Here is a 57671-nt window from a genome sequence, read left to right as displayed (position 1 = left end):
TGATTGTATAAAACACTTGATTTCCGTAATTCACCTGTCAAAGCAGTTTTAATATATTGTTTATTAGACAGTTCAATTCCAACCTCTGTATTACTGAAACTCGGTTCAACCTCTTCAAGATCTTTTATAGCATCCCATACAGTACGAAACTCATATTGTGAATACTCAGGTTTTGGCAATTCTGGCTTTACATCATTTGCTTTAGCAACATTTCTTTTAATACCGAGTGCAATATACCGTTCTCTTAGTTGCGGAGCCCCGAACCATGCTGCATTTAAAATATCATCCTCAATTAAATACATTTTTCCAAGTTTTTTCTTTATATAATCAACAACCGTTATAGATTCAACTTCAGCATAAATTCCCGTCTCATCAATTCTCAGTTCTTCTATAATAATTTCATTATCCAAAAGTTCCTTTGCTGCTGACAGTAACCTCTGTAGATTAATATAGGAGACCATATGCGGTTCTGCTTCTTCAAAGGAGATTGTACCCTTCAAATATTCCAGAAAAAAAGAAAGTGAATTCTCTTCATATTGCCTATAAAGATTAGAAATTTGTTCATTTCTTTGAGGTATTGAATCAATAACTTTAATACTATTTTGAGCTTTTTTTCCTAGTACTTCGTTTCTTTTCTCTTCTTTGTATGAATTCTTTACTACCATTTTAAGAACATTAAAGGTTTTTTCGGGCAATAACAGTTCTTCAACAATATTTGGTTTTAAAATATATTTCTCAATATCTTCAATAGGACAAGTACCATCATGCAGGCAAAGAATCTCTTTTCGTAAGTTGATTTCTAGTTGATCAAAGTCATCGTTCTTAGAAAGATAGAATCGATGAGTATCAGACCGTAACATACGAACATTTTCCATAACAAACGCTAAAGGCTTTAAATTCTCTATAACTTCTACGTATTTTTTTACAAGACTATTATTTTGGCTAATTATATGATTTTTTTGTCGGTTTGCATTTGAAAAGCCTTGGCACGGCGGTCCACCAACAATAACATCAAATTCGCCATATTTACGTTGAAAAACATCATAATCAGTAATATCAAGTATATCTTCTAGTAAAATAGTATCCTTATGATTGCGTCTATAAGTTGCCTTTGCATGTGGATGTTTTTCAACCGCTACAGCAATCTGGAATTTTCCGGCTTGTACAAACCCATGACTCATTCCGCCTGCACCTGAAAACAAATCCAACACTTTATACAAGGTTATTCACCCTTTCATTCTTCTTTCCAGCCTTCTACTTCTGCTTTTTTAACTAATAAAAGCAATTGTTGGCTATGAATAGAGTTTGGCAGCTTTTGCGGAATTTTGCAAGCAATTTTTAAAGATTGTATTTCAGTGGGCGTTGCAATTTTTTTATTAGCTATAAAACTATGCAGATTCTGCCAATACTCGCCTCCTTTATTAACCACTTCTGTTTGTGCCTCAATTCCAGAAATAACCGACTGTTCTTTACGCGCTTTCTTTGCTTCCGATTTGACTTCCCCAATTTCAACAAGAACTGGTGCTATCCGTAAATCAAGTTCAATGTCCATCTCTTTAATGCGGTTCCAGCATGCTTCTTGTTTACACCATTGGGTTACGTTAACATTTCCGCGAGATGGATCAGTAATCGACTCTAATACCGCTTTTGTAATAAATATCATTTGACTAGTGACTGCTTCTGGAACTTCTTGTTTGTTCCAAATAATTTGTAAATCAAAGGTAAACTTAGGAAACTGGCGTTTAATCAAATGTGAAAACAACGCAATTGAATAGGTTACGATATTTGCGCGGTACCCCTGCTCATACCAAGGTTGTTGCGTGACCATTTTTTCAACATGTTTAAACAATATATAAAGAGCTACAGATTCTTGAAAGTACCTCTCATTAAATGATTGTTCTGAAACAGACCAATTATCATCAACCCACTGTGCAAATTCGGTAAAGTTTCTTTGTGCCCCCTTGCTGACAAGATGAGGAAGGCACCTCCAAGAATTTCTGGCTTTTGCCAAATCCGTCTTTGAGATTAACTGATTTTTAGGGTTTTGAATTAAGAAACGATTCTTTTCTGCTTTCGTCATTCGCATTTGGGACTGTAAATATTGACCTCGTGCCCGTTCATAAAACCAATGTGTATCATGCTGAGCACCACCAATTGCAGGTGCAAAAATTCTTCTTGATACTTGTTCCATTCTAATGTGAAAAGGATGGGTTGAAAAGAAATCTGCATCACTAACCTTATTTTGACTATTAGATGAACGAGAGATTTTCTGTAATAAATCTTGTGTTTCATTAAGATCTTCATTAATTTCCGTTAATTTCATTTGCAAATTAATCTCACTGAGGTTTGCCTTATCTCGAAATCGTGCATTCGAAAGTGATGCTGTTGTTTGTCCACCATTGATAACTTGAAAATCTCTTACATAAGTAATGAATTTTCCTTCTGGCCTATCTTCCACATGAACATCTACTGCTGTAGCAGAAACACCATTATTAAAAGCAAAGAACATCTTTGGGTTGGTTAAAATTGTTTGTCTAATCTTTTTGTTAACAGCAACTTTTGTACTCAAGAATGAGCGGACGTTCCCCTCTAATAATTGTGCTCCATATAGATCGTAAATGTCAGCTAAAACTTCACCGGGAATTACACTCAAAAAGCACTTGTACTCTCCAGTTCCAACAGTGCTAGCCTCTAAACAAGGAATACCATATGGGGTGTAGTCTGTAAAATTTATTTCTATGCTTTCTCTACCTGATTCCGCTAGAAATATTTTATAGAGTCGATCTATATCCCATATTTGACATTCTACTGGAACACCTTCATATTCTCTTGAAGCGAAGTTATCAATTCTTCCACTCATGAATCGGTCCGTCAAAAGCAGAATTCGGTACTTTGTTATGTGTCCCCTGTTTCTAGTAAGCAAGTCAATTAAGTCAGCAGCAGCTGTACTAATCTCAATCCTTTTATTTAAATTGTTATGAAAGGTCTCATCGATAAAACGAATTGGCCACTCAAATATTTGTTCGGCCTCTTTTCGTGCCAATGTCCTTTCCTCGTCATTCCCTGTGTAATCCGCAACAATAAGGTTCATGGTATAATCTAATTCATCAAGAATATATCCGTCTATTCGTAGTTTCCGATTTCTAAGACCATTGCCAAGATAAAATGCATGCTCTAAATCCGGCAAAACCTCGGCATTTACCAAATACTCTGTCATAATTCCAACAAAAGCTGCACTGGAACCTTCTCCATATGCAGCAGCTGTAGAACGAACATCTTCTAATAGTCCTTTTCTAAATTCCATAACATCCATAAATGGCCCCCAGTATCAATTAATCTTCCAATCTTCTAAAGCTTGTATACTAAGCTGGTATACTGAAGCTACAACTCCAGTTGGTACATTGTCCTTTATCAATCTAGGAAAATTCTCATCAACTCTGAACATTTTAACTCCACTTAAACGATAATACTGTTTCGCATATTCAGGCAATTCAATATACCCACAACGTAGCAGTTTATCATTAAACAACTCTAGTGCAGAATAAGAAGCACTTAAGGATCCTCTAACTTGACTTATTTTACTATTTAATGTAAATGCATTGGGGCTATTCTGAGCTGTCTTATCGATAAAATATAATATCAGTTCACCTGGAAGTTGTGCATCAAGCTGTTCAAGCGAAGATATATTTACTGTCTTTCTCCCAATACCTAATGCTTTCACTTCGTGCCATCCATCTGAAAAAATAAAATCTTGATCTGCACCGTCAGGCCCTATCCAACCATTTACAGCCTCCAGTAATGGTATACCATTTGAAATGGCTTGCTGCAAATAATGAATTTCTCCTAAAAGTCCTTTTTGTTGAGCGTCATTTAGAAAGCCAGAAGGTTGGACCTCCATCAATTTCGCCCATTGACTATACCTTTGAATGACAAACTCAAGACCATTTATATCATTATTCTGATTTCGCGAAGACTCTACCATATCACAACATAATCGAATAAATACATCTTCCTGTTCACCTCGAATAAGTCGAAAGGAGAGTGCCCATTTACTATCAGCTCTCTGTCCTTGGGTAACTATTATTGATTTAGAAGAAGTAGTAGTCTCTGGCTGAAACTCAGTGATTAATAACAACGATTTTTGATTAATGTTTTCATACCCAATATGCCATTCCAGTGGATGTTCTGCGTCAATTCTTACAAAACTGTTATTATGAATTGCGAGTTTATTCCATTTTGCAAGGAGAGTTTCATTAGATATCATCTTCATCCTCCTCGTCATCATCTGAATCCATCCAATTACTTAGTTCTATTTGGTTTACAACATAATTTGCAGTTCTAACTATTCCATCACCTGGGAGCCCAATACCAAGAGCAAATATAGTATCTGGGATTTTTGGGTTAGGATTTCCTCCCTGCTGACTTTCAAGGACATGCAAAATTAGTAGAGGTCTTCTGTTCTCTATTAAGTATGCACTATCAGGTACATTTCTCTTCCCGGGATTAGATTTTTTGAAAACATCCTCAACTTGTTCAATTTCCTCTTTAGATAGTCCAGCTCTCGTTGATCCACCGGAACCAACACGTACTTTAGTCCCGGATACTTTAATCATTCCATCCGATTCCGTGATTGTACGCTTCTCTCTGTTAACAGTAATTATTCCATTTGCACCATTAAGGTGATAATCCGTTCCCGATCCATTAGGAAGGAACACATCCCATTCAACAAGGAAAGAATTTTTTTCAATAAAGTCAGCCAATGCTCTACTTTGGAATGCCAAATGCCATGGATGGGTATCAAAGCTACGTAAAAGGTCAATGACATGATTTCGGTTTATGCCAGACCACATCTGACCATTTTGGTCGATTGTAACTTTCTCTCCAACAATATCCAATTGAGCAACAAAGAGTTTGAAAGCTCGCTCATTTGCCACTAACACTTGTGGTTTTGACTTAAGACGTGGGGTTTCCAGAAGTTTTCCCGTTACCTGAATAGGCCTGCTCACTCGTGTACCAGAACGCATTTTATTCCTGGCAGTGACAATTAGCGAGTTTGGATCCTGTCGAACCTTCAATCCAAAATCTCTTGGTGTTAGGTTCAGTTTGTTCATTCTGCTTATTTCACTTTTCAGCTCATTTGAAGCCTCTGTAATAAATCCATACCAGTCAATAGCGTCCTTTGCCATCCATATTTTAAAGATGTCATCGTAGTTTGGTCGGTAACCAAACCATCTGCCCATTTGCATGAGAGTATCATACATTTGAGAATTACGATAAAAATAACTAACACCTAGGCCTTCTAGAGTTAACCCCCTCGACAAACTTATTCCGCCGATTGCAATCACACGGAAACCTTTTTCTTTATGTGCATAGTAGTCCAGGCTTGCTGCCCCGGTTTTTTGATTTACAGCCCTTGCCTCGATTGGAGCAATTGCTTTATACAAGTATTTTTGTTGCAGAGTAACCCAAGGAATCTCTGATTTGCTTTCTAATTTATGCTTTTCCCATACCTGTTTTAAGAATCTCAAAGAATTGATTTCCATTGCCTGTTTTTCACTTAATGCAGAATAATTTCGAGCATCTGATTTAACTTGATTAAGCCAAATAATAATTTGGTTTTTTATTTCCACCTGTACATCGGTGAAACGGCTGACGTTAATAAGCATGGAACGATGATCTGTTATATCCCCACGCAGATCCCTAATAGCATTTAATAATAGAAAGTATCCCAAAGCTTCATACAAACTACCAGGTAATTCATCCACCTCAAGGTCCTTTTTATGATTAAAAGGAAAGAAATTGTCAATTTCCTCAGTATCAATTTCTTCTAAACTTTCTTTATATTTGGGCGTTTCTCCAAATATGCCATCTGATCCAATATAATTAGTTGGAGGAGACAACACATAAATAAAATCTCTCGGGAACAAGTCATCCCCTACCATTTCGTTATCAGTCTCAGGATTAATAAATATATTAGCAAAAGGTGTAGCGGTTATACCAACATAAGAGGCCTGATAAAATCTTTTCAATATTGAACGAATTGCAGCATTTATTGCGGTCGGATCTTTATCTTCCTTTTTAGTGTTTACTGAAGCATTATCCGCTTCGTCGTCAATCACCAATAGAGGTAAATCAATCATTCCATTGTTATCAGCATTGTTGGACAAAAGCCAGCTTTCTAAGTTTCTTAGTATAGATTTATTTTTTTTAACTACAAATAAGGCAGGCTCGGTGATATTCCTTAAGGTTAAATCGTTACTATTTAATACTGTGGAGCTAAAATCAGAGATAACACTTGTAAAAGCAGATATACGCTTTGTTGCGTCTATTTTCCCAACTCCGTCAAATACATTTCTAACTTGTTGGTTTCCTTTTAGCCGTAATAAATCCTTGCTGAGTCTTCCTGCAAATTCTTTATCGAGACGTTCCTGTGTTTGCATTCGTAAGTTTTCCATCATTCCCGCTAATACAATTATTACTTTGTAGCCAGTGTCAGCAGCTTTATTACAAATAGCTGTGTAATTCACCGTTTTTCCCGATTGAACATCTCCCAACACAAGGCCACGTCGTTGCCAAGGCTTGTTATTTTGAGGATCCCCTAACAAGTCCACTATTTCAGTTGATACTATATCTAAATTTGATGTAACACGTGTATTCCATCCTTTAATATCTTCCAAGAAGCGCTTATAGCGGTTCCAATAATAGAAGTCCAATTCAGCAGTTCTGCTTGGAAGCCAAGATTGATGATCACTGTTCTGATCATAAATATAAGCCCCTGTATCCATAGTTATCATTAGAGATGCCTTCAGATTTTTAATTACCTGATTAAACTCTTCATCTGACACAGGTACCGCCATACGAAGCGTATTGGCTTCATATATGACAACCTCTTCGCTCGGAGGACTAGATGGATACTTCGTATTCATGGCAACTGAAATGAAACGCTCGAGCATTTGTGCATTTTGACTTAACATTCACCTTACCTCCTGGGTAATATCTGTAAATATTTCTGGATGCTGATCAAATGGCTCGGTTACCGACAGCCTTTTAATCATTTCCTCACGTTCTTTTGCATTATTGCATCCTGTAAGAAGTTGATTTAATAAATTAACTAGATCAGGTTTTGATATTTCACTCTCATTGACTATTCGTTCATCACTAGTTAAGTCAACATATAATTGATTCAAAGGCAGGCTTCGTTCTATTTGCATCAACAACTGTTCAATAAATCTTTTTTCAGTCGTTCCCATTGTACTTATCGCTTCTACCAGGGGATACTCCCGATTGATTTCATACACGATGCCTCCTTGCCTAGTTCGGAGGCGTTTCCACATATGCACTTTTGAATCATCTGTTTCTCTCTTACCCCGAAAAGTCCACGTGCGTTTACTAGTTTCTCCTAACCTCTCTATAATTGCACCTACATTTTTTCTGACAACTTCAGGCGGTACAGCCATAGACTTCTTAATATCTAGAGTCCAAAGAGAATCCAAAGAGTTAGGAATATCGATTTGAACTCTGGCTAGTTTGGAAAGATCTCCTTGCCTCATCATTTTGAACCAGGTTCCCCATACAAGCAAACGTTTATTTCGATAGACGTAGAAACCTTGTTTTTTTCGAATCCCATCTTGACCACCCAGCATGTTGATTTCTGATTCATCCAGCTGAGAAATATGGGGCAGAATATATGGCCGAACAATTACTTTCTGACCCTCTACATTAATTATTTCATCATCCATTATTCGCGTACTTTTTTCAGATAGAAAAGGGTCGATTGCTTCGACAGAAACGTTATTGATGTTTATTTTCACCTTTTTCAAGCCAGTTTCACCATTAAGATAACGGTGAAAAACAAGCGACAAGTGTTCACGTACACTGTCCATATACTTGCCCATGCTCAAGTCAAAATTTATTTGTCCTAATTTCAAACGGTCTAACTCCTGCCAGATTACTAGGGTACCAGAAACAAATTCATCTAACTTTTCAATTTGAGGGAAATCTTTAAAATCAACATCCTCTAATAGTCTTAGGGACCACTCGCGTGTTGTTGCAATATGATCCAGATCCCATTGAGCCCCTACTATTTGATTATGTTTCTTACTGACTACAGTTAGTCTGCGGCATTGAGACATAGATGCTGTTTTCAATCCTAATCCAAATCGTCCAAGATCGTCGGTATCTCTTTCATTTAATGGATTACTGCTACCATATCGCATAGCATTTATTAATTCTTTTTGGTTCATGCCTTTTCCGTTATCTAATATAGCAATATATGGATTGCCAATTGGAAAGAAACTCAAATCAATTGTACATGCACTTGCAGCAACACTGTTATCAATTATATCTGCAATTGCCGTTTCAAGAGAATACCCTATAGCACGAGTGGCTTCCATTAGAATCGGGGCATAAGGTGGTACGTCCCAATCTTTCAATTGTATTTCCCCTTTCATAAAAGCTTCTAGATGATTTGTTTATAAGTTAATTGTATTAAATTTGTTTTATAGAAAATAAACCTAAGTTTCCCCTTAATTCTACAATATTCTTGTAAAAAAATGTATGGTATTTTAGAGGATTATTAGTTTATAAGCTTTTGTTTATGTAAGTAACTCAAACTTCGCACCTAAATAATTATGCGAAAGACTCGGTTCTGAAGGAATCCTCCCGGATTCTATTTGGTCCTTGACAAAATGCTTTATAAATACAAAAAGCACCTCGTTCTTTGGTATAGTGGATTTGACGAGAATACACTACCAAACAGAAGAGGTGCTTCCTATATGATAGAGCAAAATGACCAAAACAATCAACTACCAAAAGAATTAAAATCTGTTTTTTATGAATTAGAGATTTCCAAACATCTTCGAAATGCTGGAATTAAGAAGAAATTCGGGTTTTCAGCTTTCAGTTTGTTTCAACTTGTTTTTTGTCTCATTTTCCAACCTAAAAGTTGGTTTAGCCTTCTTCGATCAAAGAAGGGAAACCAATACCCAGATAAAGATTCCATCTATCGATTCATGAATCATTCAAAGTTTGCTTGGCGTCGTTTTCTAACTATTCTTAGTGCGAGCACTATCCAAAAAGTTAATGTTTTAACCGATTCAAATCGTCTAAAATTATTGATAATTGTTGATTCTATGTTTGAACGAAACCGAAGTAAAAAAGTTGAGCTTTTAGCTCGTTGTATGAATCATTCCTCTTTAATCAAACGGTTTTATAAAGGGTTCCGTATGCTTACTTTGGGTTGGTCAGATGGGTTTACCTTTATGCCTATAGATTTCACACTATTGAGTTCGAAGAACTCACAAATCAACGGAATATCTGCCGATATCGACAAACGAAGCTCTGGATATAAACGTCGTTTAGAAGCACTAGAATCGTCTCCCTTTGTCATTCCAGGAATAATTGAGCGAGCTCTTAAAGCGGGTGTGCCAGCTAATTATGTGTTAATGGATACTTGGTTTACACAACAACCTCTAATCCAATCCATTGTTGTGATTGGTGTAGATGTAATTGATATGGTCAAGAACACCAAGCAATGCTATTTAGTAAATGGTCGCAGACTCTCTTTAAAAGAACCTATTTTTACTCCATACCCGTTCAAGGGAAAAAGGGAATTCTGGCTCTATTCATACCACGATGGCCAACGGCATACTGTTAAAAGTTGTGTTTGTTCAAAACCGTAATAAAAAGAGCGAATGGCTGGCAATTCTCAGCACCGATTGCACGCTTTCTGAACAAGAAATCGTACGAATCTATGGAATGCGCTGGGACATTGAGGTCTACTTTAAGACGATCAAATCCTTATTACGCCTACAAAAAGAGTTCCAAGGGGTTTCGTATGATTTACATATTAGCCACACAACCATTGTATTTTCGAGCTACATTGTCTTGGCAGAATCGCTGCAACACAGATCAACGAACATTAGGTGGACTCTTTTATGAACTTTGCGATGAAGTATACGAACTTGATTGGGCTGTTGCTTTACAGCAACTAATCGAGCTTCTTGAAGATACCCTAAAACAGATTAACAAAAAAGTTCAAAAACTAATCAAAAGTCAACTTCAGCAGTGGATCGCTTGCCTTCCCAATTACATCAAGGCATATTTGTCGATCTCACTCTGCGAAGTTTGAGTAATAATATTTTTTTATTTTTTTTATATATTTATATAGAGTTGTTTTATGTATAAATCCGTACCTATTACAAATATGATTTCCACATTTACCCAAAACTCCTATTTAAAGTATCGGGTGCGTTAGTTCAAGAAGAATTAATCTAAAATAAGGACCACAAATGGGTCCTTTTCTTTTTGCGGCATTTACAACATTATCGTTGAACAGAGCCTATTATTAAATAGGGTTATACTTTTCAATCATATATCTTAATCAATTGTCCTTCTTCTGTCATTTTTTCTGAAAAGGCAACTTTAAAATCCCTTAACGTATTAAAAACACTTTCACACACTTCCTCTACGCCTTCACCAACGACAAGGATTTCCATATGCTTCATTAATTCTTGGATGACATTGGCAACTTCTAAGACTGTACCAATGGTTTCAATCTTGATCATATCTTCAGTCCCCCCTTTTTTTATTATTTTATCTTTTTGTTGCAAAAAAGTCATGTATGTTGTTGAAGTGGGAATATTAATAGTTAGTATTGTTCTTCAACTAAAGGGTACGTTTCTACAATAATTAGAGACGCTTTTTACTAACTAATGGAGTTAAAAAAGGATTATTTATTTTTTCTGTTTTATACTATTCAATAACTCCTTGAAAAGAAGATTTAGATAACTAATCAACTTATAACCAATGGTTGTTCATCGTTAAACTTCACTGTGAATAAATACCGATAAACTGTATCATTTCCTTGGGGGGAAGGAAGGGATCTGTAAGAAGGAAGCAACCATGGATACTCAAACCATAATCTGTTAAAATTTAATTATATTCCAAATTATAAGGAATATGAATTTATTGAATGGATGATTAACTATGGATTTAAATAGGAAAAAAGGGTTAATAGTTTCTTATTATCTTTCTAAGTATGATAGAAAGGCATTAAAAGAACTGAAATACGATTCCTTTAGAGCTGCTTTTAGAGATATTGGTGCAAAACTTGATATTCCTCCCAATACCATCAAAAATAGAAGAGATGATTATGATTCATTAAATGATAATAATAGATCTGGATGGTATCAGAAAGAATTATCTAAAAGTACCCTTGACGTTGTAGAGAAATTTGGAAATATTAGTGAAGATGCTTTGACAGAAATAGTTAAGGATATTTTATTCAGTTCCAATGAGATTAGTTCAATATCAGAAATACTTCAAACTTATGGTGATACTTCTAGTGATCGTTCGTATAATAACAGGGGAATTACTGGTAAACGGGCAGAGAAATTGTTTATAAAATATTTTAACGATGGATTTTTTGATGCATATCAAGGAGAGCTAATTGATACGCGTGATGATGGCTGTGGCTATGATTTTAAATTAAGTGGAGAGTCAGCGATTGTATTCGAAATAAAAGGTCTCTCGTCTGAAGTGGGTGGTGTAAGCTTTACAGATAAAGAATGGTCAGTTGCAAAAGAGTTAAAAACAAAATACATTCTTATAATAATAAGTAATGTATTTAATAATCCAAGAATAAAATTAATTGTTAACCCTTATGAAAAAATAAATCCAACAAAAAGACTTACTAAAGTAATATCGGTCAATTGGACTTTTCAAACAAAAGAATTATGGTGATTGCTAGTGGGAATTATTGAATCTATTAATTGACCTAAAAAGAGTCTTGATTGAAGTAAGTGGCATTAGTTAAAGCGATTTCAAAAGAGGTGCCCTTTTATATGGAAAATATCGTTGAGGCTATTTGATTATTTAGCATATCAATAAATATATTAAGTTTGTGAAATATTACACTTAAAGTAACAGGTGCTAGAGTAAAAGTAGAAACTGCAAATATGGAATTTCTCATTCCCCTAGAAGGACACTGATTCTTTCTGTCGAATAATTAATAAATTAGACTGGAGGCGATCTTATGGCTACATATAAGCAAATTCAAGAATACATAAAGCAAAAACACGGTTACTCAGTTAAAACCTGTTGGATTGCCCATATGAAAGAAGTTTGCGGTCTTAATCCAAAGAGATCACAAAATAGACATTCACCAAATGCTAGGGTTCATCCTTGCCCGCCAGGAAAGCAGAATGAACTAAGACAAGCTTTCGAGCATTTTAAAATGATATGATCATTAGCACAAAAAAAGAGTAAGAGCAGCTAGATGCCCTTACTTTTTACTTTAATTTGATAGGGATGGGTGTGGTTCATTATCATTAACATTTCAATGGCTGACATTTCAGGTGAATTTTCAACAAAATCCTTCAATTGCTACCTAAAAGGGAAGCTGGCCCGCCAGGCAGCTTAGCACACCTACTCCTCCATATAAAGTTACTAGTATCACCCTCTCCTGTTTTAGAAAATGGTATACATTATTTCTCTATTGGTCTGCTTCCCCTTAATTTTGTTGTCCAGTTAAGTGTAGACTATTCATCTACCCTTAATAGATTCAGATATTTATAAGGTAATTTCATGACATAGGACACCCGTACGTATCCTTCTTTTAGTATCCTTTCATGTACGGATCTTCCATCCAAATAAACATAGGAGAGCATTCTTCCGTGAGCATCCCTTAATGATCCCCCTCTTCAAACTCCATCGTTAAACTGCCGCCCTTTACCAACTTGTTATTCCTTTGGAACGATTCTTTAAAAATGGTTGGACACACATTTTCGGTTTTCCAGATTCGGGTATATAAAGTGGCAGACACCGTCCAGTAATTGGATAGTTCCTGGCGCTTTTTTTTTTTAGTCTCTTCACCAATTTCTGTGGTTTCCACTCAATTCCAGAAATAAGTTAGCTAGATTAAATAGTTTCTTAAGTTCAAAAGCTGTATCTCCCCCCTATTAGTAGGTGTACTTTTTAATGTGAATAAGTTAGATTAAGCAGCAATGTACGAGTTTTAAAAATTTAACGAAGTTGCCACAAATATGGATAGGTGCCAACAGCTCATTACCGAATTATTAAGATGAGAGCGAGGTGCTTATTGGTGTATATAATACACGAGTGGCTAAGTAGGTTTTGGGATTGGTTTTGGTATTTTCGTCGTGGAAAGATAAGATACCATGTGTTTGATTTTGGGGACACTTACAATGCAATGGCTTCAGATGGGAAGGTAGCCGTGTTTCATTGTTATGGAAGTACTCCAGAAGCTGCAAAAGAGATGGCGTTCTATAGAATGCGACGGGTTTATGAAAAAGAAGAATAAAGAAAAGAACCAGACTTTATCCTTCTTTAAATTGTTCTACAAAAGTTCTACGTGGAAAAATAGATTAATCAATTTCAATGTTTACCTTTTTAAGATACTATTAATATTGGTTTTTCCTGTATCTAAATATTCATACCTCAATCTATAAATAGAATGAAGGGAAAATAGATATTTTATAGAATTTTATATTATGTTCATTAAAGTAACACTTTAATTTTGGGGAGAAAATATGACAAAGGTCTATATCATTAATACGAATAAAAATAATGACATTAATGCTGAACAAACGATGTTACAAGAAGAAAAATGTGCAGCATTTTATACACCTTGGAAATACTACATAGACACTATTGAAGCAAATGATATTGTATTTTTATACTCAAGTGGTGTCGGGATTGTAGCAAGGGGAATTGCAACTGGTATTGTGGAAGTTCGTGACTATGGAGGACAACCGGACGAAGAAAGGTACATGTATCTAAATCGATTTCAATTACTAAACCAACCATTAAGTGCAGCTAATGTCACCGGAATTATTAGAGATGTTGCTGGTGCAGATTTTGACATAAAGTGGAATCAAACTATGATACCGATTGCTTATAACTTTGGTATAAAAGTTTGGCAGCATATTACACGCTATTGCATGTAGAATAACTTCAGTGAAAGCTAAAAAATATTAAATATATGATTTAGTAAAAAGGGAACACAAGAAGGCTAGTTCATTTTTGAATAGCCTTCTTTTTTTATCTATAATTTTTCCTTTCATCAGTAGGATATGTTCTCCGACTAACCAATCAAGTCCATTTGGACATAACCATTAATTGAAATAAATAGTAAAGGTGGGATACTCTTGCTAAACTCAAGATGGATCTTTATTCTTATCGGCCAAAATAATACTGGAAAGACAACATTTCAGAAGATAATTATAAAATACCTATGCAATGAAAATAAAGACCCTAAGTTATTTAGCAATACTCGTCTCCCGGTTAAACACACTTATTCTATTAGCAAACTTTTTTTACATTTTTTATGAATAGAATGTTTCAAGAGAGGAAAACCGATTACAAAACTGTAAAGGACAATTTTAATAATTATTTTGATAAAAAATCAAAAGGTACTGAAATATCCTTTTTATCTTCTTATCTTGACATTAATAATATTAGGAAATGATTACAGAGGGACATAAAAGAGCATATAACATTGGAGGAGTTTTTTGAAGCAATTCTTATAACGCGTTAGAAAAAGAAAAGGAATTAAACCTAGAAATTGTCGGAACTAAATTGGGATGAACGATTCTGGTTAGAAAATCCCCCTATTAACGATAATGAATATTTATCTTATATCAATTATATAATTGATGAATTCGACATTGATAATCAGATTTAAAGTCACGTACCTCTAGATTACTTAACAAATCCAGTAGCAAAAAAAAGTTTTGATAAGGGATTAAATATCTTAAAAGAAAATGCTTTAAATTCTATAGATTCAGATGAATTTGTATAGAGGTAAGTAAAGATCAGAATTGATAGGTTAGCTAACGATTTTGTTAATTTACTAATTAATAGGGCAAAAATTCAATGACCTAGTTATATTATTTTGGTGCGAAATGGGGTATCTTAGCAGTTACATTTGCTGAACCATCAGACGTTATATTCCAGAAAGATGTATTTAAAGACCCTGGTATCACAATTAAATAACAGAGTGAAGTTCATTAACAAAAAAGTGACCTTAAGACAGATGCGTTTTTGTTCGTTTTATTTACCGACTATTTTTATTACAAAAATAGTACCGTTCTAGCTATATGCTCGATACTGTCCGTTGTTCTGCTAAAAATCCAGACTACAAATATGTCGAATAGATAAAATCATATGCGCCCATTATCGACAGTTTTGCTGGTAGTGGGTGCATTCTCTTCGTACTCTTCTTTTCGATCGTTGTGTTTATTGTACTCTAGTTCGTCGTCTTCTCATCCTAATAAATAAGATGTTGTATGGCTATTCCCTCATGCCAATTAAAAAAGAGCGCTCATTTATTGAACGCCCTTCCTGCGATTATTAAGATATTTTTTATCATGCCTTGTTTCTCGCTGTTTAGTACGTAACGTAGGTAGAGAAAAAGTACACCCGTTCCAAGCCCTGCTACGAAGTATGATGGGTTAGCTTTGCTGCTATTGCGCCTACTACAAAGTTAAGTCCTGCCATGAATAAAAGTACTTGCGATAGTTTTTGATTGCCGTCCAGGTTAGCACTCCTCTTCGTGTTTTATGTCTTTAATGTGCAATCTTTGCGGCAGGCAGCTCTTCTCTTATGCCTTCTTTCATGAGCTCACACAATTTGTATGTCCTTATGTAGATTAGATTATAGATAGGTCTGGTCCAAAATGGTCATCAGGATAGGGAACTCTCTTTAATATATCGATCAAAAAAATAAGATAATTTTTTACTTCTTTACGATAGGTACTGAACTTACTAATATCCCTATCTTTATAAGCGTGAATAGCATTTCTTTTACTTTGAATTTTAACTAACCAGTCGTTTTTTTCCTCACGTTCTTCATCGAGCCATACACTTCTATAAAAGAATTCACGTAGCCCATTAAACATTGCCCCATCTGGGTCCACTGTCTTTTTTCTTTGAACAATTGCATTAATGTCAGATTTATAATCGTTATAATAAACTGATAAGAAAAGTTTCATTGTCCCCTCAACAAGTGCCCCTAGATTAGCCCAAGCTAATATTAAGTCCCCTTCTTCTGCTCCACTTATTGGCTCATTTTCCCATTTATATAATGAATTACTTAAAGAAGATAGCCAGTCTAATCTAGACTTAGTTAGCAGCTCGGCCGCTTCTAATGGTGCCCATCCCTGAGCACGAGACCAAAAATTTTTTACATGGTTATTAATTTCAACTATTTTATCAACGATTTCACAGTAAGCTAGATTATCAACTGTTCTCTGATTAAACATAATCGCTTCCTCCTAAAAATGCAGCAATTTTTTCACTTCTAACAAGATACAGCAAACAAAAAATTATAATTCAAAAATTCTTTCTAACTCTTTAGAATGTTTTTCATTAAGGATTACAAAATTAGCAAACTTTTCTTTATCAAACCACATAACCATGTCAACTGTTTCTAAATCCACTTTCAACCTTTCAAGTACGTGTCGTATTTGTATCCATTTTCCTTTATCGGTTAATGCCTTACCTGTAACAGTTATGACTAGGTCATGAATGTCTCTCATACTATCCATATTTATTATTACTAACACGTTTGGATATAGATGTTTTGGATTTATGCTCTTAAATTGTTTCGCAGATTCACGAATTTTTCTAGATATCGCATTATATGTTGAATCTGGAATAGCCCCCTCAAATTCAACTAATTCAAGGGTTTTTTCTTCACAATAAAAGAGAAGTGAATCAGACTGATTTACTGTAAAGTCAGGTGTTTTTTCGTCAGTTTCATCTATCTTATCAACCTTAAAGTTGTATTTTTCCTCAAGGTATTTTTTAATCATTTTTTCTCCTTGTCTTGCCATTACTGTCCTCCTGTGTATAGCAAACCCATAAACATTTAAGCAATGATCAATTCTAATTAAGCGGTTTGCTTTTTATTTCTAATACTTACCATCCTATTGTTATACTTTAATTCTTAAATAGTACCTGCGTGGATGAATGGGTGCCTGGTTATAAGCGCTAGCTATAATTGATTCTTCCTTACATACAATAAAAAACTTTCTCTTATTAGCCTTCGCTAAGCATCACTTTAGCAACCCGCTTTAATAATATGCGATATGACGTTGTAGCAATTTGAGAACGCTAGTACCTCTTTCTTTTTTATTTTCTTTATCAAAGAATAGAATATCTCTTTGTAGCTTATTCATTTTTCGCCCCTCTCCAATCCAAAATTAAAGTTCCTCTCAACATTTTAATTATACAATTATTTCCTATGTATCGACATAAAAATACGAATTCAAGATGGGGAATAAAGGGACATATACAAAAAACTGAGGGCGAAAATGCTTAAAGCGATTCATGAATACTTAAAAAATAAACAAAAATTTATTAACAGCTAAACCGACCTTTATTGAAGATTAAAGGCATGAAAAGATAATTTCCATGCCCTTCTTCCTCTTCTAATTTCCAAACCGCACCAAATAGTATATATCTCATTATATGCATTTCAAGGAATCTATTACCGATACCAAAATATGTTGGTAAAATGCTAGCTAAATAAACACTTGAATTACCAATACTCCGATAAGAAGTTAATTCATTGGGCACAAGAGAGGTATAGAGGCCGCCTAATTCAGGAGGCTTATTTGTTATTTAGCAATATTTACAAATTTGTTTCTTTATCTACGTCATTATTTGGATCTTTAGTTAGCGTATGATATCTCAATAGTAATATCCTGATACAAGTTCCTAATAACATAACAGAATAGGTCAGAGAAAAGATAATAAAATAACTCAATATTATACTGATTGGAATAAATAATCCCCATTTAAATGGCATTTGTATATAGGTTATTATAAAAGAAAATATCCCCATTACTAAAGTAAATCCCGTAATAGCACCACTAAAATAGAAATTAAATATTATGCTTATCAAGTCCTGAATATTATTTTCCTCATTAATCTTATAAATAACCTTCTCACTAATTGTTCCTGTAATTAATGCCAGACCTCCGATGATTAAACCTAAAAGAGTAAATAGACCTCCAATAATTGCTGGCAATAAAACTTGCAACAAAGGGATCACCGGATTAATTTTTTCGATATCATGATTTTTAAAAATCAAGTAAGAAAGTAAAGAAGTTAAAGAAATACTTATTAATAAAGAAAACAAAGCTTCTTTGCTCCATAAAAGATCCTTGTATTTTTTTGTATCAAAAAATAAATCATGAAACCTATTTTTCAAATAAAAATATTTAATATCGTTGGCTTCAAGCTCCTGTTTTGGTTTCCTCATCTTCAATCTTCCTTAATAATTCAGACTTTAATTCCCTTTGCTTTTTCAACAAATCTTCTCTTGCTGTTAGTTTCATGGAGACCAAAGATACGTACCCGGCTCTCGTTTTTTCTTCAATTTCGGGTATGCTATCTTTATTAATATCTGCTATGCCTTTAGTATATAAAGCTTGTTCCTCACTGTTAACAAAAGCAGGTTCACCGGAAGTATTTTTACCACGTGCAGTAAGTTTCCCGTAGCCAACAATAACACCGTTAATTAAATTTTTGATAAAAGCAGAAGTTACATCCAATCCCTTTTCAGCTGTTCCTCTTATATTAAAGGTGAACTTTCTACCACCTGTTTCGGCTAAATCATCAGAATTCAACCCGAAAAGCGATTCAAATAGCTTTTTATCATTATTTGGTGGTATCAAATCGACTGTTAGTTGTTCAACGAGATTAACTTTTCTAAGCTTCTCATTTAGTAACTGCTTATCACTTTCTAAAATAATTTCAATCTCTCCGACTTCAGGAACTAATTTTTCTATTAACTGTCGAAACCGATCAATGAATTGCTTCCTACCGAAATCAAGTTTAGGTACAAAACCTATCGTCTCATTTTTAACATCAAAACAAAATGTAATGTAAGTTGCTTTTTTATTGTCTTGTGTTTCCATTACATCATCCGTTTCTTCGTCATAGGAAACGTGTACCCCTGGTGCATATGCGACTAACCTTCCATTGACAATTAATGTGTCAGGATCCTTGTATAATGTAATAAATTTAAAATGTGTTGTTTTTTTCTTTACAGTTTCTTTTAATTCTACATCAGTTTCCATTTCCAAAAAAACTTTTCTTAGTAGATAATCGAGGGATATTTTATTGTTATAAACCTCAAATATTTTTTCATTGATATTAAATTTTGCAAAGTAGACTGTTGCCAAATCTTTCCCCTCCGAAAAATGATCTCTTTTAATCTATATCTTATCACTTTTTTGTCAGATTCTAGGGAAATTTGTTAATTTTTATTATCAGTACTTTTTTCAACAGATATAACCACTTCACTATTACATTATGAACCTTCAAATAGAAATAGCACGTGGTTTTATAACTTTGAAGGTATTCTCGGTACCTATTTTAATAGTTGTGAAGGGATTGTTAATTTACTATATTTTTTTACGGTAACTTGATCATACGCCACTATCTTCTTCCTTGGATCAGGTATTTCACACTCTACGACATGAAAATGTATTCCTTTTTGAGTTTTATTTACTTTTAAGTACACCCGAACAATCTCAATATCTTCCGGAACTCTCTCAGCTACTCCTAGAACAGGACACAAAAGTTTATGTTTAGATAAAGACTTGTGTGTTTTCCCACTTTTTGCTTCTAATACGAATAGAGTGTATTTTCCATCTCTTTTTTCAACAAACATTCCATCAATTTGGATACCTATAAGGTGGATTCATGATATAGGCCACCAGTTCGTATTCTTCATTTAACAGCGTCTCTTGAACAAAAACCCCATTAACTTAAACATAGGCAAGCAGTCTACCGTAAGCATCCCTTGTGATCCCCTCTTCGATAGACCGCTTCCCTTCACCAACTCGCTATTCCTTTTGAAAGCTTCCTTTGCAAAAGGATAGACGCACATCCTTGGCTTTCTCGATTCAGGGGTGTCGATTAATAATTAGCGAATCGTTTCTACTTTTCCATTTACTCTTGCCTTAATCGTATCGCCATCGATCGTTTCTAATAAGGTAATATGCACTTGAACAGGTGCCAAATTTACCACCTCTCCAGCAAGAGCGTTGCTTTTTTAACCTTCATCTTGGATTGAATTGCCCAATAATTGATATTCTTCTATCATTTCTTGATGTTGATATGTAAGTAGTGTTGCAGCAACTATGAATGACCCTCCTGCCACTCTTTTTCGCACGGTCAATTCCTCCCTCGTTCACACTTCCAAATTAAAAAACTGCCCATATTGCTTGTTGAATCCCAGTTCGACTGTTCCAGTGGGACCATTCCGATGCTTGGCGAGAATGATTTCCATCTTGTCTTTTTGCTTAGAATCATTTGTATAGTATTCATCCCGATAAATGAATGCGATTAAATCTGCATCCTGCTCGATTTGACCACTTTCCCTCAAGTCTGACAGGATGGGCCGTTTGTCCTGACGGCTTTCAACCCCGCGACTCAGCTGCGAAAGGGCAATGACGACCACGTTTAGTTCTCTCGCCATCGTTTTTAGTGCTCTGCTTATTTCACTAATCTCTGCTTGGCGGTTATGTTTGCATTTCGGATCACCCGCAATCAGCTGCAAATAATCAATCACCACCAGGATTCTTTTTTCACCATCGTATTCCCTTCGGATCTTCCGAAGCTTTGACCAGATATAGGGCACATCCATCCCTGCCCGGTCAAAAATATGCAGATTGACCTTTGATAACTTTCCGATACTGTCGGTAAAATGATGCCAATCTTCTTCCTGAAACTCCTTTTTTGGGTTCTTCATTTTGAGACTGTCGATGTTTCCCGTAAAACCAGCCATTCGTTTCAGCAGCTGTTTTTTTGCCATTTCCAAGGAAAATACGACACTGACATCTTGAAAAGACGCACGTAGAGCTAAATTCAAAGCTAATGCTGTTTTCCCCATACTTGGACGCGCTCCAATGATAACTAAATCTGATTCTTGAAACCCTCCAGTAAGCCGGTCCAAATGGGCAAAACCGGAAGGAATCCCGACAATATCACCAAGATCTTTTTCACAGTCCTCGAATAAATCAACTAACGATGGCGTAATGTCACCGTTATCCTCATCGACTTGATCCTCCTCCACAGCCATTAAGTCGTGAATCCCATCGCTTAAGGTTTTATTGATTTCTGTCTCTTTTGCCTGCTCGATAATTTTTCCGGCAATCTGAATCGCCTTTCGTTTTTGTGCATATTCCCTGACCAATTTTTCATAAAAATGAAAGTTAGCAGTTGTTGGTACACTGCCTGCTAATTGGGAAATATAGCTGACCCCTCCCAACAATTTAATGTTCTGAATCCCGAGTTCCTCCACAATCGTAATGACATCAATAGGCTTTCCTTTTTCGTCCAAGCTGCGGATGGCCGAATAAATAAGCCTAAGTTTCCAGGAGTATAGCTGTTCCGAACGAATCGAGCATTCTTTCACCAATGCTTCTTCTAAAAAGAACGCCCCTACCAATGCCTCTTCTGCTTCAAGATTAAATGGTTCATGCTCTTTCATTTCTTCCCCCCCTGTCAATGCCCAATATCGCTCTCATTTTCTTTAACTCTCTTTGAATTACCCATTCACTCGCTGGTTCCAGCCTCGAGGTTCGTTTCTTTGTCTCTTCCGAATTTGGAACCGACTTCGAATTGGTTGCCTTTGGGATCAGATCGGACAATTTGGGCGGAAAGGATGAGTCCTTTACAAAGGCCAACAGGTTTCCTTGGATTTCGTCAAACGTGTAACCCTTTAGCACTTCATGCCATAGATTTACTTTCTCTTGATTCACAACAAACTGATCATAAAAAACCGCAATCCTTTTTAATAATTCAAACGTCTCCCGCTTAATCATCTAAATCAAAATCCTCCTCGTTTAAGGTTTTCTTGTAGGACTTCTGGTTGAGGTAGGATTCAAATTTGGTGCCAAATAACGTTGCCGGCCTTAGGTATTTGCTCATACGAGGGTCATGTAGCCATTCAGCTGCCTTCGAATCGATGACCTTTTTAAAATCCTCCACTGTAAAACCTTCTCTTATTCTTGCCCGGATCATTTCCTGGGTTTTGTGGGTACTTGGTTTGTAGTCGGTCCTTGTCTTTGCGTTTAAATAGTTGATGATCTCGACAACAGGAGTTTTTTTCTCTGTAGGGATCTCTGAAGAAATCTCTGGTATTGCTTGGTTCAAACTGGTCTGTTCTGCAGCTTCATTTGAACTGTTAACTGGCTCAGTTTGATTAGGCGGGAAGTCAAATTGACCTGTTGGCAGCTCAGTTTGACATTCCTCTAGTTCCTCTAGTTTTAGATAATCAATCGTATACCACTTGGTTTGATCCAGTTTTACCACATTCCAATTACCTGAAATCAAGTAACCTTGGCGTTCAAGTGAATGAATGGTCCGCTTAATCGTACTCACCGACCAAAATGGCAGCTGCTTCTGCCAATCCAAATATGTATTATAGACCCATCGTTTTCCTTCATATTTATGCTTGCTGATCGTTAGCCAGAAATGAACCTGCTGAAGGACTACTGCCTCATTTAAGCCAATTTTCACTGCCAAAGACGGCACAATGATCACTGGATTTTCTTTAATTAACATCCTGCTCATCCAAACATCTCCTTTTTTTCTTTTGTTTGATTGGCTAGTCCCCTCCATTGGGTCAGCCGCTTCTCACTTTTCATATATAGAAAAAAGCTCTAAAAGGTCAGGTGAATTTAAAATTTTTTCAAAAAAAGAAAGCTATCCATAAGAAGGAATAGCTTAAAATGTTATGTGTAATAGATTCCATGATTGATTATCCTAAAGGCAATTTTTTATAAAGTTCTCAATTAACCGTGTTTTATTAGATCCATACATTAGGATCCAAATATTAATGCTACATTTATTAGTATGAATCATCATTCAACTACACACTTCTCCCCTTAAAGCTCTTCATGCACATAAAATCGTCGATATTGTGACAATTCTATTAAGCCTATGTTTTCCAGTAGTTTTATGTAGGCAAGACATTACACTAACTTTGGAAAAAAATTCTTTATTTTTAATGTGAAGATTTGTATCGCTTTTTAAACTGAATAATGATGAAAGGAGTAATCATTTTTTGAAAAAAGTTTTCTGAGCGGAACAGATTTTTCACTTTGAAATATAAAAATCACTCTTATAGAAGAAAAACTATTCTCATACTTCTATTTGATGTGCAAAATTTATTCCAAAGGAGATTTTATTAAATGAGGAAAACAATCAAAAACAGATTTTTTCTAATTGCACTTTCATTATTGTTACTGATCGGCTTAACTGCCTGTTCATCTCCTCAATCCAAAAGTGAAACTATCGAGAAAGCTCCGAAAACTGAAATGAAAAGTGAAACTGTCAAGAAAACTCCGCAAAAGATTACGAATGAAGAATTACCCAATGTTTCAATTATTGCTACTGGTGGAACAATCGCAGGTGTCGCCGCATCTGATACTCAAACAACTGGTTATAAAGCAGGAGAGGTTGCTATAGAAACTTTATTAGATGCTGTTCCAGAGGTGAAAGAAATAGCCAATATAACGGGAACACAACTTGTAAATATTGATAGTTCTGCAATGACCAATGAAATTTTATTAAAGCTGGCAAAAGAAGTAAATAAACAATTGGCAAGTGATAGCGTTGATGGAATTGTTATTACTCATGGGACAGACACGATTGAAGAAACAGCCTATTTTCTTAACCTAGTAGTCAAGAGTGAAAAACCAGTTGTTCTTGTTGGAGCGATGAGACCGTCAACAGCGATAAGTGCTGATGGTCCACTTAATCTATACAATGCTGTAGCTATTGCTGCAAGTCCTGATTCTAAAGGGCATGGTGTCATGATTGAATTAAACGAAAAAATTGGTTCCGCTCGTGATACTACGAAATTGAATACAACCGCTGTCAACTCTTTTGATTCATTTGAATATGGTGATATTGGGAATGTTCAAGGTAGTAAACCTTATTTCTATAACAAGCCTTCTCGTATACATACGAGCGAAAGTAAGTTTGATATTAGTAATGTAACAGAACTTCCGAAGGTAGAAATTTTATATGGGCATGGAAATGATAGTAGAATATTGGTTGATGCTGCTGTTAAGGGAGGAGCAAAAGGGATTATACACGCAGGTACTGGAAACGGAAGCGTCTTTCCTGAAACGCAAGAAGGACTCGTTGATGCCCAGAAAAAAGGCGTTGTGATTGTCCGTGCATCACGTGTAGCTACTGGAATGGTAACACATGAAGTAACTGATGATACAAATAAATTCGTAACATCTGATTCCTTAAACCCAGCAAAAGCACGTATTTTGTTAATGTTAGCTTTGTTAGAAACTTCTGATCCTGTAAAAATACAAAGCTACTTTGATAATTACTAAATTTTCGAAAAAATCAACTCCCGAACTAATTGAACCTGAATTATTCATACCTTCTCTATGGTAAAGCATTTAATTAAAAACCCAGTGACATTTCTACTCTTTTGAAAGAACCATATGCCTGTACGAGGGCTATGCATGATTTACAGCTATGCAGTGTTGGTGAACCGAGCTCCTTTTTGCGTAATGTTGCGCCGGACAGTTTCCTTATGAATTAGTTTTATCAAAGAAAAGGCCGTACCTAAAAAGGCGTTATTTCGACTTTTTGAGTCGGCCTCTCAATTTGTTTGATTATATCCCAAGCATGGATATTAATGACAAGTTTTAGTTTACTTTTAAGTCAAATGGAATACCAAACTGGAGGTGAATTATGTATAAACTGCGAGGCCATCATCTTTTTTGCCTTCTAGGCTATCGGGGAATGGGCTATTCTCAAGAATACGTGGAAAATATGACGCGTGTGCATCAAACCTTGAGAAACAACCCCAAAACGCTGATTCAGCTTGTAAAGGGACCAGATCAGTTGTGTGAAAAGTACCCCAACTCAGGTGAATACCATTGCCAAAACGAGAACATTTATGAGAGAGATGAAGTTATTTTAGCCAAAATGGAACTTAAAATCGGACAAATTCTGAAATGGGAGGACATTGAGTCCTGTATCCGAAAGCATGTGATTCCTTCTGATATTCAAGTGGTCTGTGAAACCTGTTCTTGGCGTTCTTACGGGGTTTGCGAGGAAGGTATTCGTGAGATTCTTGAAGGGAAGGGCTTAAGAGAAGTTCAATAAGCCCCCATCTATTCAATCAATTTAATATAATTAAGTAGTAAAAAGCTAATGAAGGTAGAGTACTATGACCAAAGCATTAAGGCGTTTAGCCATTTTTTCATCTATTACAGACCTGGCACTCACTTCAACGTAATTTTTAATTCCGTAATTCTTCCTTCCGAAGCATTCGCCTAACAACCTTCCCTACAGCACTTTTCGGCAAGCTATCTATAAACTCCACATATTTTGGCTTTTTATAGGAAGCTAGATGATCTTTGCAATGCTCAATCATTTCTTCATCACTCGCCGTGTGTCAAAACAACAAAAGTAAAAAAGTGCAATAATCCGTTTCTGGATTATTGCACTTTTTGTTCAACTATTTGGACTAACCCATTCCCATAAACCTTTGAAAAATTTCTTTTATCAACGTTCAAACCAAACGGAATTCATTGTGTAGTTTAATGTACTCCATTAACAAGCTGCTTCATCGTGTTTAACTCAGAGGAAAGCGCCAAAAACCATTCCTTATCCCCTGTTGATAATGCCAAGTCCAGGAGAAATTCAATTTGTGCCTTGTTGGTTACATTAGAAACAGGCAGTTTTTTCACCCGTTTACTTAAAATAGGTATTGTTTTGCCAATCGTTTGATTATTGTCACTTGTAACAACGATTACCTTCACTACTCCTTCTAGAGTATCCGGTGACACTGATTCAATATAACCAATAATTAATTCGCCCTCTGGTGATTCTGCCTTAATCCAATCACCTGTTGTTAAAATCGTTTTATTGTTGGAGAACATAGTTTTTTTCACCTTCTTAATTTTTTTGTTATCTTAGATTATGCCAACTTTCATCAATCTGTAATTTTTTTTATTACATTTTATTTAAAGAAGTCTGCAGTCCTATATCCGCTCACTGCCTCTTATTAACAAGATCAACAACCTCTTTCATTGAATAATCCTTTAAATATTCTCCCATGTGCTCTTCCGCACCAAAGAAAATGCTGCATAAGACTCTTTGCATATTCGCCCCGACAATACACTTTTCATTGGATTCAGGACACTTAGGCTGCAGTGCACCTTCTGAGGTTATCTTATATATATCCCAAAGATTCACTTCACTTAGATCTAGCGCAAAAATAAATCCACCGCCAGTTCCCTCTTTTGATTTGATAAATCCATGTTTTTTTAACAAACTTAGCACTTTTCGAATGCGAACCGGATGAACGCCAGCACTTTCCGAAATGGCATCGCTTGTTGACATGCGGTCCGGCTGTAGCGCAAGAAAAGATAAACTATGAATGGCAAGGGTAAAATCACTATTCATGAGCCTGCCTCCTAAGCAATAAAACTTCTCACTCTTTTACTATTACATCAATAGTCTTTATCTTTTTTAAAATTAATATCGTACTGTAATACTAAGCATTACAGATTGGCTAGTCAAGCACTTAGTTTTTCTAAGTCCATAGCAAAGCCGCTTTTTTTAAATTTCCCATTGTTTTTTGACTTGCTTTTCAGCTATCCGTTTAATTTTTTCCCATGTCATATCTTTTTTCACGATAACATTGGTATGGTAATTTCGATCTTTATAATTTACTGTCACGAATACTTCAATCATCAGTTTTTCCTCCTTTTCAATAACATATATAAATTAAGCATATTAAGGTTTCAGTTTTAATTGTAAAGACTAAGCATTTTTGCCCTTGGTTTTTTCATTTTAATTGGCCGCTTTTTGCAATTCGGTGTACAAATAGTTTCGTATCCTACGAGGCAGAAAACTACGAATTTCGTCCTCGTTATATCCAACTTGTAATCTTTTTTCGTCATGGATAATTGGCCGTCGTACCATTTTGGGATGCTCTATTATTAATTTATACAATTCATTAAGCGGAAGAGATTCAATATTTACGTTTAATTCTTCGAATGCCTTCGAATTAGTGGAAATAATCTCACTAGTCCCCTCTTCTGTCAAGCGAAGAATCGATTTAATCTCATCGACTGTTAGGGGATGAGATACTATGTTTCTTTCAATATAGTCAATTTGATGCTCTTCAAGCCAAGCTTTTGCTTTTCGACATGAACCACAACTCGGTGTCGTATACACAGTCACCATGGTTTTACACACTCCTTAATGTATTTGGCAAGTATTTTTAAATGTAATAAAAAACCTTACAGTTTCCATACTGTAAATTTAATCGTTACAGTTCGTTTTGTCAATTGTAAAGTTTTGGTTTAATCATTCACTCTCTTACCAAATATATGATTTAAAAATATTTTATGAAATAATTATTGACTAATCGTAAGAAAAGAGAGCCGGCAAACCCGAAGTTTTTCGGATTTGCCGACAGTCTGAAACGGTATATAGAGCAGGATGTTCCTTACTCCATTCTCTACCCTTCGCTTGTAATAGTTAGCCACTTTCTCTCCAGGAATACATTCAAGGGAGTAACCGCACGTCATCGGTGCCATTACGAAGAGTTTGGAGCTTTTTTATTTCATAAAGTGCTTTAAGATTTGAAATAAAAGAATCTTCCCCATTAATTCGTATAAACTTTCCTATTATATCGGTAATTGATCTAATTCCTGAAATATCTTTGTCCGAATTGACTCAGGTGTTGTGATTTCTATTAGTGGGATCTCCCGTGAAACAGCCTTTTGTATTCCCCAATAGCGTTTTTTGGCTTTGTCTAAAGGTTCGCTCGACCAAAGACCGTCTTCTTCATATATATTAAAGAAGTTATCGTATCTAAATGGTCCGAAGAAAATCCAGTGATCTGAAATTTACGGCAATTTTGTCCAATGAGAATAATCAAATGTGTACCTTATAAGTGAAATAACTGGATATTCATTTGTTAGTAAATCGACCTCTACTCCAAATAATGAACCAGATTTCAAGCCTAGATTATTTGAGAAATCCGGGTCTTTTTCTAATTGATACAGCTTAATGAAATTACTGGTCAACCATCCCGCTGGATCAGAATCTGATTTCCAACGCATGAATCTTGGTGTAAGTGTTAAAAATCCTTCTTCTTCCCCTATTCGATCCAACTCTACAAAAAAGCTGTCTAGGTTTTTATATGTTTCTATTAAAACTTCTACAGCAGTAGAAATATTTTGCCCCAGATTACTCTTTATTAAAGACATAATAATCTTCCTCCATTATTAATTTAGTGGGCCAATTCATGTTTATAGTTATTTTGGGGCCATTTTGAAAAATATAAGGTCCATTAGATACTTCCTTTTCTAGAATGTCTTGAAATCCCCTTGTATCTCATGAGTCCCTTTTTCATGAGAAGTGATTGTAAATCATGGACAATCATTTTCTGCCCTATTTCAAGCTGTGACAAATCAACCAAGAAACCATTCGAATAATTAAAGACAAAGCTATTCAGGATACATTTGAATTAGAGCCGATTAAAACGAGGTTATGTTCTTTTTTTTAAAAATTCTTGACAAGAACTTATTATTCTCGTATAGTACCAATATGCTTTAGTGCTAAAAAGCGTTTAAGCAAAAAAGGAAATCTATCTGTTAGCAGAAAATAGTAGCTTTGTTTCATGCAGCGAGAAGAGATCGGATGGTAGCTGAAAATCCGAGCATACACAAATGTGAAGTACACCTGCCTAGATATAACAGATATAAAGAGTGGGCAAGTTTATTCTTGCCAAGTAGGGTGGTACCGCGAAGCATCTTCGTCCCTATGTGGAGAAGGGGCTTTTTTGTATTGCGCAATCCTTTTCTCCTATATACAACGTAGTATTACAAATTGGGGGAGATTTTCACATGTTACAATCTGCAAAATTAAAGCTGCCAGTATGGGAAGCAGCAATCGTTATGCTCACAATTTTAGGGATGGTGAGCAGTGGTATTATTCTATTAGGTTTAACACCTCATTTACCAATGATATTTGCGATTATGTTATTAATGGTGTATGGAATAATAAAAAAAGTAAAAATATCTGATATGGAAAGTGGAATAATGAAAGGTGCTACAACTGGTTTGGGTGCAGTTTATATTTTCTTCTTTATCGGAATGTTAATAAGTACTTGGATGGCAAGTGGTACGATTCCAACGTTGATGTTCTACGGTTTTGAGTGGTTTTCAAGCTTACCATTATATTTTTCAGTATTTGTCGTGTGTTCTATAGTGGGGACATGTATTGGAAGTGCCTTTACAACATCTGCAACAATCGGTGTTGCATTTCTTGGAATGGCAACTGCAATGGATGCATCGTTAGCAATAACAGCAGGAGCAATAGTTTCAGGTGCATTTCTAGGAGATAAGATGTCACCACTTTCAGATACGACAAATCTAGCATCTGAGACACTAGGTGTTCCGTTATTTGATCATATTAAAAATATGTTATGGACAACGGTACCTGGCTTTATTATTACATCTATAATATTTTTCTTCTTATCGCCAGAAAGTAGTGGTAAAACGGAGGAAATATCCATTTTCTTAAAAGCTTTACAAGAGCATAGTTACATTAATTGGGTAGCATTAATACCATTTGTTATTGTAGTAGTACTTGCTTTAAAAAAAGTATCAGCTATACCCACTTTATCTGCTGGAATTGTAAGTAGTGTAATTATTGCGTTCATTGCAGACGGTTCATTAACGTTTACGAAAATGTCGAATATATTATTTTCTGGATTCGTGATGGAAAGCAATGTAGAACAATTGAATTCTGTGCTTTCTAGAGGTGGAATTGAAAGTATGATGTTTTCCATATCCCTTGTTCTTCTAGCTTTAGGGATGGGAGGATTACTTTTCCTACTAGGAATAATTCCATCTTTATTAAAAGCAATTGAAGGACTATTAAAAGGTGCACCTTCCTTAATCGTTGCCACTGCATGCACAGCAATCGGCATTAACTTCTTTGTAGGTGAGCAATACCTATCTATTCTTTTAACAGGGAAAACGTTTGAAGGACAGTACGAGAAGCTAGGATTTGATAAAAAAACATTAGCTCGAGCTTTAGAAGATACAGGAACTGTCATAAATCCGTTAGTGCCTTGGGGGGTTTCAGGTATCTTCCTTACTGGTGTACTAGGTGTCTCTACGTTAGAGTACGTTCCTTTTGCCTTTTTCTGCTTACTATCACCATTGTTAACAATTTTCAGCGGTATTACGCAAATCGGAATTTCAAAACATGAAACAAATTAATATAGCTTAAAATAAAAGTCATCAAATATTTTACTTAAAAGTTGAATATTTGATGACGTTTTTTATTGTTTGCTTAATTGGCTAGTAATTTAGTTCTTAAGTTTGACATTTCTTTATCCATTAAGGAAGAAGCTTTGGCAAGCTCAATTAGCTGCTTTTGAGCATCCTCAGGTACAGTCTCCCCTTGATATTTATAATTTAGTTTATGCTCGGTGGATGCCCAAAAATCCATAGCGGAAGTACGAATTTGTATTTCTGCAGGAACCCATATTATTTCGTTGGATAGGAAAACTTGGGTTTCTACAATCAGGTGCAAACTTTTATATCCGCTCATTTTCGGGTCCTGAATATAATCCTTTATGCGTATCATTCGGATGTCTTCACGTTGCTCGATATGCTCCTTCAACATATATACGTCATCAATAAAACTTGTGACAATTCTAACACCCAAAATATCTCTTATTTCATTCCTCACCGCTTCTTGTGTTAAAGGAATTTCTTTTCTTTGTATTTTCTCCACCAAAGATCTTAATGTTTTGAAACGTATTTTCATATGTTCAATAACGGAATAGCCATGTTGTATTTTCCACTCTAAGTCAATAATCTTGAAATCACTTTCTAATTCATGTAATGCCATTTGGTAAGGTAAAAAGAACCCCCTCCAATTGTCTAATACTTTTTGAATAACCTCGATTTTTATCTTTTCTTTCAGCATGTCCACAGCCCTCTCGTTATTATTCTGTTATCATAACACAAATGATTCAAAGTAAAAAAGGTGTACCTATAATCGAAATCCATAATGGTGCTTGTTTGCAACAAGTCACCCACAAAAAATACTATCAATCACCGCTAATGGTGTGTCATATGGATGACCAATTTCATGCCCAGTATAATAAAACACGGGATTATCAAAAAGAGTGGATAAAGCTTTTTCTTTTTCGATCTCGCTTTCAAATTGAACGAATGAACCATCTACATTTTGTCGTGATTCTACTAACTTTCTTGCACCATTATAATAAACAGTAATCGAAGCAAGCTGCTCTCTCCCCTTCATGATAAAGATATCATGAGTTTCATTAGAAAAAGCTTTAAAGTGTAATGTATCATACGCTACCGTTACAGAATCAGCTTTTTTCCTTATGACAAAGCCTCTTTCCCTAAAATACTCCTCAAATGCATCAAGAAATTCCTGCATCTTCACTTTAATACCAGGTTGAACATTTTTCGCATATAACTCCTGATTTCTTTCTCTTACAGCTGCTAGTTCATGTTTCAGTGCCTCACTATCTTTTATTTCCATAGTAGCACCCTTTCCTTGACAGAATCTTCAAATCTCGCCTAGTGACAGACACCCACACTTTCACTTTTGACCGTTCCTAAACTTCTAAGCCTGCCAGTCCAAAGCCGCCAGGTCCAGCGTGAGTAGATATCATAGCGCCGGCTTGAATCCATTTAACATTTTTAAAACCAGTTTCTTTTGCGATTTCATCCATCCGCTGCTTGATCCTTTCATCAAGTCCAATTGAGTAAAGAAGATAAAGTTGTTCTCTATCAATGTCGTATTGATCTAAATAATCTCGCATCAGTTTTTCTGTAACTACATCCATTTTCCCACGATATTTTTTTGTTGAAACAAGATTTCCATCAATTAGTTCAATACGCGGCTTTATTTTTAACAAAGCCCCTCCGAGATAAGCTAGATTACTAACTCGCCCGCCTGCTCTTAAAAAATCTAAATTTCCGGGAACGAAAGCCAGTCTCGATTTAGGAACCTTTGATTCAATCTTCTCTACTAAGCGAACAGGGTCAATCGTAGGTTCATTCTTTAACAAGGAAACCGCATACATTACAATCGCAGATAATCCACCTGTAACGTTCAAAGCGTCAATTAGAAAAATATCATCCAATTCTTCCGAGGCGATGATCGCATTTTGAAAGGAAGAAGATGCCTTTGACGTATATCCAATATGTACGATGATACAATCAGGAAAATCAGTTTTTATCTTCGTGAAAAATTCATGATATTCATGAGAATTTGTGGCCGTTGTAGATGGTATTTTTTTGGTTCGCTCATAATAGTTATAAATATCCGTTATGGGTAACGAACCGTCTAAATAATCCTGCCCATCCATGATGACGTGCATCGGGACCACTTGAACATTATGTTTTCCAGCTAATTCTTCTGGTAAATCCGCACCACTCTCTGTCGACAAAATCAGTCGTCTCATAACCATCCCCCACTTCCATATAAAAAGCCGTAACTGTTTGTTCTGCATTTTATGTTCTACTCTACCTTACATGAAAAGGGCCATTAAATACAGATTAAATGAGTATCCCCATAGCTAAAGCTAGGGGTTTCGAAAGAATAGGCTAAAAAGCCACATTGTCTTTAAGTGGGCTACCACAGGTCCCGCTAATACATCAGGCCGATGCCTTCAGCTTTGCTTTACCTTTCACGATGATGATTTTCTTAGGAGATTGAAGGAAGTGTTTTCTATCAAGCCCGTCAAAGGCAGCTGGTACATGTTTTCGAACAATATTGAACGCCCCATTCATGGTTAACATTTTTATCTTCAAACTGCTTTTTATATTTTTCAATGTCTTCATCTTGGTTAATAATTCCTTTTCCTCAAATTTTTACCTCTTATTTCCTTTTCGCAAACAATAAGGCTACGACGTTTCTGATACTTATCTACTAATATGGTAATTTCAATAGGAAAATAAAAATAGTTGTCGAAATATTTAATCTTTAACGCAATCCTATTTTACTTGAAAGGAGAGATTGTATGAACCGATGGAAAGCAAGGTGGAGATCGGTACTGTTAGCATTCATGCTCATGATTTCTTTAGTTCCGCAAATCCAAGCACAAACCACTCAGGAGGAGGAACTGAGTCAGCTTTTACAGGCCTATGTTCAGCAGCTGAACGCCAATCCAAATAGTGAAGGAATGTCTGTGGGGTATGAAGTCTATTCGCTTGATGAAGAAAAGACGCTCGCCTCTTATCATTCTGATAAAACATTTGTTCCTGCCTCTGTCTTTAAGCTCCTCGTAACTGCGGCAGCCGTAAGCAAATGGTCAAAAGATATGACAATCCCGACAAAGGTTTTTACTACTGGAAATCTGAGTAATGCCGGAGTACTAAATGGAGACATCATTCTAAAGGGCTATGGCGACCCGACGCTGACAGTTGAAAAATTAGACACCTTGGCAAAAAGTTTAGCAGATAAAGGCATACAAAAAGTGAATGGAAACATTATCGTGGACGAGAGCTATTTTGATGGTCAGCGTTTAGGAGAAGACTGGATGTGGGATGATGAGCCTTACAGCTATAGTACGCAAACGAGCGCCCTATCCGTAAGTGAAAATACTGTGGAAGTTACCGTTCATCCAGGAAAGAAAATTGGCGAAAGCCCAACAGTCACCATTGACCCGGCGCCTGACTATGTGACAGTAGTCAACAAGGCAAAAACGGTTGAAGGAAACAAAGTTTCGTTAACAATTGACCGAACACTTGGAAAAAATGAAATCGCCGTAAGCGGAACAATTGGGCAAAATTATTCTGCTACCGGGTATACCCTCACACGCACGATACATGACCCGGCACCATTTACAGGTACCGTATTTCGGGATTTACTCATAAAACAAGGCATTCCTTTTAAAAATAAATCCGCTGTTGAAAAAGGCACTGTGGATGATGATGCTCGTTTAGCTGCAGCCGTCGAATCACCAAAATTAGATGATATCTTAACAGAAATGGTAAAAGAGAGTGATAATTTTTACGCAGAGATGCTCACCAAGCTGCTGGGTGCCAAAGAGTCCGGCGTAGGATCTACAGCTGCAGGAACCGAAGTGATTCATCGTTTTCTGGTAAACAATTTGGGGTTGGAGGATGGTTTTATGCAAAAAGATGGCTCTGGTCTAACACGTTTGGATCACATCTCCCCTCATGCATATATTCAATTACTGAACAGCATGTTTGACGGACCGGAACGAGACCGATTTATTTCATTTCTGCCGATTGCCGGTAAAGATGGTACGTTGAAAAACCGAATGAAGGGCACTGCTGCTGAGGGAAATGTGAAAGCCAAAACAGGCAGTATGAGCGGAGTGAATTCGCTTGCCGGTTATGTTACGGCGAAAAACGGACAAACCATTGCGTTTTCGATTTTACTCAATGGTATTTATAAAAGTTCTTACGCGACAAATTTACAGAACCAAATTGCCATTGCTTTAGCGCAATATCCGAATTTGCCCAAACCGCCTGCGAGCACACCTGAATCGCAAAGCTTTCCTTTGGCTAAAGATTTTGATCCGATATTAGATGATCCGGTCTTTAAAGGAATTATTAAAGGAGCAGTGATCTATTCTACGAAGAAACAGGAAGTGCTGTACGCCCGAAGTCCGCAATCTCTTCTGACGCCTGGTGCAAGTGTAAAATTATTAACAACCGCAAGTGCACTTGATAATCTTGGACAAAACTACCGGTTTAAAACAGAACTTTATACCAATGGCACCATCACAAATGGAATCTTAAACGGGGATATCATTGTTAAAGGCTATGGGGATCCAACATTAGCTTCTGACAATAAGCGGCAAGTGTTAGGCGGTCCAACGATTGAAGGAATCGCACAAGACCTCAAGAATGCCGGCATTCATCTCGTGAAAGGAAACATTATCGTAGATAGTCAATTCTTCACGGATGATGTCTATGCACCAGGATGGACATGGGACAATGAAAGTGAACCATTCCAGCCGCAAATTACAGCACTATCCGTCAATCACGGTACGGTCAGGCTCCAATATGAACCAGGAAAAATCGGCAAGAATATTAACGTAACAATGGAACCAGGTGTAAATGAGATTAAAATTGTCAACACAGCCATCACCGGAGAGGCAAATAGCAAAAATATGCTGGCAATCAAAAGAATTCGCGGAGAAAATACCATTGAAATTTCAGGAACCCTGCCTGCCGGAACGGAAAAAGGATATAAAGATGTTTCCATCGAAGCCCCTCATCTGTATACGGGTTATGTTTTGAAAAATAAGTTAAAAGAAGCAGGGGTTAATGTAAGTCCCCATAGTCAAGTGCTAAGCGAGGCCAAACCAGCTGGTGCCAAACTAGTGAACACCTATGAATCAACTACTCTAGCTGAAATCGTCAACTATATGAATCGCCATAATGACAATTTCACCGCAGAAATGATCATTCGGTCATTGGGCGCAATGATTAATGGCAACGGAACCTTCGATGACGGAATCGATACGGTTCAACGCATGATGAATGCAGTGATTTCCACACCATTTGACATGATGGATGGATCAGGATGGACAAAATACACCCAAATTTCGGCAGCACAAGTGGCAAGCTTATTAGCAGCTGAAACACAAAAACCTACTTTCCCTGTGTTCTATGACTCTCTTGCGAACGCGGGTGAGGACGGCAGCTTAAAAACCGGATTAGGTAACATCTCCAGTCCACAGCTAACAGGGATTTTGGAAAATCGCGAAGATATCCCAGGACTTTCAGGATATATCAAAACAAAAGACGGCGACCTATTAGCCTTCTCACTATTACTTAACGGCTACAGCCAAACCGAAAGCAAGCAGCTCGTTAAACACTTTGCCCAGAAACTTGTGGATTTGACGCAATAAAACACGAAAACGGTTCTCTTTGCTACCCTTTTTAAAGTAGCAAGGGAACCGTTTTTTTTTTATCTGAGTTAATGATGGTCGTTCCTGATTTCTCATCCTATCTTCTTCGTCACTATCGGTCTTTAGTCCGTTTACCTCATTTATGCTCCGAAACCTTTTTACTTCGCTTCATCACATCTAACAATCTATTAGGATAGCTGCTATAAAGAAGTTCAACCACCGAGTAGATTTGGCTTTCAATGATTCAAAATTAATATTGAATATACCTTACTAAATCTCCGATATTCGTGCCCTTCCACTCCTCACTGTCCTCCGAAAAGGCAACAATTCTTTCTGATTTTTTCCAAGCCTGATAAGAAGTGTTGACGATACGTCTATATTTTTATAGAATTTTCTTACAATAATTAAGAGATGGGGGCTGTACCATGGAAGAATCGGTGTCAAGATTATTAACGGAAGAGCTTATTCAAAAGGCTTTATCCTTATTTGCAGCAACAGAAAAGGAACCAAAAAAGCTTGGGGATTTCGAAAATTACGCATTTGAAGTCTATCGGAATGGCATCCCTTTTGTCTTACGCTTAACTCACAGCTCCCATCGAGCAATGGATCAAATAGAATCGGAGTTGGATTGGTTAAATTTTTTATCTGATCAAAAGGTAAATGTATGCCGTGCACTACCTTCTATTAGTGGAAATTATGTGGAAGCATTAGTTTCAGAAGACACATTCTTTTACGCCTGCCTATTTAAAAAGGCAAATGGAAAAAATGTTCGAACGGACGATTTCAATGATGCTTTGTTTTACGAATGGGGAAAGTTAGTTGGGAAAATAAATCATGCCACCAAAAACTATCAAAAACCGGATCATATCACGAAACGACCTGAATGGGATGAGGAAGATTTAGTTTTAATTGAAAAATATCTTCCTGCTGATGATAAAGTGGTGATCGAAAAAGGAAAAGCCTTACTACAACAAATTCAACAGCTTGAAACAAATCCTGATTCCTATGGATTAATCCATTCTGATGTTCATTCAGGAAATTTCTTTATTGAAAATGGGGAAATTGAGGTATTTGATTTCGATGATTGCTCCTATCATTGGTTTGCTAGCGATATTGCGATCCCGATTTATTATGCTGTTTGGTTTAATATGGCTCTTGAAAGTAAGGAAGAACGATCTGAATTTGCCCAAAACTTTGCTAGACAATTATTAAAAGGATATTACGAGGAGAATTACATTGACCCCTATTGGATTAGACAGATACCATTATTCTTCAAACTTCGTGATCTAACTTTATATTCTGTCTTCCATAAAAAAGAAGATTTATCAAAGGCTAGTGAGAGATTACTAAAATTAGTAAGTGATATTAAAAATCGACTCCTTTTGGATGAAGCGATTGCAGATATAGATTTTGAATTGATTATGAAAGAAATTGAAAAAGTAGATAAATAAATGGTAACGGGACTCAAAAAAATGATAACGGGTTCTGTTTCATATAAATCATCCACTTCTTTATGTCTTTGCAGTATTATTCTTTATTCAGCTGGCGTTTTTACAGCAATAATGTTTTTGATTTAGAAATCGGCAGACAGTGTCTGCTGGTTTTTTTACAGTACTTAATTATAAAACATGAGAATCATCCCCTTGTCTCATTTAAACTTCATTTTATACTCTGCCCTGAATGCTTCTCTTGGTTGAAGCTTATTGATTCCAAATTTCTCCTTTAAGTTTCCAGTTGTCTTGTATGTATCAGCAATACCGTACCACGGTTCGATGCAAACAAACGGAGCCATCTTACCATCTGTGTATTTCGACCAAATTCCAACGAACGGAAATCCTTCGAACCTTACTTCTACACCATGATTCGACTTATTCGATGACAGTGTAACTTGATCAATATTGCTATAAATAAGTGCATCATGCGCAAATAGGGAGTCAGTGAGTGGAATCGATACTAGATCATTGGCAATTCCTTTCTCGCGAATCAGAGAATTCTCTAACTCATATTCCATCACAATCTTATTTGCAGCAGGAATTAACTGAAATTTATAGTCCATCATTGTTTCATTTTCTAAGATTGGAATCCTAAATGCGGGATGGGCACCAATAGAAAAATACATCTCTTCCTTGTTTTTATTTACGATTTCCCAACGAACAGTCAGTATGTCCTCATTGAGGGTATAACGAATTATCGCTATAAACTCGTAAGGATAAACATGGCTGTATCGTCCGCCAGACTCGAAACGAAAAGAAACGTCTGTTGTAGTCTGATCATCCACCTCAAATTCCACATCACGCAAAAAACCATGTTGTGACATTTCGTAGGTCTCACCCTCGAGTTGATAGCGGTCTTCCTTTAAACGTCCTACAATCGGAAATAACACCGGTGAGACACGTCCCCAATAGGCGGGATTCCCCGTCCACATGTATTCCAGTCCGTTTTTCTTATGCTCCACTTTCCGTACCTCTGCTCCATGGTGACTGATTTCCACCTTCAACCAATCATTTTCAATACCTATCATCTTATCTCCTCATCTCTGGTCTGCATTGTTTCCTTTTATTATACCGAAAGTCTATTGTTTCAAAAACAAAAGCACACTTTGATACATTTTCTAACATGCTTTTTTTCCTAAAATAATATCCTTAGTTTCAAAAACAACACGAACTGTTTTATAATACAAAATAATAATTTTAATTGAGGATTGACCTTGAATCACGGTGCCTGAGTCTCTACTATCATACTTAGGTTCCCCTCCTTACCAACTAATGAGGTTGAGTTCTTTTTTTCATCCTTTTCCAGATTCCGAAAAAGAGGTTTACCAAAAATGGCAAACCTTGTTCTATAGACCAAGTTTTTTATATTCCAGGTTGTTCCCCGAAATGTTCGTAATTTGCTTCACCGTACAAGACGGTAGAACTTTAATTAAATTTATTTAAAAAGTTAGCTGGCACCGAATGAATGGATAATCCCAGTAATTTACTTCAAATCTTCAATGGAATCAATATCCATATACTTTGGTACAACCAATCCATTCTTGGTTCCATGGAGGTTGGTTCCTAAATCAACAAGATCGTTTTTATATTGCTTATAATATTTATTATGGGTACTAGGCAGCCAGGCGGCCACCATACCGTCCACACTTCCGTTGGCCACACCGGCAAACATAGGACCGACCTCCACTTGACTTAATTTCACATCATAGCCATTCTGCTCTAGAACCTTAGCTATGACATTTGTACTTGCGATTTCTGTATCCCAAGCGACATAGACAAGATTGATTTTTTCCCCATTGCCTCCATCGGCACCCTTTGTCCATTGCGCCACTTTGTCCCCGTTAGCCTTAATCCACTTATCAGCTGCTACAGATGGGTCCATCCTGTCTTTAATATCCACCATCACTTTTTCCATATCATCTGGTTTCCAGATAAATTGATCGAGGATGGTATATGCACCTGGCGCATCCTGTTTCAAACCTTTTCTTACAATGGTATGAATATCTTCAACCTCTCCAAAGGATTTATTTGGGTCTTTAAGAAATTTAAGATCGTAAGTCGTGAACATCCAATGCGGTGCCCATCCGGTGACAATGATGGGTTTCTTATGATCATAAGCTTTCTTCAATTCGGTTGCCATGGCGGCAGATGAACCTTCTGCCAGCTGCCAATCATTCAACTGATAATCCTTGATGGCCTTATTCGCTTGTGCCATAATTCCCGCACCAGGTTCAATCCCGATAATGTGATAATTCGTTTGGGCACCAATACTGTTGCCGTCCTTATTTTTAGCCGTTTCTTTTATAACTCCTGTCACAATCGCTGTCACGATGACCAGGACAGCTAAAATGGAAAAGGCAAATTTTTTCTTGAGCAAATTCTCATATGCCGGATTCCGTAAATTTTGCGAAATCCGGTCGAGAATAACGGCGATAAACACAATGGATAATCCCGCTTCGAAACCTCTTCCTACGTCAATTTGACTGACTGCCCGGTAAACATCTGCCCCAAGCCCCGGTGCACCGACTAATGATGCCGTCACCACCATCGAAAGGGCCAGCATAATGCTTTGGTTGACACCGGCCATAATCGTTGGTGTGGCGATTGGTAATTGAACCTTTAACAATTTTTGGCTGTTGCTGGAACCAAAGGCATCGGCTGCTTCGATTAAATCCTTCGGGACTTCCTTAATGCCCAGATTGGTCATTCGGATCGTTGGTGCAATCGCAAAAATAAACGAGGCAATAATTCCCGGTACCACCCCGATTCCAAAAAATAATATTGAAGGAATTAAATAGACAAATGCCGGCATGGTCTGCATAAAGTCCAAAATCGGCGTTACGATTCGATGCACCGTTTTTCGTTGAGCACACCAGATTCCAACTGGGATTCCGATGATGATGGTAAGTAATCCTGATAATAAAACAATCGCAATGGTTTGAATACTGGAATCCCAATAGCCCAGGTTATCAATCAAGAGCAAACTGATGAGCGTAAAAATTCCTAATGGCCATCTGCTGGTATAGATGACTAATAGCGTTAAGACGATGATTAAGATGATGGGCGGACCCGCACTTAATACATTCACTATGATATCTAATATGGACTCGATGGCGGTGGTTACCAAGGAAAAAAATCCGGAAAAGGCAACGGTGACCCACCTGACCAGAGCGTCTAACCAATCTCCTAAAGGAATTTTCGGTATATTCATCTCATTCACTCTCCAAATCGTTCAAGGAATCTTTATTTCCTGCCAAAGCACCGATAACGGCGCCGCGAATGACAATTCCTTGTAAGCGGTTTTCTTCATCGATAACGGAGATGGGCAGAATCGATGTGGCCATTACATCCATTAAATCAGTCAGTAATGTTTCACCAGAGACAGTTGGAATATCGGTTGTCATGACATCCCCAATGGTTTGCTTATGTTCAATGGCCTGCCGTGCCTGCTCAGCGGTAATGGCGCCAAGAATTTTCCGATTGCGATCAACGACAAAAATGCTGGAGTATCCCTGCTTCCGCATAATTTCCAACGCTACCCGCGGCCCTCGGTCAAAAGCGATTTTTTCTGCCCGTTTCATCACATGGGAGGCTGTTAATATTTTGGATAAATTAACGTCTTCCACAAACTTCTCGACAAATTCATTGGCGGGACTCATCAAAATTTGTTCAGGTGTTCCCAGCTGAATGATACTGCCATCCTTCATCAACGCAATCCGGTCGCCGATGCGCAGTGCTTCATCTAAATCATGGGTGATAAAGATAATCGTTTTCTTGTATTTTTCTTGGATTTCCAGCAATTCATCCTGCATATCTTTCCGAATTAGCGGATCAAGTGCACTAAAGGCCTCGTCCATCAAGATTACAGCAGTGTTACTTGCAAGAGCCCTGGCCAGTCCCACCCGTTGCTGCATGCCGCCGCTCAATTGTTTAGGCAGCTGGTTTTCGTAACCTTTTAAACCGACAACCTCTAGCGAACTAAGCGCTGTTTTGCGGCGCTGTTCAGCGGGGACTTTTTGAATTTCCAGCCCATATTCCGTATTTTCCACAATCGTTTTATGAGGAAACAAAGCAAAGTTTTGAAACACCATACTAATCTTTTTCTGTCTTACTTCCCTCAGTCTTGCCTCACTCATCTTCACGATATCTTCATTCTCTATCAGTATTTCTCCGATTGTTGGTTCAATCAGCCTGTTAAACATGCGGATTAAGGTGGATTTCCCACTTCCGGATAAACCCATGATGACAAAAATTTCACCAGGATAGATTTCGAAGGAAACATTTTTTACCCCAACTGTCTGTCCTGTTGCCTTTAAAATTTCCTTTTTGGTCTTACCCTGTTTCAATAGATCAATCGCTGCTTTCGAATTATTACCAAAAATTTTAGAGACACTTCTGACCTCGATGTAGGGATTCATGCTGTCACCTCATTCTATTAATGACCGTATCATATACATTTTTTCCAGATGTTGTTGTTTTATGTTACTTTAGAAGATTAAGTTATGTATCCTGTTATTAGTAACCTCATAATTGTCACTTAAAAAAGTCCCATTGTTTATAGTCAAGCTTTTATTAATGCACATTCGGAATTAATCCATGAAGATATTGAAAAACGAATTGAAATTGTAACTCCGCCCCACTGCTATTTATCACAACTTCAAGCATGTCTTGCACATGATACCTCTAACGAATTAGGTGAAATTAATGTTCCAACCCTAGTAATCCATGGTGATTCTGATGTATTGGTTCCCTATAGAAATGAGGAAACCTTTGCTAAAAATATTCAAGGGACTGAGCTTTTTACTGTTCCAGGTGCCGGCCACATTTTCTTCACCGAAGCGACTAATAGTGTAAACAACAAGGTTATACAATTCCTAAGTAATAAGTAATTAAAGTTGAGGTTTCAAAAATAAGTGCGAAGCACCATCTAAAGGCATTCGCAATCATAAAAAGATGTACCAAAAGTAGTATTTGCTACTTAGGCCAAGGAGAAAACCACCCTTTCTTTCCTACCTAAAACATTCAACATCATTTTTTTACTTTTATTTTCTCGGGTATAGCCGTCCAGTACGTAGGATCTTCTAAGCCGAGTCGCCAAATCCCGATTCCTTGTAAGTTGTATTTTTCCACAAGGTTTAGTTTAAATCCTAGACTGTGACTATTCTCAAACCATGCCTGGTGGCTATGGTTTTGTTCATCTACAAAATCGAAATGAGGTGTTTGCGAACGGGAGTCCCACAAAATTTCAGCTTTATATTTGGTTTTATATCCCATTAACAGTGCATAGGAGCTATAAGAGGCTTTGTTTGCTGTTGTGTCCCAGTCCCATCCATAACCAGCGATACCGAGTAAAATTTTGGATGGTAGTACTCCTTTATTCAATGCATAACGAATCGTTGTTTCTGTCCAATCCAACGATGCCGTTGACCCGGGTGTTGTTTTTGCGTTGTGTTCATCGTAGGTCATAATCATTAACCCATCTGCAAATAGACCAAGCTTTGCGTAATCAAACCACGGTGACCACGGATTAGCACGCGAATCACCTGTGTTTGCCGGGACTGAAACCGTCACTACTTTTCCATCACGATGCAGCGCATCACACAATTTTTTAATCATCAAACTAAAGGAATCTCGGTCAGTCAAATACAAATTTTCTATGTCTATATTTACACCGTCATAACTGAACTGATTTATTTCATTTCGTAAATTCTGAATGAAAACATTGCGGTTAATATCGTTATTGATGACATTACTCGCCACTTGTTTGCCCTTCTCCTGGGTTTCATAAAAGAGGTTGTGAACAACTAGATATACCTTCACATGATTTTCATGAGCGCTCTTAATAACCATTCTCTTATGATCTGCTGTAACGGAATCAATAAGACTGCCTGGACGCTTATCATCAAGCTTGTACCAAAAGGGCGCAATGCTGCTTAAATTGGTGAATTGCGAATTAACTGTAGGTTGAGAACCTGGATAATTTCCTTCCTTCTCTGTATAAAAACCTAAAACTTCACGAGGAGTTTTATTTTCTGGGCTAACTTCTTTTCTTTGTGATTGATTGCAGGATGACAATAGTAAAAAGACCATGTTTAAAGAAATTATGGTAAATAACCGATAACCGTTTCGCGACATCTATTACACCCACCCACTTTACTAATTTGTTTATTTCTTAAGTTGATGAGAAAAATTGTAATTTATTCACGTCATAATATCTTTATATCGAGGGCACCAGTCAATCAGGCAATTTATAGGGACATCTCTCGGGGCAAACATGGGGACGATTCTTTATGTCGGCACTTACCTCATTAAAAACCAGGTGAACCGTCCATGTGGTGGTGTTAATCTTAAGGGCCGGATTCTTGTTGAATCCGGCCCCCTGTTATGAACCACAAGAACCATCCTCGTGAAGTTCTTTTATTCTACAAAAACGTCCCAACCGTCAGAATAACCGCCATGTGGTTTACTTAAGTTATTTAATGTATTCTGTATTTTAATTAATTCATTATAATTTAATAGCATTCTTTTAGAGCAACAACCTGCCCACTCGTCTGTCTCGTCGTCTTGCTCTAAGAAACAATTGAAGCCTTCTCCTTTTTATCCTTTTCCTCCTGTGGCTCAACCGCTTGCTCTGGCTTTACAACGCAAACCGTTACTCATTCAAAAATAGCATCGCAGTCTGTATATAAATCCTTGATGCTTTACAACCATTGCGATTCGATTCGTTCCAACCTTGTTTTCCCGGCTTCTAATACTCGCAACATATCCGATTGTGGGATGAACTCTGTAATGTTTCTTCCCTTCATATCCTCTTTTACACCTAAGATCGTTTTTGCATGTTCATTTACCAATCTAATATTTCCTGTTCTGTCAATCGCAACAACTCCATCATGTGTTGAATTGACTATTGCATCTACTTGATACCTTTCATTTAAAATTTCCTCAATTAAGTTCACTAATGATCCTGCTATCTGTAAAAAAGGTATCAAAGAAGTGAAAGCAGGCTTAATAAAATGTAAATTTTTAATTCCTGGGTTAGAAATTAAGCCTTTCATCCATATTGGGGCTAGATAAACATGATTAGGATTTAGTACAGCAGATTGCTTTTCTGTTGATAAGGAGACTTGAATCTCATCATTCATAACCTGTTCCCCGTTTTCTTTTCTCAACCACTCTATTTCTTCCTTTGATGTTATAAACGAATACTCTCTTTGTTCAGGGTTTTCAAACAATACCTTTATAGTCTTTTTTATATCTCCTATAGTTATTGGGATAGGGATAATAGGAAAAGAAAGACCCTCTAATTCTTTCTGAAAAATTACAGGTGTAATAATAACCATTGGATTCATGATCTGATCTAATATTGAATTAATTGAATAAAAACTTGCAGTTGGGTATCCCAAATCTATTAATAAATTTTTAATTTGGTCTTCATATAAATCATTCATTTTAAAAAGAGCTATCATTGTATCACTCCAGAACAAAGAATAGTAAATAAGATAGACTTAATTATAAATCTATTATTTTCCGTATTTTTCAAATATTCTATTTTTATATTAAAATTAATTTTCCTATCTGTAAACTTTCTGATTAGTTTTTGGTAAAAAGGGGCAGACACATACATTAATTTATTTTGGTCAGCAATCCGATAAGGAATTGTCCAAATAGGATTTAATTGAGACAGCCAAAGCATTTATACTGGTGTATGCTTACATTTCTACCTACAATTTCGTATGCAAATTGCAATACATAAATGGACTAATAAACAGGGATGTTGATATGTTTCTCCTTGGTATTACAACAAATTCAGAATATTCATGTTAAAATAAAGTATAGAGATTGTGAAGGCTTGTTCTTAAACTACTGCAATTTAGTGGAAGAAGAAATATTTTTTGGAGGGTAAAATGGACAATATCGATAAAAGAAATCGTTTAGACGCAGCCCCTTTTAGTTATCGGGTTAATAAGAATCATACAGTTTTTTTAGATTATTATGGGAAACAAGTGAAAATCTTAAAAGGGAAAGATGCTGAACAATTTTTAAAAAAAATTAATGCTGCTGAAAATGAAAAGGCATTACAATTAATAATGGCAAAGATAACAGGGAATTTCAAAAGGGGAAATGAACGTAATCATAACTAAGGAAGTTCCTAACAAATTTTTAGGAATTTGTTTTTTCTTATTGTACTAATGGGTAGTTAGTTAAACACGCAAATGAAAATAAATATAAGAAATGGCTCTGTTCAATGAACTGAGCCATTTAATTTTAACTATAAAAACCTATTGCTGGATGAAGCAAATCATCTTTTATCAACATGAGCCCTCCAATAATAATTATATTTATTTTTTATAAATGGGTACTTTTTGAAAAAGTAAACCATTTTTCCAATTTAAATTTTACGATGATCAATCACTCTACGGGCTTTAAATACTGTTTCAGGCAGGATACCCTGCTCATATAGATTAACGTCAACACGTACTCCAAGCTTACTCTTAAACAATTCTTCTGCCTCCTTTTTAAAAGAATCTAACTGACTGTTGTTATATCCGTTTTGGTATTCAATATTTACGGTCATTTCATCCAAGGCACCCTTTTTGTCCACGAAAATCTGATATTCAGCACCACTCCACATCAAGGAGCGAACACAATTTTCAATCGCACTTGGGTAAATGTTTGCACCCCTGATTATTAACATGTCGTCTAATCTCCCAAGAATTCCATGTGGAAGTCGCGGATATGAACGGCCACAGGAACATGGTTCGTTTGTCATGAAGCTTTCGTCACCAGACCAAAATCGAATCATTGGCTGTGATTTTCTCCAGAGGTGTGTGTATACGACGGCTCCTCTTTCTCCCATTGGGATCGGTGTATTTGAGTCTTCAGCACTTACAATTTCAGTAAAAACTTCATCTTGATAAAGGTGGACCCCTGCTTGGGCCTCACAGGATGTACTTGTCATGAATGGATACATTTCCGAAGTGGACCCTGTATCAAATAAACTTGCTCCCCATCCTGTTGACAAAAGTTCCTTTGTACTAGGCAAGGAACCGCCAGCTTCTCCCGCGGCAATAAGTCTAACTACTGAACTTTTCGATAAATCTATCTGCTTTTCCCTAGATTTGTTCATGACATGCAAAAAATATGACGGTGTAGCGGCAAACGTGGAAGGTTTAATTCTCTCAATCATTTCTAAATGCCTGTCTGAGTCAATTGCTCCCAATGGAAAGACTGTAGACCCAATCCGTTCGGCACCATGTAGAATACCCCAGCCGCCAAAGAAAAGAGAGAATGGAAAACTGATTTGGATCGTATCATGAGGTCTTAAGCCCGTAGACCACAAGGCCATGGCATGTAGTTCGGATGCTCTTTCCCAGTCCTTATTACTTACTTGATAAAGTGTCGGTATCCCGGAGGTACCGCTGGATCCTTGAATTCTTGCGATTTCTTCAGGTTCAAATTGACCAGTATAACTACCGAAAATTGGATGTTCTTTTTGGTCCTCTACAAGCATTTTTTTGGTAATAATGGGTACCTTCGTAGTGAAATCTTCAAGTGTTTTGACATCTGAGGGTTTAAAATGGTGGCGATCATAATGTTTTCGATAAAAAGGCAGCTTATTGTAGACATATTCTAATTGCTCTTTAATTCTTGCTAAAATAATGGCCTCTCTTTTCTTTGGATGCAATGTTTCTCTTTCTTCATTCCAATATTTTTTATACGTATTTGTGATCATCATTTTCCCCCTCGAAAAAGTATTTTGACAAAATAGTAGAAAGATCAATCAAATTATGTTTAATATTATGCACGCGTTGGTAAATCATGTTTATATTTTAAAAAAGGAGTTAGTTTTTTAACACTTGTTTAATTAATTGAATAGTCCATCGGGCTACTCTACTTTCAAACTTGTGAATCCTTGCTAATTCCTCTGTTATTAAAAATAATCGTAAGACGGCATCGCTTATAGTTAGCTTTATAAAAATGTTTATTCACTTTTATTCATCGATCGTGAACAGGAAGAAAAGCAGGTACCTGAGCTTTTGCCAGCCCAGATACCTGCTTTTTCTGATCCCTTTACGTATCGAAATGTGAAGCGTCCGCATGATGTAATAAATAGTCTGACGGACTTTTTCCGTATAAATACAATCGATGCATCGGTCTTGTCATGGACACATACAACAATTTGATATTCAAATCTACTTTTGAGTATGGTTCTTCCAAGCAAACAATCATAACAGAATCAAACTCCAACCCTTTCGATAAATATGAAGGTAAGATTATGATATGTCCTTTTTTCATATCATGTTTTTCTTCTAATAATTGAATCGGAAGATGACTATTTTCTAGGATTTGATAGATTCTTTGGCATTCCTTCTCGGTACGTCCAATGATTGCTATGGAATGAAGCTCTTCCTCTAAAAGTAAGGCAATATCTTGTTCCAGCTTCACCCTAACCTGTTCCTGATTCGCTGGATCAATCATTTTATAGTGTGGTTTTTGACCATGTCGAATGACAGGTTCGACCTTTGGTAAGTCTTGGTCGATCAACTGAAGGATATCATTTGCCAAATTCATTATCTCAACAGTCGTTCGATAGCTTTTTTGTAAGGATTGATAATTCGCATTAGGGAAGATATCTTTCAATACCGGTGCCCAACTAGTCAAGCCACGATAGGAATGAATCCCTTGTGCTAAATCTCCCACAATGGTAAACAAGTCTGTATTAAAGCCTTCTTTTAATGCGGCAAATTGAAAATAACTGTAATCCTGTGCTTCATCGATAAAGATACTCCGCATTTTATATTTTTCATCGATCCCTTCCAATTTTGCCTTCATATAAAATAATGGGGCTAAATCCTCCAGTTCGTATGCACCTTTGGCAAATATTTTCTGACAAAACGTACTTAGAATCGTACATTGTTGATCCGAAAGAGTAGTGGAATGCTTTTTAATCATTTCAGGAGAAGTCATTAGTTCCTTATACAAGGTAAAAATATCTTTCATGATAAACGCATTCATATATTTTTTTACTGCCACCTTTGCCTCTTGCTCCACCTGCTTCAATCTTTCTTCTTTCCTATCCATCAGCATGACCACTTTTTGCTTTCTTCTTTCCGGATCGAGCCTCCTGCTGTAAAGAACTTGGTCTAAAGCATCATCGTATTTCTTATTAAGGTTTGTTAGCATAATGGCTTTCTTCTTTTTCAAATCATTTTCTAATAAGGATTTTATTTTCCCTATCCTTTTATAGATTGGTAAGTATGTATATTCTTTTAAAAATAGTTTTTTAAGCTTTTGGCCTTTCAAAAGAATGGATTTTTCAACTCTAAAATCCTCTTTAGGCGCAAGATTTAATTCCAATTCCTTTACATAATGATCCATTAATGACTTAAATTCGAGTGAACCCTTATAACTGGAAACCCATTGCATTGACTTAGATGTTCCGTTATCTTTAAGGAGTTTCATCAGCTTGGAATTAGGGGAAAATAGTTTTATCTTCTTTCCCAAGCAACTTTTCATAAAATCGATATAGGTAGTTTGATTAATTTTGTTGACCCCTAGTTCAGGTAAGACGGCAGATATATAATCAATAAACAGTTGGTTGGGTGCGAGAATCATTAATTTTTCTGGAGGAAATCTAAACCCAAAGGAATAGAGAAAGTAGGATATTCTATGGAGTGCGATGGTTGTTTTCCCGCTTCCGGCGGCCCCTTGAACGATAATGGGGTGCTTCAGTGATGCACGGATCACTTCATTTTGCTCATTTTGAATAGTCGCAACGATTTCTGTTAATCGATTGTCTGCTTTACCTGACAAAGATTTCTGCAAAAGTTCATCGTGTGTAGTCAAATCGATATCTCGGATTTCTTTTAATAATCCATCGACAATTTCATACTGCCTCTTTAATGCTAAGTAACCGGTTTGTGTCTCCCCATATGCTTCATATGACACATCTCCCAGCCGGCCATCATAGTAGACATTGGCAATCGGTGACCTCCAATCCACAATAATGGGCTGTTGTGTCACTCGGTCAAACAACGATACCTTGCCTATGTACAAACTCTCTTCCTTATTTGTACTATTGCTTGTAAAATCGATCCTTGAAAAATACGGTTTGCCAATCACGCTTTCTAACCTTTTCAGTTCACTTTCAGCTAATTCAAGAAACCTTGCATTCGCGAGGAGGTCCAAGTAACTTCCGCTACTTTCTTTAGAGTCTAGATCAGCAAAAGCTTGTTTCATATTCTCAACAAAAAATTCTTTATTCCCCTTCGAAATCTCCAAAACTGTTCGGATATATTCCTTTGTAAACTCTAAGCGCTCTACTTCTGTTTGGTAGTCTTTATGGTCACGGACAGACACTTGATCGTTGGCACTCATCGTATTCACTCGTCACCTCTCTAGGTAATTTTGAAAACATGGGAAATTAAGATTAAACTAAATCTTTGATACTAGTCAAGTTTTAATGACTAGGGAATTATACATATCCCTCAAACAGTAATATAAATTTACACAAGTATCTTAACATTCTGTATTACCTGACTAGACAGTGAGGGTCTTGTCTGACACTTCAGGTATAACTAATAAAAGTACCAGGGACTTTCCTATAAGGACAGCATCTGGTACTTTTTTGTCACTAACATTCACTAGTTCAATCGTTGTTTTGTTCCTTCGATTTCCTATGTTACTCTTGGAGTTTTACACGTACGTTTCTTTGACTTTTTCCATCCATTTCATCTTCGGCCTGTCGGTTATGCTTAATGAAAAAGGAGAGGATTAATCCAAGTAAGGAAAGTATGGAAACCACCATGAAGGCGATATTCGCTCCGTGCATATCTGGATTGGCAATGTCCGGCCCATTCCCCCCGATCATTTTTTTGAACACTGGAATTAAAGAATCATTGACTTTCGACTACTGACAGTAAAGCAAGTATGGTAAAAGGCTTTTTAGATTGCTCAATTCCCTAGTGAAAGGCCAATCAGTTCAATTCGACTATGGCGATGGCCTGTCCTGCTGACACAGTTCCTTCGGTAGTTACATGGAGTCTTTTCACTTTGTCGGCGAAGTTTGTTATAACGACTGGTGTAATGATTTCAAGGGAATGTTCCTCAAGTAGCTGAAGATCGACGTTGACGAGCGGATCGCCTACTTTTACGCTTTGTCCCTCAGAAACGATAACGTCATAGCCTTCACCCTTTAGTGTGACGGTTTCCAGACCAATATGAATTAACAGCTCCAGTCCTGATTTTGTTTCGATCCCGAGTGCGTGCTTGGTCGGAAAAATTTGCACGATTTTTCCTTCCACAGGTGATAAAACGCGTCCATCCTTCGGGATGATCCCAAATCCATCACCCATCATTTTTTGTGAAAACACAACGTCAGGAACCTCGGTTATCTCCACTACATCACCATTTACCGGTGCGAAAAGTTCTTCTGAATTGGTAGGCGATTTCTTGAATCTTGAAAACATATTTATTACCTCTTTCTCTACCGTTTGATTGGTCATTTCTGATTTATTTTATAGTTCACATAGTTACGGAATAAGGCTTCACTGATTAGAAAGAAAGGCGTAAATGAATTGTCGATGATGCTGTTGCTTAAATGGATTTGCGAGCTGCTCGCGTATAGATTGTGCGGTGTCATGCTTGCCAAACGATTGTTTTTCAGGTTCGTGATTGAGATAATGGAAACGCCTTTCGCCACGAACATTTTCAGTGTAGGGAACAGCATTGGTGTATCCCCCGATAACGAATAAATGATAATGAGATCTTTCTCATTAATATCAGCCGAAATCATTGCCCATTCTGCTTGAGCAGTAATAACTTGCACATACCGATACATTGATAAAAACATCCGATGCAGTTCCTTGGCACAATGGGACTGTGCAGTTCCAGTACCATACACGAAAATCCTCTCGGCTTTATCGATTAATGCGCATATATCCGTCATGTCTTTCGCATGAATATACTTAATGGTTTCGTTGACATCCGACACTAAAGAATTGACAAAATCCTCGCTCTGTTTGTCGTCTTTGTTTGCTTCGTTTTGCCATTTTAAGAACATCTTAAATTCGCTGTATCCACTAAACCCGATTTTCTGGGTCATTCGAAGAATAGAGGAACGCGAGATGTTGCATCTGCCTGCAAGTTCATTTATGCCGAGCTTATAACAAGTGTCTTGATTATTTAATATATACTTAAGTATATAAAAATCATTTTGATTTAAATGATCATAATACTTGTTCACCAATTCTTCCAGTTTCATGACTCAGGTACTCCTCACTACTATCCTTTTTTACAATGTTAACCGATTTCCATGCATTTTGTTTGTACATAATGCTTTTTCTCAAAAATATTTTTTAAAAAAGAAGGGAAAGTATAAGTAATTATTTTATACTTCCCCACTCTTATACTTAATGTAATTCCGGCCAATATTCTTTATTGGCTTCGATTAAATCATCCATCAATTCTTTTGCCACTTTGGCACTAGGCACGGTTCTGGATAATGTCATCGCTTGCCACAATTTTTGGTAAGAATGCTCAATCCATGCTTCAACAACTAGTTTTTCAACAGAAACCTGCTGTTCCATCAAGCCTTTTTGGAATTGTGGGATATCTCCCATTACAAGTGGCTCCGGTCCATTTGCTCCTACTAAGCAAGGAATTTCAACCATGGCTGTGTGGTCAAAATTGCGGATTGCCCCGTTATTTTTGACAATCAGCAGCATTCTTTCATACGTGTTGTAAGCAAGTGCACGAGCCAAGTCGACGATATACGTAGCATGCTCATCCACTTCCAGCTCGCTGCCTTCCATTGTTTGATTGCTAACGATTTGCCGGCAGGCGGTAAATACTTGTGTTTCACGACCAGCCATAACTTCATTGGCTCGCGTGAAGTTCTTGTCTGAATGCTCAACTACATAGTCAGGATAATAGTAGTATTTCAAATAGGTGTTCGGCAATGTTTCAGGGTCCAACGCATACAAATCTTTTGCTTTCCGATAGGTAACATCCCAGCTTGGGTCAACGTGCTGGTTGTCTACACTACCTTCAACCGCATATCCATTTTCAGCCACATACTTTTTCAACTGCGGCATTAAATCATTGCCCTCATTATCGCGGATGTCTGTCCACCAGCCAAAATGGTTCAGTCCATAGTAGCGAACATTCATATCTTTTCTGGACTGTAAGCCTAACACTTCTACAAGCCTAGACTCAATAGCCACTGGCATATCGCAAATATTTAATATTTTCGAATTTGGGCAAAGGCGGCGGGTTGCTTCCGCTACAATCGCTGCCGGATTAGAATAGTTCAGCATCCAGGCATTCGGTGAATATCTTTCCATATAATCGACCAGTTCCAGTACACCCGAAATTGAGCGCATTCCGTAAGCGATACCGCCCGGTCCACACGTTTCTTGTCCAACTACCCCGTGCTGCAGCGGAATTTTCTCGTCCAATTCGCGCATTTTATATTTGCCGACACGGATATGGGCCATGACGAAATCGACATCTGTAAACGCGGCTTCTGGATCGGTTGTTGCTAAAAATTCAATCTCCGGCGCCTTTTCTTTAACAATGATTTCGCAAGCTTTTGCAATAATGTCTTGTCTTTCTGGATCATTATCATAAAATTTTAGTGTGCGGATTGGAAATTTATCTTGATTTTCCAACAGCATCATGACTATTCCCGGTGTATACGTACTTCCTCCACCTGCAATCAATACGGAAAACTTTCTCATTATAAAACCTCCTACTAATTTTTTTGTCCACTTTCTTTTCGTCTAGCCTGTGTCGCTTATAATAATTCCTCGAATTCATCACGAACTTGTGGCACTGACAATCCGACAATAACTTGTACCGCTTTGCCTTTTCGAACTACACCATGCGCGCCAGCCGAACGGAATTGTTCATCTGGCTTCATCAACGACGGATCGACAACGGTTACACGCAAGCGTGTCGCGCAATTTGTTACGTCTTCAATGTTGTCGCGGCCACCTAACATATCTAAGAAATATTCCGCTTTCTGTTTATTTTCGCTTCCTTGAGGGGCAGGTGTACTTTTTGACTCTCCCTTTTTAGCTTTATAATCAGCTTTGGAATACAATTTCGTTTCTTCGGTTGCCATTTTTTCGCGCCCTGGTGTCGAAATATCCATTTTTAATATCAAAAATCTAAATACGAAGAAATAAAGAACAGTGAAAGCCAATCCAATTAATATATGTGTGATTACCATGCCGGAGTGGTTCGATAGCATCGGGATCCAGTTATACGTAATATAATCGAGAAGACCGCCGCCCTGATATCCAACCACCCCAGCTGCATACATCGCAGTCGACATGAGAGCGGAAAAGATTGAATGGATGAAAAACAATAAAGGTGACACAAACAGAAATGTGAATTCAATTGGTTCTGAAATACCAGTCAGCATCGAAGTTAATGCTGCCGGAATCAGTAAACTTGCCGTTATTTTTTTCTTTTCCGGTTTTGCTGTAGCATAAATCGCAAGGGCAATCCCAGCAATCCCAAATACGGTTGTATTTCCATATAGGCCGAATCCCCCTTCTGGGAATAGCGATTTCACAGGCTGGGTAGAGCTGGAATATTCACTTAAATTGTTCATCCAATGGGCTAAAGTTCCATCTGGCACGACAGCTGGACCGTAATCAAATGGTGTCCAAATAAAATGATGCAGTCCAGTTGGAATCAAAATCCGTTCAAGGAAGGTGAATAATCCGACCCCTAGCGTTCCAGATGAAGCAAGAAATCCTTGCATCGAGTTAATCATGTGTTGAACCATCGGCCATAACCATGAGGTTAAGAATGCCAGCGGCAGCATCAACACAAATCCAATGATGACCACGAGCGCTGATCCTTGAAAAACACCGATTGCGTCAGGCAACTTTTTATCATAGTACTTGTTGTGAATCCATACTACAATTCCCGCAACTAATAATGCACCGATAATACTCATGTCGAGAGTTTTAATTCCAGCGATAAGTGTTAAACCGCTTGTTCCGCCAACCTCGGCACTCATATCAACGCCAAACTTTTGACCCCACAAATTTAAAATCGCTTCAACAAAGTAATTAAAAGACATATATGTGACAAAAGATGCCATCGCTGCACGGCCATGGGCTTTATTAGCCAACCCGAGAGGCAAGCTGATAGCAAATAGAATCGGCATCTGATTAAACACTGCCCACGACCCTTGTAGCACAATGTTCCACAGGTCATACCATAAACCCGACACTCCAAAAATGCCACCCATCATATCCGGATTGGTAAAAATCGACGCAAGGCCAATCACAATACCTGCAAACGGCATCAACATTACTGGAACAAGCATCGCTGCACCAAATTTTTGAATTTTACCTAACAACCTTCTCACTCCCCTTCAAATAACAAAAGTAACCACATCTTTATTCTTCAAAAATGATCTATCCGGAAGTATCATACCTTATTTATATCACTTTTTTTTCGAAAGGTATCTATTCGCCGACACTCTGGTCCCAATCACCATTTCTGTTATTTTTCTCGAACGTCGGGAATTTTCCCAGGGGATATGTTTAGTGTTTCGTAAGAGAAAATGAATTGCACTAGAATTCCAGGAGTTAGAAACTAAACACCAGTAGAAGGTAGTTTAATAGAAAAGGACAGGGCGATTTGACATTGTCACGACTAGTCGATATCTAAAGGATTCATATAGTGATCTTGCGGATGCGGTGAATACGGTGCCGAAATTTTGAGTATTGGAAGGAAAATTACATATTTTATTTCAACATTTCTTCCTTTATTCATATCATCTCTCTGGGTTTGAGTCTTTTTTGGGGTAATCTTCTTGAAAATATGCTTTGCGTTGTAAATCCTCATAAAACATACGCTAAGCAAAATTCAACAAGTAAATTTATATGTTTTTATACGCTAAGACATTAAACGTGTTTAAAAACTTAATATTTTAGTAAAGTTATTGAACATTGATTATCAATTTGCTCCTGTTCCCCCTAAATTACTCCACTTATTTGCTACTTTGCGGTCTATGACAGTAACCCTGTGACTAGGCCATTATGGAATGAGTTATTGGATATCTTCAAAAGGAAAAAAACCTTTTAAATCCTTTATCAATAAAGTGTTCACTATGACAGCATTAGCTTTACCAATTAAAGATTCGTTATCAACATTGATTTTTTCCAGCTGTTCAAGGAGATTCTTGTAAAGCTGTCTGTTAGACTCCACCATGTCTTCAATATACTTTTGGTCGCAGCTACCAACACAATACAATTAATGCCAGCCACCTTCCAATTTCCGGATGGCGCCTGGCACTTGTATTAGAAACATTCATTAGAACCTGTCTTATTTAAACTTCATTTTATACTTAGCCTGGAATGATTCTGCTGGTTTAAGCTTATTGATTCCAAATTTCTTTTTCAAGTTCCCAGTTGTATTATATGTATCAGCAATACCGTACCACGGCTCGATGCAAACGAATGGAGCCATCTTTCCACCTGTGTCCATATATTTCGACCAAACACCAACAAACGGAAATTCTTCGAAGATTACTTCTACACCATGATTCGACTTATGCGATGCCAGTGTAATTTGATTGATATTGCTATAAATAAGAGCATCATGCTCAAATAAGGAGTCAGTAAGTTGAATCATTGATAAATCATTGGCCATTCCTTTCTCGTCAATAAGAGAATTCTTTATCTCATATTCCATCACATTTTTATTTGCTGCAGCAATAAAGTGTAAACTGTAGTCCTCAATTGTTTCATTTTCTAAAAGAGGAATCCTAAATGCAGGATGGGCACCAATTGAAAAATACATCTCTTCCTTGTTTTCATTTATTATTTCCCAACGAACAACGAGTGTGTCCTCATTGAGAATATAACGAATAATCGCTTTAAAATCGTAAGGATAAACATGAATGTAGCGTCCCGTAGACTCAAACATAAATGAAACGTCTGTCGGTGTCTGCTCATCCACCTCAAATACAACGTCACGCAAAAAGCCATGTTGTGACATCTCGTAGGTCTTACCATCGAGTTGATATCGGTCTTCCTTTAAACGTCCAACAATCGGAAATAAAACCGGGGAGACGCGTCCCCAGTAAGCCTTATCCCCAGTCCACATGTAGTCCAGCCCATTATTCTTATGCTTCACTTTACGTACTTCTGCCCCATTGTTACTGATCTCGACTTTCAACCAATCATTTTCAATTACAATCATCTTATATCCCTCGTCACTAGTCTGCATTGTTTACTTTTATTATACCGAAATTTCTTCCCTGTATGATAATCGTGTCTGTATTTTATCAAAAACAAAGGCAGGATGAACCTTCCATTTTTAAGCTTTGTTACTATTTCTAACATGTTTTTTCTCTTAAATTAATGAACTTTTTAAATAAAAACAACACCAATTGCCTTATTTTCAAAATATTAATTTTAATGAGGGTGATGAAAAATGAGAGACGTGACCTTGATTCAAATTTCCAATCATCATATAGAGAAAAAATATCTGAATCGTACTGGAATTGCTCATGTAATCGCTTGTGCATACCACACTTTTAAATTAACAAAAAAATATAATGATTCTGTTGACTTGGCTACAAATGCAGTTTAAGACTTCCTCAAATAAATTTAAATCCAAAGAATCTTTGTAGATATACTTTGGAGATTGGTGCGGTTAGTCCATCAAGAGGATCATTTTACATATTGATGGTTTCCTTCATTCCTTGTATGTATTGTTAATCCAAAGTCGACCGACCCAATAGTCAATAACTACCACAGTCATAAAAGCAACTCTTAAATTTGTATTATTTAAGCTTGGGATGGATGAGGAGTAATTAATCAATTCGGCGCAGTAAGTGGCCGATTTTCTTGCCGATAAGCCGTCACCGAAAAATTCTGAGGAGTGTTTATTACAGGAGCTGTGGAAAGTGGGTACGGAGGAAAAACAGCACAAACTGGCACATATGCATGTACGATTGGTACAGGAATAGTGGAATAGCGGGCGTTATTGAACTGTTTAACAAAAAACTAACCTATCGGTATGGGAATTGATATTATCCCCTTTAAGTTGACAGTGTAAAAAACCCATGTGTATAGCGTGGGTGTTACACTAATACTTGGAGGGGATTTTTCTATGGCTAAAAAAGGACAACAATTTCAAAGGTATACAAATGAATTTAAATTAAATGCT

Annotated in this window: 50 protein-coding genes and 4 pseudogenes (1 of these 54 running past the window's edge); 14 read left to right on the top strand and 40 right to left on the bottom strand. The window is 36.9% G+C overall.

The window, feature by feature from the left end; all coding sequences use genetic code 11:
• The 5 genes in view from M5A78_RS09870 to M5A78_RS09850 are tightly spaced (at most 23 nt apart) and all read right to left on the bottom strand, a layout consistent with a single transcriptional unit that may run on beyond the window.
• Nucleotides 1-1211 carry the 5' portion of a DNA cytosine methyltransferase gene (locus M5A78_RS09870; protein ID WP_248735154.1) on the bottom strand. 418 nt of this gene lie to the left of the window's left edge, so the window shows 1211 of its 1629 coding nt (coding positions 1-1211); the start codon lies at nucleotides 1209-1211; its stop codon lies off the left edge, out of view.
• A gap of 23 nt (nucleotides 1212-1234) precedes the next feature.
• The gene (locus M5A78_RS09865) at nucleotides 1235-3313 is read right to left on the bottom strand and encodes an AIPR family protein (protein WP_248735101.1); all 2079 of its coding nucleotides are present in this window, start codon (nucleotides 3311-3313) and stop codon (nucleotides 1235-1237) included.
• Nucleotides 3314-3328: 15 nt separating this feature from the next.
• Entirely contained in the window at nucleotides 3329-4264 is a 936-nt protein-coding gene (locus M5A78_RS09860; RefSeq protein WP_248735100.1) for a PD-(D/E)XK motif protein, read from the bottom strand.
• Entirely contained in the window at nucleotides 4254-6974 is a 2721-nt protein-coding gene (locus M5A78_RS09855; RefSeq protein WP_248735099.1) for a Z1 domain-containing protein, read from the bottom strand. The genes M5A78_RS09860 and M5A78_RS09855 overlap by 11 nt, the downstream gene beginning before the upstream one ends.
• Nucleotides 6975-8432 (bottom strand): ATP-binding protein, encoded by a 1458-nt coding sequence (locus tag M5A78_RS09850; RefSeq protein ID WP_248735098.1) that lies wholly within the window; start codon nucleotides 8430-8432, stop codon nucleotides 6975-6977.
• 342 nt (nucleotides 8433-8774) lie between these two features.
• Between M5A78_RS09850 and M5A78_RS09845 the strand changes: the two are divergent.
• A pseudogene (locus M5A78_RS09845) lies at nucleotides 8775-10129 on the top strand (IS4 family transposase).
• A 235-nt stretch (nucleotides 10130-10364) separates the two neighbouring features.
• Here M5A78_RS09845 and M5A78_RS09840 read toward each other — a convergent pair.
• Nucleotides 10365-10565 (bottom strand): hypothetical protein, encoded by a 201-nt coding sequence (locus M5A78_RS09840; RefSeq protein ID WP_248735097.1) that lies wholly within the window; start codon nucleotides 10563-10565, stop codon nucleotides 10365-10367.
• 421 nt (nucleotides 10566-10986) lie between these two features.
• Here M5A78_RS09840 and M5A78_RS09835 point away from each other — a divergent pair, with 421 nt between their 5' ends.
• Both M5A78_RS09835 and M5A78_RS09830 read left to right on the top strand, forming a co-directional pair.
• Nucleotides 10987-11742 carry a DUF3883 domain-containing protein gene (locus tag M5A78_RS09835; protein WP_248735096.1) on the top strand — a complete coding sequence of 252 codons (756 nt, stop codon included), beginning with the start codon at nucleotides 10987-10989 and terminating at the stop codon, nucleotides 11740-11742.
• Nucleotides 11743-12034: 292 nt separating this feature from the next.
• Complete coding sequence (locus M5A78_RS09830; RefSeq protein WP_248735095.1) at nucleotides 12035-12244, top strand: hypothetical protein; 210 nt, start codon at nucleotides 12035-12037, stop codon at nucleotides 12242-12244.
• 295 nt (nucleotides 12245-12539) lie between these two features.
• Here the strand turns inward: M5A78_RS09830 and M5A78_RS24910 are convergent.
• Nucleotides 12540-12674, bottom strand: a pseudogene (locus M5A78_RS24910) (endonuclease); the annotation flags it as partial.
• A 428-nt stretch (nucleotides 12675-13102) separates the two neighbouring features.
• On the opposite strand from M5A78_RS24910, the gene M5A78_RS09825 reads away from it, so the two are divergent.
• Nucleotides 13103-13321: a hypothetical protein gene (locus M5A78_RS09825; RefSeq protein WP_248735094.1), complete on the top strand. Its 219-nt coding sequence runs from the start codon at nucleotides 13103-13105 to the stop codon at nucleotides 13319-13321.
• A gap of 229 nt (nucleotides 13322-13550) precedes the next feature.
• Nucleotides 13551-13967: a hypothetical protein gene (locus tag M5A78_RS09820; protein ID WP_248735093.1), complete on the top strand. Its 417-nt coding sequence runs from the start codon at nucleotides 13551-13553 to the stop codon at nucleotides 13965-13967.
• Nucleotides 13968-15670: 1703 nt separating this feature from the next.
• On the opposite strand, the gene M5A78_RS09815 is transcribed toward M5A78_RS09820, so the two are convergent.
• From M5A78_RS09815 to M5A78_RS09780, 8 genes are all read right to left on the bottom strand, one after another.
• Complete coding sequence (locus M5A78_RS09815) at nucleotides 15671-16282, bottom strand: hypothetical protein (protein ID WP_248735092.1); 612 nt, start codon at nucleotides 16280-16282, stop codon at nucleotides 15671-15673.
• Nucleotides 16283-16345: 63 nt separating this feature from the next.
• Nucleotides 16346-16855, bottom strand: coding sequence for a hypothetical protein (locus tag M5A78_RS09810; RefSeq protein WP_248735091.1), 510 nt, complete (start codon nucleotides 16853-16855; stop codon nucleotides 16346-16348).
• A gap of 800 nt (nucleotides 16856-17655) precedes the next feature.
• Entirely contained in the window at nucleotides 17656-18288 is a 633-nt protein-coding gene (locus tag M5A78_RS09805; protein WP_248735090.1) for a hypothetical protein, read from the bottom strand.
• On the bottom strand, nucleotides 18263-19213 hold the full coding sequence (locus M5A78_RS09800; RefSeq protein WP_248735089.1) for a hypothetical protein: 951 nt from the start codon (nucleotides 19211-19213) through the stop codon (nucleotides 18263-18265). Before M5A78_RS09800 ends, M5A78_RS09805 begins: the two co-directional genes overlap by 26 nt.
• Nucleotides 19214-19401: 188 nt before the next feature.
• Nucleotides 19402-19704, bottom strand: coding sequence for a hypothetical protein (locus M5A78_RS09795; protein WP_248735088.1), 303 nt, complete (start codon nucleotides 19702-19704; stop codon nucleotides 19402-19404).
• 522 nt (nucleotides 19705-20226) lie between these two features.
• On the bottom strand, nucleotides 20227-21528 hold the full coding sequence (gene dnaB / locus M5A78_RS09790) for a replicative DNA helicase (protein ID WP_248735087.1): 1302 nt from the start codon (nucleotides 21526-21528) through the stop codon (nucleotides 20227-20229).
• A complete protein-coding gene (locus tag M5A78_RS09785; RefSeq protein WP_248735086.1) occupies nucleotides 21515-21862 on the bottom strand; it encodes a replicative helicase loader/inhibitor in 348 nt (115 codons plus the stop codon). Before M5A78_RS09785 ends, dnaB begins: the two co-directional genes overlap by 14 nt.
• Nucleotides 21855-22613 (bottom strand): conserved phage C-terminal domain-containing protein, encoded by a 759-nt coding sequence (locus tag M5A78_RS09780; protein ID WP_248735085.1) that lies wholly within the window; start codon nucleotides 22611-22613, stop codon nucleotides 21855-21857. Before M5A78_RS09780 ends, M5A78_RS09785 begins: the two co-directional genes overlap by 8 nt.
• A gap of 620 nt (nucleotides 22614-23233) precedes the next feature.
• Between M5A78_RS09780 and M5A78_RS09775 the strand changes: the two genes are divergently transcribed.
• Nucleotides 23234-24394 (top strand): type II asparaginase, encoded by a 1161-nt coding sequence (locus tag M5A78_RS09775; RefSeq protein ID WP_319942272.1) that lies wholly within the window; start codon nucleotides 23234-23236, stop codon nucleotides 24392-24394.
• A 367-nt stretch (nucleotides 24395-24761) separates the two neighbouring features.
• Nucleotides 24762-25178, top strand: coding sequence for a DUF1284 domain-containing protein (locus tag M5A78_RS09770; protein WP_248735084.1), 417 nt, complete (start codon nucleotides 24762-24764; stop codon nucleotides 25176-25178).
• 136 nt (nucleotides 25179-25314) lie between these two features.
• On the opposite strand, the gene M5A78_RS09765 is transcribed toward M5A78_RS09770, so the two are convergent.
• The 6 genes from M5A78_RS09765 to M5A78_RS09740 form a co-directional block, all read right to left on the bottom strand.
• Nucleotides 25315-25449: an AMP-binding enzyme gene (locus M5A78_RS09765; protein ID WP_319942271.1), complete on the bottom strand. Its 135-nt coding sequence runs from the start codon at nucleotides 25447-25449 to the stop codon at nucleotides 25315-25317.
• Nucleotides 25450-25615: 166 nt separating this feature from the next.
• Entirely contained in the window at nucleotides 25616-25957 is a 342-nt protein-coding gene (locus tag M5A78_RS09760) for an IDEAL domain-containing protein (protein ID WP_248735083.1), read from the bottom strand.
• 112 nt (nucleotides 25958-26069) lie between these two features.
• Nucleotides 26070-26483, bottom strand: coding sequence for an RrF2 family transcriptional regulator (locus M5A78_RS09755; RefSeq protein ID WP_248735082.1), 414 nt, complete (start codon nucleotides 26481-26483; stop codon nucleotides 26070-26072).
• A 156-nt stretch (nucleotides 26484-26639) separates the two neighbouring features.
• Nucleotides 26640-26774 carry a BA3454 family stress response protein gene (locus M5A78_RS09750; protein ID WP_248735081.1) on the bottom strand — a complete coding sequence of 45 codons (135 nt, stop codon included), beginning with the start codon at nucleotides 26772-26774 and terminating at the stop codon, nucleotides 26640-26642.
• A 99-nt stretch (nucleotides 26775-26873) separates the two neighbouring features.
• Nucleotides 26874-27269, bottom strand: a complete 396-nt coding sequence (gene spxA, locus M5A78_RS09745; RefSeq protein ID WP_248735080.1) for a transcriptional regulator SpxA — start codon at nucleotides 27267-27269, stop codon at nucleotides 26874-26876.
• Nucleotides 27270-27937: 668 nt separating this feature from the next.
• A complete protein-coding gene (locus tag M5A78_RS09740) occupies nucleotides 27938-28300 on the bottom strand; it encodes a hypothetical protein (protein ID WP_248735079.1) in 363 nt (120 codons plus the stop codon).
• Nucleotides 28301-28939: 639 nt separating this feature from the next.
• On the opposite strand from M5A78_RS09740, the gene nhaC reads away from it, so the two are divergent.
• Nucleotides 28940-30322 (top strand): Na+/H+ antiporter NhaC, encoded by a 1383-nt coding sequence (gene nhaC, locus M5A78_RS09735; protein WP_248735078.1) that lies wholly within the window; start codon nucleotides 28940-28942, stop codon nucleotides 30320-30322.
• A gap of 73 nt (nucleotides 30323-30395) precedes the next feature.
• Here nhaC and M5A78_RS09730 read toward each other — a convergent pair whose 3' ends face one another.
• From M5A78_RS09730 to M5A78_RS09715, 4 genes are all read right to left on the bottom strand, one after another.
• Nucleotides 30396-31037 (bottom strand): GTP pyrophosphokinase, encoded by a 642-nt coding sequence (locus M5A78_RS09730; RefSeq protein ID WP_248735077.1) that lies wholly within the window; start codon nucleotides 31035-31037, stop codon nucleotides 30396-30398.
• Nucleotides 31038-31142: 105 nt separating this feature from the next.
• Nucleotides 31143-31622 (bottom strand): hypothetical protein, encoded by a 480-nt coding sequence (locus M5A78_RS09725; protein ID WP_248735076.1) that lies wholly within the window; start codon nucleotides 31620-31622, stop codon nucleotides 31143-31145.
• Nucleotides 31623-31698: 76 nt separating this feature from the next.
• Complete coding sequence (locus M5A78_RS09720; RefSeq protein ID WP_248735075.1) at nucleotides 31699-32550, bottom strand: DegV family protein; 852 nt, start codon at nucleotides 32548-32550, stop codon at nucleotides 31699-31701.
• Nucleotides 32551-32743: 193 nt separating this feature from the next.
• Nucleotides 32744-32929: a hypothetical protein gene (locus M5A78_RS09715; protein WP_248735074.1), complete on the bottom strand. Its 186-nt coding sequence runs from the start codon at nucleotides 32927-32929 to the stop codon at nucleotides 32744-32746.
• A gap of 179 nt (nucleotides 32930-33108) precedes the next feature.
• On the opposite strand from M5A78_RS09715, the gene dacB reads away from it, so the two are divergent.
• Nucleotides 33109-35976: a D-alanyl-D-alanine carboxypeptidase/D-alanyl-D-alanine endopeptidase gene (gene dacB / locus M5A78_RS09710; RefSeq protein ID WP_248735073.1), complete on the top strand. Its 2868-nt coding sequence runs from the start codon at nucleotides 33109-33111 to the stop codon at nucleotides 35974-35976.
• A 425-nt stretch (nucleotides 35977-36401) separates the two neighbouring features.
• Complete coding sequence (locus tag M5A78_RS09705) at nucleotides 36402-37427, top strand: phosphotransferase enzyme family protein (protein ID WP_248735072.1); 1026 nt, start codon at nucleotides 36402-36404, stop codon at nucleotides 37425-37427.
• A 197-nt stretch (nucleotides 37428-37624) separates the two neighbouring features.
• Here the strand turns inward: M5A78_RS09705 and M5A78_RS09700 are convergent, their stop codons facing one another.
• The 3 genes from M5A78_RS09700 to M5A78_RS09690 all read right to left on the bottom strand — a co-directional run bounded on the left by M5A78_RS09700 (nucleotide 37625) and on the right by M5A78_RS09690 (nucleotide 41887).
• Complete coding sequence (locus tag M5A78_RS09700; protein ID WP_248735071.1) at nucleotides 37625-38497, bottom strand: aldose 1-epimerase family protein; 873 nt, start codon at nucleotides 38495-38497, stop codon at nucleotides 37625-37627.
• Nucleotides 38498-38952: 455 nt separating this feature from the next.
• Nucleotides 38953-40680, bottom strand: coding sequence for a glycine betaine ABC transporter substrate-binding protein (locus tag M5A78_RS09695; protein WP_248735070.1), 1728 nt, complete (start codon nucleotides 40678-40680; stop codon nucleotides 38953-38955).
• Nucleotide 40681: 1 nt separating this feature from the next.
• Entirely contained in the window at nucleotides 40682-41887 is a 1206-nt protein-coding gene (locus tag M5A78_RS09690; protein WP_248735069.1) for a quaternary amine ABC transporter ATP-binding protein, read from the bottom strand.
• A 132-nt stretch (nucleotides 41888-42019) separates the two neighbouring features.
• Between M5A78_RS09690 and M5A78_RS09685 the strand changes: the two genes are divergently transcribed.
• Nucleotides 42020-42358: an alpha/beta fold hydrolase gene (locus M5A78_RS09685; protein ID WP_319942274.1), complete on the top strand. Its 339-nt coding sequence runs from the start codon at nucleotides 42020-42022 to the stop codon at nucleotides 42356-42358.
• Between the two features lie 139 nt (nucleotides 42359-42497).
• Here the strand turns inward: M5A78_RS09685 and M5A78_RS09680 are convergent, their stop codons facing one another.
• From M5A78_RS09680 to M5A78_RS09675, 3 genes and pseudogenes are all read right to left on the bottom strand, one after another.
• Nucleotides 42498-43604 carry a glycosyl hydrolase family 18 protein gene (locus M5A78_RS09680; protein ID WP_248735068.1) on the bottom strand — a complete coding sequence of 369 codons (1107 nt, stop codon included), beginning with the start codon at nucleotides 43602-43604 and terminating at the stop codon, nucleotides 42498-42500.
• 282 nt (nucleotides 43605-43886) lie between these two features.
• Nucleotides 43887-44045: pseudogene (locus tag M5A78_RS24905) on the bottom strand (ribonuclease E inhibitor RraB); the annotation flags it as partial.
• 125 nt (nucleotides 44046-44170) lie between these two features.
• Nucleotides 44171-44935 (bottom strand): PAS domain S-box protein, encoded by a 765-nt coding sequence (locus M5A78_RS09675; RefSeq protein ID WP_248735067.1) that lies wholly within the window; start codon nucleotides 44933-44935, stop codon nucleotides 44171-44173.
• A gap of 438 nt (nucleotides 44936-45373) precedes the next feature.
• Here M5A78_RS09675 and M5A78_RS09670 point away from each other — a divergent pair, with 438 nt between their 5' ends.
• Nucleotides 45374-45610 (top strand): hypothetical protein, encoded by a 237-nt coding sequence (locus M5A78_RS09670; protein ID WP_248735066.1) that lies wholly within the window; start codon nucleotides 45374-45376, stop codon nucleotides 45608-45610.
• Nucleotides 45611-45858: 248 nt separating this feature from the next.
• Here the strand turns inward: M5A78_RS09670 and M5A78_RS09665 are convergent, their stop codons facing one another.
• The 9 genes from M5A78_RS09665 to M5A78_RS09625 form a co-directional block, all read right to left on the bottom strand.
• Nucleotides 45859-47205: a phenylacetate--CoA ligase family protein gene (locus tag M5A78_RS09665; protein ID WP_248735065.1), complete on the bottom strand. Its 1347-nt coding sequence runs from the start codon at nucleotides 47203-47205 to the stop codon at nucleotides 45859-45861.
• A gap of 335 nt (nucleotides 47206-47540) precedes the next feature.
• Nucleotides 47541-49847: an RNA polymerase recycling motor HelD gene (gene helD / locus M5A78_RS09660; RefSeq protein WP_248735151.1), complete on the bottom strand. Its 2307-nt coding sequence runs from the start codon at nucleotides 49845-49847 to the stop codon at nucleotides 47541-47543.
• Nucleotides 49848-50151: 304 nt separating this feature from the next.
• Entirely contained in the window at nucleotides 50152-50340 is a 189-nt protein-coding gene (locus M5A78_RS09655; RefSeq protein ID WP_248735064.1) for a hypothetical protein, read from the bottom strand.
• Nucleotides 50341-50446: 106 nt separating this feature from the next.
• Nucleotides 50447-50938 carry a PTS sugar transporter subunit IIA gene (locus M5A78_RS09650; protein WP_248735063.1) on the bottom strand — a complete coding sequence of 164 codons (492 nt, stop codon included), beginning with the start codon at nucleotides 50936-50938 and terminating at the stop codon, nucleotides 50447-50449.
• 32 nt (nucleotides 50939-50970) lie between these two features.
• Entirely contained in the window at nucleotides 50971-51732 is a 762-nt protein-coding gene (locus M5A78_RS09645) for a MurR/RpiR family transcriptional regulator (protein ID WP_248735062.1), read from the bottom strand.
• A 148-nt stretch (nucleotides 51733-51880) separates the two neighbouring features.
• Entirely contained in the window at nucleotides 51881-53209 is a 1329-nt protein-coding gene (locus M5A78_RS09640) for a 6-phospho-alpha-glucosidase (RefSeq protein ID WP_248735061.1), read from the bottom strand.
• Between the two features lie 56 nt (nucleotides 53210-53265).
• Entirely contained in the window at nucleotides 53266-54849 is a 1584-nt protein-coding gene (locus M5A78_RS09635) for an alpha-glucoside-specific PTS transporter subunit IIBC (RefSeq protein ID WP_248735060.1), read from the bottom strand.
• A gap of 695 nt (nucleotides 54850-55544) precedes the next feature.
• Complete coding sequence (locus tag M5A78_RS09630) at nucleotides 55545-55748, bottom strand: hypothetical protein (RefSeq protein ID WP_248735059.1); 204 nt, start codon at nucleotides 55746-55748, stop codon at nucleotides 55545-55547.
• A 72-nt stretch (nucleotides 55749-55820) separates the two neighbouring features.
• Nucleotides 55821-56699, bottom strand: a complete 879-nt coding sequence (locus M5A78_RS09625) for an aldose 1-epimerase family protein (protein ID WP_248735058.1) — start codon at nucleotides 56697-56699, stop codon at nucleotides 55821-55823.
• 234 nt (nucleotides 56700-56933) lie between these two features.
• Between M5A78_RS09625 and M5A78_RS09620 the strand changes: the two genes are divergently transcribed.
• Together M5A78_RS09620 and M5A78_RS09615 are read left to right on the top strand one after the other, a co-directional pair.
• Nucleotides 56934-57092: a hypothetical protein gene (locus M5A78_RS09620; RefSeq protein ID WP_248735057.1), complete on the top strand. Its 159-nt coding sequence runs from the start codon at nucleotides 56934-56936 to the stop codon at nucleotides 57090-57092.
• Nucleotides 57093-57336: 244 nt separating this feature from the next.
• Nucleotides 57337-57471: pseudogene (locus M5A78_RS09615) on the top strand (DUF3243 family protein); the annotation flags it as partial.
• Between the last annotated feature and the right edge of the window lie 200 nt (nucleotides 57472-57671).

The organism is Neobacillus rhizosphaerae, from assembly GCF_937468385.1.
GTDB classification, from domain to species: domain Bacteria; phylum Bacillota; class Bacilli; order Bacillales; family Cytobacillaceae; genus Neobacillus; species Neobacillus rhizosphaerae.
Note: the sequence above shows the minus strand (reverse complement) of the source record. Positions and strands in the feature narration are given on the sequence as shown.

What these genes read in the sequence shown, in the direction of transcription:
- M5A78_RS09865 (WP_248735101.1), bottom strand. Translation starts at nt 3,313, where the DNA reads ATGGATGTTATGGAATTTAGAAAAGGACTATTAGAAGATGTTCGTTCT.
- M5A78_RS09860 (WP_248735100.1), bottom strand. Translation starts at nt 4,264, where the DNA reads ATGATATCTAATGAAACTCTCCTTGCAAAATGGAATAAACTCGCAATT.
- M5A78_RS09855 (WP_248735099.1), bottom strand. Translation starts at nt 6,974, where the DNA reads ATGTTAAGTCAAAATGCACAAATGCTCGAGCGTTTCATTTCAGTTGCC.
- M5A78_RS09840 (WP_248735097.1), bottom strand. Translation starts at nt 10,565, where the DNA reads ATGATCAAGATTGAAACCATTGGTACAGTCTTAGAAGTTGCCAATGTC.
- M5A78_RS09835 (WP_248735096.1), top strand. Translation starts at nt 10,987, where the DNA reads ATGGATTTAAATAGGAAAAAAGGGTTAATAGTTTCTTATTATCTTTCT.
- M5A78_RS09830 (WP_248735095.1), top strand. Translation starts at nt 12,035, where the DNA reads ATGGCTACATATAAGCAAATTCAAGAATACATAAAGCAAAAACACGGT.
- M5A78_RS09820 (WP_248735093.1), top strand. Translation starts at nt 13,551, where the DNA reads ATGACAAAGGTCTATATCATTAATACGAATAAAAATAATGACATTAAT.
- M5A78_RS09815 (WP_248735092.1), bottom strand. Translation starts at nt 16,282, where the DNA reads ATGTTTAATCAGAGAACAGTTGATAATCTAGCTTACTGTGAAATCGTT.
- M5A78_RS09810 (WP_248735091.1), bottom strand. Translation starts at nt 16,855, where the DNA reads ATGGCAAGACAAGGAGAAAAAATGATTAAAAAATACCTTGAGGAAAAA.
- M5A78_RS09805 (WP_248735090.1), bottom strand. Translation starts at nt 18,288, where the DNA reads ATGAGGAAACCAAAACAGGAGCTTGAAGCCAACGATATTAAATATTTT.
- M5A78_RS09795 (WP_248735088.1), bottom strand. Translation starts at nt 19,704, where the DNA reads ATGTTTGTTGAAAAAAGAGATGGAAAATACACTCTATTCGTATTAGAA.
- dnaB (WP_248735087.1), bottom strand. Translation starts at nt 21,528, where the DNA reads ATGAAAGAGCATGAACCATTTAATCTTGAAGCAGAAGAGGCATTGGTA.
- M5A78_RS09785 (WP_248735086.1), bottom strand. Translation starts at nt 21,862, where the DNA reads ATGATTAAGCGGGAGACGTTTGAATTATTAAAAAGGATTGCGGTTTTT.
- M5A78_RS09780 (WP_248735085.1), bottom strand. Translation starts at nt 22,613, where the DNA reads ATGAGCAGGATGTTAATTAAAGAAAATCCAGTGATCATTGTGCCGTCT.
- M5A78_RS09775 (WP_319942272.1), top strand. Translation starts at nt 23,234, where the DNA reads ATGAGGAAAACAATCAAAAACAGATTTTTTCTAATTGCACTTTCATTA.
- M5A78_RS09770 (WP_248735084.1), top strand. Translation starts at nt 24,762, where the DNA reads ATGTATAAACTGCGAGGCCATCATCTTTTTTGCCTTCTAGGCTATCGG.
- M5A78_RS09765 (WP_319942271.1), bottom strand. Translation starts at nt 25,449, where the DNA reads ATGATTGAGCATTGCAAAGATCATCTAGCTTCCTATAAAAAGCCAAAA.
- M5A78_RS09760 (WP_248735083.1), bottom strand. Translation starts at nt 25,957, where the DNA reads ATGTTCTCCAACAATAAAACGATTTTAACAACAGGTGATTGGATTAAG.
- M5A78_RS09755 (WP_248735082.1), bottom strand. Translation starts at nt 26,483, where the DNA reads ATGAATAGTGATTTTACCCTTGCCATTCATAGTTTATCTTTTCTTGCG.
- M5A78_RS09750 (WP_248735081.1), bottom strand. Translation starts at nt 26,774, where the DNA reads ATGATTGAAGTATTCGTGACAGTAAATTATAAAGATCGAAATTACCAT.
- spxA (WP_248735080.1), bottom strand. Translation starts at nt 27,269, where the DNA reads ATGGTGACTGTGTATACGACACCGAGTTGTGGTTCATGTCGAAAAGCA.
- M5A78_RS09740 (WP_248735079.1), bottom strand. Translation starts at nt 28,300, where the DNA reads ATGTCTTTAATAAAGAGTAATCTGGGGCAAAATATTTCTACTGCTGTA.
- nhaC (WP_248735078.1), top strand. Translation starts at nt 28,940, where the DNA reads ATGTTACAATCTGCAAAATTAAAGCTGCCAGTATGGGAAGCAGCAATC.
- M5A78_RS09730 (WP_248735077.1), bottom strand. Translation starts at nt 31,037, where the DNA reads ATGCTGAAAGAAAAGATAAAAATCGAGGTTATTCAAAAAGTATTAGAC.
- M5A78_RS09725 (WP_248735076.1), bottom strand. Translation starts at nt 31,622, where the DNA reads ATGGAAATAAAAGATAGTGAGGCACTGAAACATGAACTAGCAGCTGTA.
- M5A78_RS09720 (WP_248735075.1), bottom strand. Translation starts at nt 32,550, where the DNA reads ATGAGACGACTGATTTTGTCGACAGAGAGTGGTGCGGATTTACCAGAA.
- M5A78_RS09715 (WP_248735074.1), bottom strand. Translation starts at nt 32,929, where the DNA reads ATGAAGACATTGAAAAATATAAAAAGCAGTTTGAAGATAAAAATGTTA.
- dacB (WP_248735073.1), top strand. Translation starts at nt 33,109, where the DNA reads ATGAACCGATGGAAAGCAAGGTGGAGATCGGTACTGTTAGCATTCATG.
- M5A78_RS09705 (WP_248735072.1), top strand. Translation starts at nt 36,402, where the DNA reads ATGGAAGAATCGGTGTCAAGATTATTAACGGAAGAGCTTATTCAAAAG.
- M5A78_RS09700 (WP_248735071.1), bottom strand. Translation starts at nt 38,497, where the DNA reads ATGATAGGTATTGAAAATGATTGGTTGAAGGTGGAAATCAGTCACCAT.
- M5A78_RS09695 (WP_248735070.1), bottom strand. Translation starts at nt 40,680, where the DNA reads ATGAATATACCGAAAATTCCTTTAGGAGATTGGTTAGACGCTCTGGTC.
- M5A78_RS09690 (WP_248735069.1), bottom strand. Translation starts at nt 41,887, where the DNA reads ATGAATCCCTACATCGAGGTCAGAAGTGTCTCTAAAATTTTTGGTAAT.
- M5A78_RS09680 (WP_248735068.1), bottom strand. Translation starts at nt 43,604, where the DNA reads ATGTCGCGAAACGGTTATCGGTTATTTACCATAATTTCTTTAAACATG.
- M5A78_RS09675 (WP_248735067.1), bottom strand. Translation starts at nt 44,935, where the DNA reads ATGATAGCTCTTTTTAAAATGAATGATTTATATGAAGACCAAATTAAA.
- M5A78_RS09670 (WP_248735066.1), top strand. Translation starts at nt 45,374, where the DNA reads ATGGACAATATCGATAAAAGAAATCGTTTAGACGCAGCCCCTTTTAGT.
- M5A78_RS09665 (WP_248735065.1), bottom strand. Translation starts at nt 47,205, where the DNA reads ATGATGATCACAAATACGTATAAAAAATATTGGAATGAAGAAAGAGAA.
- helD (WP_248735151.1), bottom strand. Translation starts at nt 49,847, where the DNA reads ATGAGTGCCAACGATCAAGTGTCTGTCCGTGACCATAAAGACTACCAA.
- M5A78_RS09655 (WP_248735064.1), bottom strand. Translation starts at nt 50,340, where the DNA reads ATGATCGGGGGGAATGGGCCGGACATTGCCAATCCAGATATGCACGGA.
- M5A78_RS09650 (WP_248735063.1), bottom strand. Translation starts at nt 50,938, where the DNA reads ATGTTTTCAAGATTCAAGAAATCGCCTACCAATTCAGAAGAACTTTTC.
- M5A78_RS09645 (WP_248735062.1), bottom strand. Translation starts at nt 51,732, where the DNA reads ATGAAACTGGAAGAATTGGTGAACAAGTATTATGATCATTTAAATCAA.
- M5A78_RS09640 (WP_248735061.1), bottom strand. Translation starts at nt 53,209, where the DNA reads ATGAGAAAGTTTTCCGTATTGATTGCAGGTGGAGGAAGTACGTATACA.
- M5A78_RS09625 (WP_248735058.1), bottom strand. Translation starts at nt 56,699, where the DNA reads ATGATTGTAATTGAAAATGATTGGTTGAAAGTCGAGATCAGTAACAAT.
- M5A78_RS09620 (WP_248735057.1), top strand. Translation starts at nt 56,934, where the DNA reads ATGAGAGACGTGACCTTGATTCAAATTTCCAATCATCATATAGAGAAA.